Below are 57,671 nucleotides of genomic sequence, written 5' to 3' on the forward strand. Positions count from 1 at the left end.
CATCGCAGTTACCCGCAATGCCCCTTCGGGCGGGTACTGGCATTTGACACTTGCCACGAGTTTTTCTGAGGAACTCACTCTCTACGTGCAACCGATAGTCGCACCCATCCCCGTGAGGGGAAGTTGACGAAAAAGGCTACTCTTCTAGAAGCCTTATCACAATTAAGCTTGAGAGGGGTCAATCTGAGGGGGTCGTTTTTCCAGGGAAATAGTTGATAAATTCTTTCAATAAAACTGATTCTGACACACCTCAAAGGCTTACTCAGCAAGCTATCTGAGGGGGTCAACGAAAGAATAAGGATTTCAGCCGTTGTCTGACCCCCTCAGATGCTTATCAATCAATGACTAATTTATAAGTTTGTCAAATGATTAAGAGTAGTTAGAAACACTAGCTTTAGAGTTAGGTTTATTAATTTTTCATGGTTCAGTAAATTTATTAATCAGTGTATAGAAATCTACTAAAAAAGTCAAGGTGAAGTATAAAGTATAAAATCACTCACTCCACCTAGTAGCTCATTTTAGTCATAGTCTAAAGTTGATTTCGCGCTTTGAGTTGCAGATATCGCTCAACCAACTGATCAGCAATTTGATTTGCTGGTGCATCTAGTACCAATACACCTTTTTGTTTCAGTTGAGCAAATGCTACTTGTCGTTGCATTAATAAATCTAATGCCACTGCACGTCCATAAGCACCTGGAACATCATCTGTGAAAGTGTGTGCTAAACGATCAACTTGCGGATCTCGCAGAGTTACGCAAAATGGCAGATAGCGGGGTGCTAGTTTCGAGAGTGCGGCTAGGAGTTCTGTAGAGGCAGTGACATCAACTAAATCGGTAATAACTACTACAAGCGCCCTCCGAGTTTGTCGCTGCAAAACATTTGTCACCGCCCCCAAATAATCAGATTCAAATAATACTGGTTGAATTGGAGTTAGCCGATCAATTAGCTGATTCAAATGATTTTGACCGCGTTCTGGGGGAATCCACGTATGCATCTGGCGGTCAAATACACCAACACCCACGCGATCGCCTCGATGTAAACCTGCCAAAGCTAAGGATAAAGTTGCATTCAAACCCCAATCAAATCGCTGCAAACTCTGCACTTTTGCCGTCATCAACCGTCCGCGATCGAGTAAAATCAGTAACGTTTGTTCCTGTTCTGGTTCTAGAACCCTCACCAGTGGCGTTGCATTACCATAAGCGCCAACCCGACGGGCGGTAGCTTTCCAATCGATAAACCGTAAATCGTCACCAGTACGATAGTTTCGCAATTCGGCAAACTCTGTACCAATACCAGTTTTGCGAGATTGGCGGATTGATCCCGATGATTGCACTGTCAGACGAATTGTGAGCGATCGCAATCCCACTAAATCAGGATAAACTTTCACTGGTAAACTTTGGGGAATTTGCCAATCATCCCAAGCTAATCCCCAAAGTCCCAACTGTCGGACTTGAATATTTCCCCAAGGAAACTCTCCCCGTTGCGTCGGGTGGACGGTATACGTTAATTCCTCAGTGCTGTTACTAGGAACAATGGCACTCAGTGCAGGTGCAGACACGCCAAATCCTGTTGGGTAATAGTCGCGGATTTCAATTTGGGCGTTAGTATTTTGTGATGTCACTTTTAGCACCACAGGATTATCCCGCCCAATGGATAATCGTGACGGTAATTCGCGGGTAATTTGCACACGAGAACGCCGCACCCGTAAACCATCTACAATCATCAATCCTAGAACGATGGCATCAAATAGCACAGTGATGGCGATCGTTGCTCTGATAGTGGGAAATAAGGATAAGATCGGGGCGTAGGCGTAGCCCGTTGTAGATATCGCTATACCCAAAACCAACAATAAATAAACTCGTCTGGAAGGAACCATTTTTTATAGCGAGAAGTTAGGAGTTAGATTTTAGGAGGCAGGGGGCAGAATTAACACACGTTTAAAAATGTGAAACTTAGGTTGTGGAGACTTTGTATCTCGCTGTACTCTACTCTGTTTCCTGTTCCCTTATTCAGTAAATTTCAATGTAACCGAAATAAGAAGACTTGCTAAGAGGTTGTTTCAAAAGTCTAAATTATTACTTGCCTTTGCGTCTAGAAGTCGCGGCTACACATACAAAACCCGCCGATGCGGGTTATAAGTCTGACTTTCTTAATTACGAATTACGAATTACGAAATGCATAATAGAACGAAATTATCGATTTAACTGAGGAAAATCTACAATTTATGAATAGCAAAACTAAATTATTGACTTTTGTCACAGTAACACTGGTAGTTTCTTCTTTGACTGTCAGCACAGTTGTAGCAAAGGCAAAACTAACCAACCAGTCAAAACTTTTTATCAATGGCATCGGCACAGTAAAAGTTGGCATGACTGTTTCCCAAGCAGCAAAGGCTGCTGGTACTAAGCTAGTGGGCGATCCACCAAATAACAATTGCTACTATGTTAAGCCACAAAATGAACCAAAAAATCTTTCGTTCATGGTGACACAAGGTCGCATTTCTAGAGTAGATATCCGGCAAAATACTCAGATTACTACCCTCAAAGGTGCAAAAATTGGCGACACTGAAGCACAAATCAAGTCCCTTTATCCAGGACAAATTGAAGTCACACCTCATAAATACGTCCAAGAGGGACATTACCTAACTTTCATCCCGAAAGACCGCACCGATCGCAACTATCGTGTAGTATTTGAGACTGATGGTAAGCTTGTCACTCAGTTCAGAGCGGGTAAATTGCCGGAAGTTGAATATGTTGAGGGCTGTTCTTAATTTTTGAGGCTGGGCATTACCCAGCCTACTAGACATCTCCAAAAATGATGTAGAGACAATACCCTGCGGGAAGCCGCTCCGCGTCTACATTAATTGTCTCTACCAAGAATTTCGAGCAACGCAGAATTAATTTTCACCAGATGTCTATTGGTTTAGTACTTCTTCAGACTTGATACCTGTGATATCTTCCAAGCTAGCTTCAGACTCTCCGCTTGTGACATCGATTTGAAGGTTATCGAAATTAGCGATCGCTTGTTGTAGTTTATCCACAACTTGATCTACAGAAATACTACCTAAGTCTCCAGAGGCACGGGTACGGATACTCAAGGTGTTGGTTTCCACTTCCTTAGCTCCCACCACTGCCATCACGGGTATTTTTTCTTTCTCTGCATTGCGAATCTGTTTACCCAAGCGATCGCCACTGGTATCAACTTCTGCACGGATGCCCAACACTCTCATCTTCGTCACCACATCTTTAGCAAAGTCTAGCTGTGTATCACCCACAGGTAGTAATCTCGCTTGCACTGGCGCTAACCACAAAGGAAAATCGCCCGCATATTCTTCAATTAAGATCCCAATCAACCTTTCCAGTGAACCAAAAGGCGCACGGTGAATCATCACTGGGCGTTTGCGAACACCATCTTCGGCAACGTACTCTAAATCAAAGCGTTCTGGCAAATTGTAATCTACCTGCACAGTTCCTAATTGCCACTCCCGATCTAGGGCATCACTAAAGATAAAGTCAAGTTTGGGCCCATAAAAAGCCGCTTCTCCAATCCCTTCAAAGTGTTCCATCCCCAAAGTTTCAACTGCACGGCGAATTGCACCTTCGGCTTTGTCCCAAACTTCATCGGAACCGATGTACTTATCACTAGCTGGATCGCGGAAACTGAGTCTAGCTTTAAAGTTCTTCAGTTGCAGACTATTGAACACCGACAAAATCAAATCCACCACATTGAGGAATTCACTATCTAGCTGTTCTGGGGTGACGAACAAGTGAGAATCATCCACAGTAAAACCTCGCACCCGCGTTAAACCGCCCAATTCCCCTGATTGTTCATAACGGTAAACAGTACCAAATTCTGCCAAGCGCATCGGCAGTTCTCGATAAGAGCGTAACTCACTCTTATATATTTGGATGTGAAAAGGGCAGTTCATCGGCTTCATAACGAAGCCCTGTTCCTGTGCGGCAGCTTCCTCGTTATCTGCCATTAAGGGGAACATATCTTCTTTATATTTTTGCCAATGTCCAGAGGTTTTAAATAAATCTACTCTGGCAATATGAGGCGTTACTACAGATAAATAACCGCGTTTTAACTGTTCTTGCTTGAGGAAGTCTTCTAAAGTACTCCGCAACAGAGTACCTTTAGGTGTCCACAAAGGTAAACCTGGCCCTACCAGATCGGAAAATATAAATAATCCCAGTTCCTTACCCAGTTTCCGGTGATCTCGTCGCAGCGCTTCTTCTTTGCGTCGCTTATATTCAGCGAGTTGTTCTGGACTTTCCCAAGCTGTGGCGTATATACGTTGTAATTGGGCTTTGGTTTCATCCCCACGCCAATAAGCGCCAGCAACGCTTTCTAGTTCAATTGCTTTCGGGTTTAATTCACTGGTATTTTCCACATGAGGCCCTGCACACAAATCCCACCATTCATTCCCCAGGTGGTAAATCGTGATTGGTTCGTTTTTGATATCTGCCAGGATTTCTAGCTTATAAGGTTCCTTAATTTCCTGAATCCGGCGTTCGGCTTCTTCTCGGCTGACTTCTTCCCGAATTACCGCCAGTTTGCGATTGATAATCTTTACCATCTCTTTCTTGATGGCTTTGAGATCGTTTTCGCTAAATGGTTCTGGACTGTCGAAGTCGTAGTAAAAACCATTTTCAATCCAAGGGCCGATTGTAACTTGTGCCTTGGGAAACAGCTTTTGTACTGCCATTGCCATAACATGGGAAGCAGTGTGGCGAATCTTTTTTAAGTTCTCCGATTCGCTGGTACGCGGTAAATAAATTTTTTCAACTTGTTCTGAGTGTTCTGACTGATTAGATGATTTTAGCGACATTGGCTGCTGAACCGTTGGCGAAGTGATTACAAAAGATTTATCTGAATCTGTAGGCTTATTCAACTATAACGACTTTGATTTTCGCCAGTTCAGCTTATCAAAAAAGAATTCTAAATTCAGAATTAATTGGAGTCCGACTAGCGGATAGCGCAGTTTCAGGAGGCAGGAGGATAAAGGCAGGAGGCAGGAGGTAACCCACCCTTAAAAGAGTGGGATTGAAGTAAGGACGTTTTATACCTCGCTGCAAGCAGTCTCAGTATAATTATTGCTTTGAACTGGGCTTTAGACCCAGAACTAAAGTTTTAATTGATACTTCTTACCTCCTGCCCTCTGCCTCCTGCCTTCTGCCTTTCTTCGGTAAACCCAGATTTCTCACAAGGGGAGACGCTACCGCAAACACCAACGGTATAGCAACGCTTAGAGAGAGTCCACGAGTGTTGAATTAAGGGGTTTAATACTCCCCGCTAAATACGCTTTCTCTTAGTGGTGATTTTAAGAGACGGGTTTAAATTCCCCACTATATTGATTATGACTTCTGGCTCCTGACTTCTGAATTCTTCTTCAATCAAGGATAAAGATAAATTTTTGATTTGTTACATGAGTGTCAAATTCAGGATTCCCCGCGATCGCCAAATTATCTGATGAATTGTAGCTCGGTGTCATATATACCTATAGACGCCTACCTAAAGGCACTGTACAATCCCGACATCAAGAATATATAATAAATTCTGTGTTCTTTGTTACATATTTTTCTATCCTCACATTATGAGAGAAATCGCAAAAGTGTTAAGAAACGTAAATAACGTTAATATTAGTAAGCAAGTTTGAAATATGCCTTTCATTTATGTCAGACTCAAATTTACCAGGGACTGAGTTGCTAAAAACAGTTTTAGAACCTCTGCTGGAAGATTTTCAGCATTGGTTTACGCGATCGCGCCATTTACTCGAAACTGAGCAACTATCATTTATGAGTCACCAAGAGCAATCTGACTTGCTCTTGCGAGTTAAGCAAGCGCAAGATGAACTAAATACGGCGAAGATGCTCTTTAATGCAACTGATAAACAAGTCGGGATTGATATGGCAACGTTAATGCCTTGGCATGAATTAGTCACAGAATGCTGGAATGTCGCAATGCGCTTTCGTCAAGGGCGTGAAGTCTAAGCAACTGGGAGCATCTTCTAAATTTTGACAGACAACTTACTAATGTCTAAGCAAAAGCAGAGGAAACGTCTATGCAAAATGGCAAATCAGTCGTTAAAGAGATAGTACAAAATTCTTAACAACTTCTTAACATTATTTGGATTAACAAAGTAATGTATCCTATGCTACCGTAAGTGGAATAACGGTTGACAAATAGCTCCATATAAATGTAAGCGCACAAAGAGTGTGTCAAATACTCGTCTTAACTGTGAGTCACAGTATCGGCGAACAAAGCGTTACAAAATAAAGTTTTAAAAATTGCTGCTCTGGAGGAAAATCCAATGTTACATCTGCTTTACATTCTTGCTTTTACAATCCTTGCATTTATAGCTGTTGGCAACTTAATTCGTAACCTGATCATGTTCAGTTTTGATCGGGAGCGAACTTACCCGACGAATTCCTCGCCAATGAATAATCAAGGCAGCTATGGTTATTATTCATCAAAAAAACAGTTTGCACCCCATCCAGAGTTATTAGATAGCGCAGGCAACTTTATTAAAGAGCCGCTTTTGGTAATGCGTTCGATTAACGTTGAAGATGCGCGTCAACATCTTGATGCCCTTTACGAAGCATCCCCAGGACATAAAAGTGAAAATTCAGAGGAAGCATAAAACTTAGCAGTTAGGGTGTAAATTATTGTTTTTTTGCATCCTTACCTCTTCCTTTAACAGAAATTTATTATAAGAAATATGCCGAAAACCTCGAAGTTAAGCATATTAATATCATGTCTGTATAATTAGTTGTGATTTTTACAGTCATTGCACCATTGCACCGGGTGAACGAAAAAAAGTGTGGGAGAGTAGTTAGCGGAGGAAGTACCCTAACATAGCTCTTGATGCCATTGAATCGCCAACACCACCCTATGCTGGGCAATTCTCTCTACTGTCCCATGAATATGTCCTTGTCTAATCATCGATGGTTTGATGTATGGCGAACCATGTGCCACTGGCTTGGGGAATACTGGCTTCTGGTTTAGCTGTTAAATTTTCTACGATTTTCATCAATCGTTTGGTTCTTCTGATGTCCCCTAATTGTCATCCTGACTGTGTGTTACACTAGCAATACTTATCTGTAGTGTGTACTCTGAATCAATGGCATATCAGCGAATTAACATCACACTCCCAGCCCAAACGCTCCAAGCAATTGATAAATTTGCACCCAAGGGCGATTCTCCAGAGGAGACGCTGCGCGAACGCAGTCGGTTTATTGATGCCGCAATCCAGGCTTACATCACCCAGATTCAAACAGAAAAACTTCGGCAACAGCTAAAAGAAGGGGCAATTCGTCGCGCTGGGCGCGATCGCCAGCTAACTGATGATTGGTTTGCCCTTGAGGAAGAAGCATGGCAGCAAAACGCAAACTAGCCGAACCTAAGCGGGGAGAGATTTATCTGGTTAGCTTTGATCCAACGCTTGGGGCTGAGATTCAAAAAACACGACCTGCCCTAGTTTTGCAAAATGATATTGCCAATGAACATAGTCCCATTACAGTTGTTGCTGCGATTACCTCGCAATTCGATCACCCCCTGTATCCCACTGAAGTACTAGTTCAGCCCCCAGAAGGTGGATTAACTATAGATTCAGTGGTTCTGCTCAACCAAATTCGCTCGATAGATAAACAGCGTTTGGTAAAATGCCTCGGCAAACTAACTGATGAAACAACAGCGTTGGTCAATCAGGCAATACAGATCAGTCTAGGATTGATTGAAATCTGAAGATAAAGAGCAAAAGATGTGGGCGATAACTAACGACGGTAATTGCTTGGTGTCATGCCTATATGTCGCTTAAAGGCGGCAGCACGTTTTGTGTCGGGAAAATCCCCGTTACAAAACATAATTGCGTTAGCGTAGCCGTAGCGAGTCAGCGTTCGCGTAGCGTCTCGTAGAGAAGCGGGGCGTTAGCAAGAGTGCGAATTGCGAATTGCGTTAGCGGAGCGGGGCGTTAGCAAGAGTGCGAATTGTTTTAATACACCAGGGACAGTTGAGTATCTGCTGGAGTGCTTGTTGCATGTCAGGTGTGCTTTGATTGAGAGTTTGATGAAAGCTTTGTGCAGATTTCCCCTCAATCAGCGATCGCAGTGGAAATGGGGCATTGTCCCAAGTCATCCCAAAAGACCGCAACCGTTCTAAATCTACGCTAATTCCCACACTCTTGATGGCTTAGATGCTCACCGTTTAGGAGGCATAGAAAAATATACGGATGTATATGCTAGTACTGCAAGGCGTAATTCGTAATTCGTAATTCGTAATTAATTGTTTGCAAGGGTTTCAGACATTTAAAATGGGTGGCTTATTTACGCCGTGCTGTACTAGCCTTATAAGCTTAAAACATCTTTTTCAAAGTGATGCTATATATATCAATACAGTTCAGATAAGCCCAAAACACTTGTAGAGACGGCGATTTATCGCGTCTTCAAAGACAAATTATCTACATCAGTAACCTTAACTGAACCGTATTGCTATATATATCACTAAAAAAGGTCAATTAGCTTTACGTAATTTGAGTTATTCAGGTTTACTCCAAGCTGTTGAACTCCATCGGACACAAGCATTATCTCTTACCCGAAGAGAGTTAAATCTTAAAAGTCCCACAGGTATTTTATATCTGTAGAAAATAGACATTCATCCATCAACTCAATCAATTTTTTAAGGGCTAGTTATGGAACGCTGCCAAGGAATTTGGGCAGAGTTACAATAATTAGCAATACTTCTCGGTTAAGCATTTTTAATTCGGAATCAGGTTTTGGGAAAAGGTCAAAGGATAAGGGTTAAAGGTTTTTCATTTCCCCTTTTCTCCTTAACCGAGAAATATTACAATAATTAGTTTTCCCCTCTTTTGGCGTTGTCGCATGAGCAGGGGAATATTAAAATAATTCGTAATTTGTAATTCGTAATTAACTTTTGTAAAGGACATTTTATCTACTTAACTGTCTTAACTGTCTTAACTGTCTACTTAACTGTCTTAAATGTCTTAACTGTCCACTTTTACTGTCTTAACTGTCTATTTTTACTGCCTTAACTGCTATTGCATTTTCTTGATAAAGCTGAGATTATTTGAGAGTAGAGACTAAAGGCGTTGCCATACTACTAGCTTTGTGTATTTTTAAGAAATCTAGTCGATTTAAAAAAAAATATCTTTGGTTATAAAAAATTACTAATTTCCTATAAATTGCCTAATTAAGGCAAAAATACGTTTAACATAGGTAGTTCAATAAATTTACCAACAAACATAGTTTATTCATCTATTGCATTGATTAATTAGAATTACGAATTATCCTATTTGGAGATTAAACTTTTGTGACAAACCAGGTATATAGCCAATCAGTGCTGACATTTGATGGCCAAGATGATTACATAGACTTTGGCAAAAATGATTTTTCTGGTGTTTTTGCTCAAGGAAGTTCGGCCTTTACAATTTCTGGATGGGTGAATCCTCATCAGCTAACAGATAAAGCCACTACATACGGCACGCGCAATGTTTTTTTTGCTCGTTCTTCAGATCGATATAGTGATAATTTTGAGTTCGGCATCAGTGAATCAGGGAACCTAGATATATTTATTGATGAGACTCTTGAGAAGAAAATTAAAACTTTTGGCAATGGAGAATTAACTATCGGACAATGGCACTTCTTTGCCATTGTTTTTAATAAAGGTCAACTGAGCATATATCTTGATGAGAATGAGTATTTTGGGTACTTTACAGGAGACTCTTTAAATAAAGCAACTAGTTCTGTAACACTGGGCGCGACTTTACACAACAATATATATTTCACAGGTCAATTAGCGAATATTAGCGTCTGGAATTATCCCTGTCCCCCAGCGGAAATTCAAAGGCATCGCGATCAGCCTTTAGTTGGGAATGAACAAGGATTAGTCGCTTACTGGAGATTAAACGAAGGACAAGGAAAAACTGTAAAAGACCAAACTGAAAATGGTCTTGATGGAAACTTGCGTGGCAATCCTAGTTGGGATTTAGCACAACTTCCATTTGGAATTACACAATCATCGAACGAGAGTGAGCCACAAGAACAGACAGCGAGTAGTTCCGAGGAGAGTAACCTTGCGGGAACTGTGGTGCTGGAGCCAGAAAGCCAATCTGTTGCAGAAGTTGTCTCCGTTGAAGTAATTGCTGTCAGTGAAACCGAGTTGCAGCAAGAGTCCGTTGAGGTTCCTCCAATTGTAGAAACTGGCATCCCAACCCAGACAACAACTGTGTTAGGGCCAGAGGAGCGTCACCCAAAGGCAAAAAAAGGGACAAAAAGACAGAGCGAAAAATCTGCAAACATTCAAACTCCCCAGCCAAAAGAGGAGAAAGCCGAAACAGTTCCAGTCGATATTCAACAGCAAACATTAACTCAGGAGCGATCGCCAAAAACTATGAATACGAAAGCTAATCCTAAATACAAAATACTCGCTATTGATGGCGGTGGTATTCGGGGCATTATCCCAGCCCTGCTACTAGCAGAAATTGAAAAGCGGGCACAAAAGCCGATTTTTAGTTTGTTCGATTTAATTTCTGGCACTTCCAGCGGCGGAATTCTGGCACTCGGATTAACCAAACCCCGATTAGATTTAGAAGCCACTGATAGCTCACCCACCGCCCAATACAGCGCCGAGGATCTAGTCCAAATATATCTTGAGTATGGGGCTGAGATATTTTACGAGCCATTCTGGGAACAAATACTCGGTCAACTAGAAGATATATTCGTCCAACCAAAATATTCTTCTGAGGGCAGAGAAGAAATTATCAGGCAATATTTTGGCGACACTCCTCTAGAAAATAATCTCAAAGAAGTTTTCGTAACTAGCTACGATATCGAGCAGCGAATTCCCATATTCTTTACTAATAAAATTGAAAAGCAACAGACAGAATCGAAAAGATTCCGCAAGTTATGCTCAGGTTTTACCCTCACAGATGCAGCATTGGCAACTAGTGCAACTCCGACTTATTTTGCTCCCTATCGCGTTGCCAGTTCTCATAATACCAACGGCTTCTATACTTTAGTTGATGGCGGAGTAGTCGCTAATAATCCAGCTAATTTGGCTATTTTAGAAGCGCAAATTAGTAGACAAGAAAATAAACAAGTTTTGAATACAGAGGATGTCTTGATAGTATCCTTGGGTACCGGTTCACTGACGAGTGTCTACCCTTATGACGAAGTGAAAAAATGGGGACTATTGCAATGGGCAAAACCGCTGTTAAATATTGTGCTTGACGGTGGCAGTGAAGTTGTAGCTGGAGAATTAGAAAGATTGTTTGAATCTAATAGTAAAGGTAGTAAAAGTTCTTATTATCGATTTCAAACATTCTTAAAAAGTGAACTTGAAGCAATAGATAATGCCAAGCCAGAAAATCTGAGGCAGTTACAAACTTTAGCTAATACACTGATTCAAGAAAAAAGTAAAGAAATCGATGAGTTGATTAGTATTTTATTAACCTAAATACAGCGGATTTCAAGTTAGTGAACTACACAAGCTAAGTCTCAAAGCCAGGTAGAAAGCCTGTTTTACTTCTGTTAGCGCAGCGGGGCGTAGCCTATTCTGGCTCCTGAATTCTGAATTCTGAATTCTGAATTCTGCTGTATGAGCTTTTCTTGATGTTAATGGAGTTGAGCCAGTAATTTTCAATAGGTCGAAATGGGGTCTTTAAGTAAGCCATCTTATCGGATCGTCGCCATTCTTGGGGAAGGAATTGGATCAGAAGTTGTGGAAGCTTCCTTAAAAATTCTGCAACACGTCGCTAAAATTGAAGGATTTACCTTACAGGTAGACTATGGCTGGCTCGGTGCAACTGCCTTTGAACAACTGGGTAGTTACTTCCCTCAAGCTACCGCCGAACTGTGCGATGGAGCCGATGGCATTGTATTTGGTGCAGTTACTCAAGGCGGACTACTAGAACTCCGAAAGCATTTCGACTTTTTTTGCAATCTTCGTCCGATCCGTAGCGTTAAAAGCCTCGTACATAAATCTAGTCTTCGACCAGAGAAAATTCAAGGAATTGATATTCTCATCGTTCGAGAACTGGTCAGTGGAATCTATTTTGGCCCGTCTGGACGTGGCTCAGATGATAAAGGAGATTATGGTTATCATACGATGCGCTATTTCGATGAAGAGATTCGTCGAATTGCTCGTAAGGCTCTAGAACAAGCCCAATACCGCCGAGGATTACTCACCGTAGCCCACAAAGAAAATGCCTTGCCTTATTTGCCCTGGACTCGTCTAGTGGAAGAAGAAGCCAAAGAGTTTCCTGGCGTTGTTATCGAACCAATGCTAGTGGATAACTTAGCTATGCAAATGGTTCTGAATCCCCAACGGTTTGATGTAATTTTAGCGGGCAATTTGTTTGGAGATATTCTTAGCGATATTGGTGGTGCATTAATTGGCTCAATTGGTTTATTAGGATCGGCGACTCTTAATGCTGATGGATTTGGTTTGTACGAAGCGATTCATGGTACAGCCCCAGACATTGCTGGGAAGGGAATTGCTAATCCCCTTGGCACCCTTGGAGCTTGTATTTTAATGCTTCAACAATGGGGGGAAGTGCGGGCTGCCCAACTAATTATTGCAGCGCAAGACCGGATTTTAGCTAAAGGATACCGAACAGCTGATTTATTTAGCCAAGGAGAAGAAATTTTAGTCAATACTGCAACCTTAGTTGACCTTTTGCTCGAAGAACTTTCAGTTGTGCAACATTCTCAATTAGGAGTGCTTCATGAGTCATGTAAATAACGTTTTGCACCTGGGAGATGATATCAATACCGATGATATTATTCCTGCCAATCGGGCGACAACAGATGACCCTGATTACTTAAAAAAGTATGCTTTAGAACATATTATTGGAGCAGGTGAACTGCTAAAATTCAATGTGATTGAAGCAGGAGAAAACTTTGGCTGTGGTTCCAGTCGAGAAGTTGCCCCCATTGCCTTGCAAGCTGCGGGAATTGAGAAAATTCGGGCGCGATCGTTCGCTGAAATTTTTTATCGTAATAGCATCAATATTGGACTAGCCTTAGAAATTCTGGGGGAGAAAGAGGAGAATCCTGTAGTTGATGCGATCGCACTAGCCGGTGGGTTAATGTCTTTTAATCAGCTGCGTCGTCAGGGTAAAATCACCATTCCTCGCAGCCTCACCCCACCACGCCCCATGACTTTAGTCGAAAAACTCTTAGCTAAAGCCTCTGGAAATTCCTACGTCCAGCCGGGAGAAGTGGTTTTTGCCCAAGTCGATTTAGCCTTATCCCATGATGCTGTAGCCGGGCCTGTGGCCAAGATATTTTATCAAGAGTATGGAGAAGGAGCAAAGTTATGGGACTCCCAAAAGGTAGTTTTGGTAGCCGATCACTTTATCCAAGTCAACGACATCCGGGCTGATCACAAAGCTCATGTCATGTATGACCAGATGATTCAGTTTGCTAAAGTCCAAGGATGCCACTTATTTGATATGGTTTCTCCTGGTGAAGCAGCGGGCATCTGTCACGTTTTACTCCCAGAAAAAGGGTTTGTCCGACCAGGAATGCTGATTGCCGGTACAGATTCCCATACCTGCACCTACGGGGCATTGGGAGCCTTTTCCACAGGAGTAGGAACCACCGATATGGCTAATATTTATGCCACAGGAGATATGTGGATTCGTGTTCCTCCAACCCTAGTATTTGAGTTGTCTGGAACCTTGTCTCCTAAAATCAGTGCCAAAGATATTATCCTATTTATCCTGGGAAAAATCGGCTGTGCTGGCGCTAGCGGTAAGGTAATAGAGTTTAGAGGGTCAATCCTTGCACAACTGCCCTTTGATGAAAGGTTAACTCTAGCCAATATGGCTGTAGAGTGTGGTGCAATATGTGGCTTGATTGTTCCTGATGAGGTGACACGTGAGTATGTAAAAAACCGATCTCCAGAAGAATTTGCAGAGATTATCGGCGATGCTGATGCTGAGTATGAAAAGGTTTATCAATTTGACCTTAGTGATTTAGAAGCACAAGTGGCACGTCCCCCAAAACCGGATCAAGTAGTTGCCATTAGTCAATTAGAAGATATTCCGATTACCAAAGCTTTTATTGGCTCTTGTACTGGGGGTAAACTCTACGATTTAGCTCAAGCAGCCGAAGTTTTGCACGGTCGCCAACTGGCAGACGGTGTAAACTTGTTTATTGTACCTGCAACCATTGAAATTCGAGAACAAGCCCAAGAGTTAGGTTATCTCGATATTTTTGAACAAGCAGGAGCACAAATTCTCAAGACAGGTTGTGGGGCTTGTATCAATTCTGGACTTGGGGTTTTGGCAAAAGAAGAAGCAGGGATTTATGCAACCAATCGCAATTTTAAAGGACGTAGCGGCGATCCAACGGGCAAAAATTATTTAGCCTCACCAAGAACAGTGGCTATCTCTGCTGTAAATGGGAAAATTAGCGATCGCTTTGATTGAACTGGGGATGGGAGGAATGCGATTGTGTGAGATGGGTAAGCAGGGGCTACCGTGTACACACAAGTCTTTTTCACCCCCTCTAACTCCCCCTTGGTAAGGGGGAGAACCGGATATTTCCCTGCTTTGTAAGGGGAAGAACCGGATATTTCCCTGCTTTGTAAGGGGGGGGATTAAGGGGGGTAAATCCAGAGATTGGGGATTGAAACCTCAATTAAATCGAATTATCAGAGCGTGTTTTAACCAAGAAAAAAAGGATTTTAGGTAATTACAATGGACGAAATCGTTAAAAAACTTGCTGGTCTGGGTCTTCCTGGCATCATTATCGTGATTTTAGCAGTCACATCAGCAGGTAGTAATGCTGCTATTGTTGCTGCCCTCACAGCCTTGGGAGGGCCCTTCGGTATTGTCGGAGGTATAGGTATACTTGGTCTAATAACGGTTGTAGGGGATACTGTCGCGGGATATGGAATTGAAGCTGTTCTCAAGGCCGTCTATACAGAACGTAGTAAAACAGAATCAGTAAGATATCTCCTCAAAGAAATTAAAGATTTACCCATTTCAGATGAGCTAAAACTCAAACTGAGAAATGAACTGAGTCCAGAAGTTATTATTGATACTGAAGAGATTCAGCCACCAAAAACAATTGAAATTGTCGAGGAATAATTTCACTATTACATTCGGTGACATTTTAAATCAAATAGCACTAATACTATTTTGGATTTTAGATTGGGATTTGGGAGTCTGAAAAGCTGACTGTATTTTGCTTTAAGACATTTATCCAGTCGTATTCTATTTTCCGATTGGTGTCAGTAAAGCGATCGCAGCAATTTGCTGTGAGCAAATAAAATGGCCTCTGAGTCTGATTTCATCGGATTAAAGCCTCAAAGGCCTATTCTTTTAAAGATTCGTGCAAGATATCTGCTAATACTGTTTCGTTAAGAAAAGAGACGCGATCAATCGCCGTCTCTACAATAATCAGTCTTTCATCTTGATGGCAAAAAACCTTAACCAAACCGGATTGAGATATCTATTATCTAAGAGGATAGAGGAGTTTTTAAACATCCTCCAACACAAGCCGAAAAACGGTCTACCTATTTTCAAAAAAATAGCTATAGAGCCGGGTAAAGGATATATTCAAAAGCTATAACTTTACTAAAACTTTTAACCTTTATACTAAATTTATTGATTATGGAAGAAATTATCATTAACTCTACTCAGTATGTTGATAATGTTTGTGCTTTAACTGAGCAGGAACGACATAAAGTATTAGTTGAATGGAATGATACAACGGTAGATTATCCCAAACATCTATGCATACATCAGTTATTTGAAACACAAGTAGAAAAAACTCCAGATAATATTTCTGTCGTCTTTAATAAAGAACAACTAACCTACCAAGAGTTGAACCACCGAGCCAATCAATTAGCACATTATTTGCGAATTCTAGGAGTAGATACAGAAGTTCTAGTAGGCATTTGCGTTGAGCGCTCCTGGGAAATGGTAGTGGGTAGTTTGGGTATCCTCAAAGCGGGTGGAGCTTATGTGCCGTTAGATCCAACGTATCCCAAAGAGCGTCTAGCGTTCATGCTCTCAGATTCACAAGTACAAGTGCTGCTAACTCAACAAAAGTTTGTTGAAGAATTTTCTGAAAGCGGAGTGAAAACAGTTTGTCTGGATAAGGATTGGGAATCGATTGATCGCCAGAGCCAAGATAATCCTACTAGCGATGTGACGGCTGAAAATTTAGCTTACGTTATTTATACATCCGGTTCTACAGGAACACCAAAGGGAGTCGCCATAACGCATCGGGCTGTCAATAGGCTAGTGTGCAATACTAATTACGTGCAGTTAGAACCAAGCGATCGCATGGCTCAAGCCTCAAATACTTCATTTGATGCAGCCACTTTCGAGATTTGGGGATCTCTCCTGCATGGGGCTACCTTGGTAGTAATTCCTCAGAATATTGTGCTTTCACCACAGCATTTTGCAGCCTACATACGCGAGGAAGGAATTAGTGTATTATTTTTGACTACTGCCTTATTTAATCATTTAGCTAACGTTGTTCCCCAGGCATTTAAAGACCTGCGACACTTGCTATTTGGTGGCGAGGCTGTAGATCCAAAGTCAGTCAAAGCAGTTCTGAGGAATGGAGCGCCACAGCGATTGCTGCACGTTTACGGCCCTACTGAAAGTACAACATTTGCTTGTTGGTATCTGGTGCAGGATGTACCAGAAGGGGCAAAAAATCTACCGATTGGTCGCCCGATCTCCAATACACAAATATATATACTGAACTCCAAACTTCAACCAGTTCCTATTGGTACTCCTGGTGAATTATATATTGGTGGCGACGGTTCGGCACGAGGCTACCTGAATCGCCCAGAGTTAACCGAGGAAAAATTTATCCCCAGTCCTTTTGAGGAGGCAGGAGGTAGGAGACTTTACAAAACTGGCGACTTAGCCCGTTTCTTACCAGACGGAAATATTGAGTTTTTGGGCCGAGTCGATAATCAGGTAAAAATTCGCGGTTTCCGCATTGAACTTGGAGAAATTGAGGCGCTTTTGACTCAACATTCGGATGTACAGCAGGCAGTAGTAATCGCCCGTGAAGACATCCCCGGTGATAAGCGCCTTGTTGCCTATGTTGTCCTTAACCAAAAACTTGATAGTGCCAGTACTTTAAAACACTTTCTCCAGGAAAAGCTGCCCCATTACATGGTGCCAGCAGTCTTTGTCATCTTAGACTCGTTGCCCCTTACACCCAATGGTAAAGTGGATCGTCGAAATCTTCCAGGTTGCGATCGCACACGCCCCGCTCTCGAAGAAACTTTTGTCGCACCTCGTAGCCCAATTGAGAAGACTTTAGCAGTCATCTGGGCTGAGTTACTGGCACTTGAGGAGATTGGAGTCAATGACAATTTTTTCCAGTTGGGTGGTCATTCCCTAATTGCAACTCAGATCCTTTCCCGCGTGCGCGAAGTTTTCCAAGTCGAGTTGTCTTTTCATCACATCTTTGAAAACCCCAGTATCGCAGGTTTAGCTCAACTAATCGAACAGCATAGTCAGTTAGAACAGCCGTTGCAGCGTCCCGTCATCCAACGAATTGAGCGTGAGGGACTCTTACCAGTTTCCTTTGCCCAAGAGCGAGTGTACTTTATTCAGCAATTGGCTCCTGAAAGTAGTGCCTACCAATTTCAGGCAACTATGCGATTTAAAGGTCAGCTAAATGTGGCGGTATTACAACAATGCCTCAACGAGATTGTGCGGCGTCATGAAATCTTTCGCACGACTTATCCGGCGGTGAATGGACGGCTATTTCAGATAATTCACCCAGCGTCACCAATCAGCTTTAGAGTTATTGACCTCCAGACATTTCCTGAATCTGAGCGGGAAGCAGAAGTTCAGCGCCTAGTTGAGGCAGAAGTGCAAAAGCCGTTTGACCTGAATCAACTACCACTAGTTAAATGGGTTTTGCTGAGATTGAGCGACCAAGAACATCTATTGCTCCACATCGAGCATCACATAACTCATGATGGTTGGTCATTTAATGTATTTCTGGGTGAGTTGCTTGAACTTTATCAAGCCTTCTGTTTGGGTAATCCTTCCCCGTTAACTGAGCCAATCCTCCAGTTTGTAGATTTTGCCCATTGGCAGCGACAGTGGGTCAAAAGCCAAAAAGCCCAAACCCAATTAACTTATTGGCAGCAGCAATTATCCGGTAGTTCACCGTTATTGGAATTACCATTAGATCGCCCGCGACCACCAGAGCAAACTTACAATGGCGATCAAATTAGGGTGGAACTTCCCATCAACTTGTGCGAATCTCTGCGAGTTCTGAGTCGTCAAGAGGGTGTCACCTTATTTATGACGATGCTGGGAGCTTTTTTGGTAATTTTGCACCGATACACTGGGCAGAACGACCTAAGCGTAGGAACTGCTGTTGCCAATCGGCGGATGCACGAGGTAGAAAAGTTAATTGGCATGATTGTCAATAACCTGGTTCTACGCACTGATTTGTCTGGCAATCCCACATTTCGGGAATTACTCGACCGAGTGCGTCAAGTCACACTGGAAGCATATAACAACGAAGATTTACCTTTTGATAAGGTGGTGGAAGTTCTCAAACCAATACGGAATTTAAGCCACAATCCTCTATTTCAAGTGATGTTCAGCTTCCACGATTCTCCTATGCCGGATTTGAGTCTTCCTGGTTTGGACATTAGCTTGCATGAACCTATCAGCAATAAATCAGCAAAGTTTGATCTGGATTTCCTGGTTATACCGCGTTCTGAGCAACGCGTGCAGAACGGTTCTAAAACGGGAGCGAAGGGAATCACGTTAGTTTTAGAATACAACAGCGATCTATTTGATGCTGCCACAATCCAACGAATGCTAGAGCAGTATCAAACTTTACTAGAGGGGATTGTTGCTAACCCAGAGCAGCGAGTTTCGGAATTACCACTGCTAACGGAGACTCAGCAGCAATTATTGGTGGAGTGGAATCAGACTCAGAAAGAGTACACCTTTAATCAGGGTATTCATGAGTTATTTGCAGCTCAGGTGGAGTTAACTCCCGATGCTGTAGCTATTCAACAAGAAGGTGAACATTTAACTTACCGTGAATTGAGCGATCGCACCAATCAACTTGCACACTATCTACAAACTTTGGGAGTCAAACCAGAAACCTTGGTGGGTATCTGCATTGAGCGTTCTCTAGAAATGATTATCGGCTTACTCGGCATTCTCAAAGCGGGGGGTGCATACATTCCCCTTGACCCTAGCTATCCCCAAGAGCGACTGGCTGATATTCTCGAAGATACGCAACTGAGTATTCTGCTGACTCAAGAAAGATTTAAAGAAAAACTACCAGATTATGCCGGGAAAACCATCTGTTTAGATACAGACTGGGAAAGAATTACTCAACACAGTACAACCAACCCGATTAGCGAAGTTCAACCTCATAACCTCGCCTACATTATTTACACCTCTGGTTCTACGGGTAAACCTAAAGGAGTGATGATTGAACAGCGATCGCTAATGAATTTTGTTATCAGTGCTATTCATGAATATGGAATTAATGCAACTGATAATATTCTGCAATTTGCATCTATCTGTTTTGATACATCTATTGAAGAAATATTACCTTGTCTTTTAGTCGGCGCAACATTAGTACTGCGAACCGAAGAAATGCTGCACTCCAGCGATGAATTTTGGCGGTGTTGCCGAGAATGGCAGTTAACTGTTTTGGATCTTCCCACAGCGTACTGGCATCAATTAGTAGCGGAACTTACCTCTGAAGATTCCCGAATTCCCGAAAGTCTGAGAATGGTGATTATTGGCGGAGAAGAAGCTCAACTCGAAAAAGTGAAGCACTGGCACAGTAGTGTTGCTCACCTCTGCAATCCACCCCAATTACTTAATAGTTACGGGCCAACGGAAGCAACGGTTATAACCACTTTATACCAATTATGTATGAAGAGACACATAATAATACCCCCCTTGGCAAGGGGAGACGGCGATAGCCGGGGGGTGAATTATATGCAGCTTCACAAAAAAATGGTGTTAGATCGCTTAACCTCAACTAACTCAGTTTCAATTGGACGACCGATTAGCAATGCTCAAGTTTATATTCTGGATCAATATCTGCAACCAGTACCAATAGGAGTTCCCGGAGAATTGCACATTGGCGGAGCCGGATTAGCTAGAGGATATTGGCAACGCCCTGAACTTACGGCGGAGAAATTTATCGAGAATCCATTTCACAATCCAAAATCCAAAATCCAAAATCCAAAATTATATAAAACGGGGGATTTAGCACGTTTTCGCGCCGATGGCAACCTAGAATATCTCGGACGAGTTGACAATCAGGTGAAGATTCGCGGCTTCCGCATTGAGTTGGGAGAAATCGAAACGGTGCTGAGACAACACCCACAGGTATTTCAAGCTGTAGTCATTGCTCGTGAAGATATCCCTGGACAAAAGCGACTCGTGGCTTATGTTGTTCCGCACCAGCCGCAACCAACCACTGATGAAAAACTCCATCCCCTTGTGGATGGAGTTTTTGGGCATGGGGAATGGGGCATGGGGCATGGGGAAGAGTCACCAATGCCCAATGCCCAATGCCCCAAGTCGGTGGGCGGCTATCCCTCTCCACCCACAAGTGGATGGAGTTTCCCACCGACTTTCAATGAACTGCGCCATTTCCTGAAACAGAAGTTGCCTAATTATATGGTGCCCTCAGCGATCGCACTTTTGAAAGCCCTACCAATGACACCGAACCAGAAGGTAGATTACCGCGCCCTCCCAGCTACCGAACTTTCACTGAGTGTAGAAGATAATTTTGTTGCACCGCAAACTCCTACAGAAGAGAAATTAGCGGCGATTTGGTCGGAAATTTTAAGGCTAAAACAAGTCGGCATCCACGATAACTTCTTTGAATTGGGCGGCGACTCCATCCTCAGTATTCAGGTAATTTCAAGAGCCAATCAGGCGGGTATCCAAATTGCCCCTAAACAGCTATTTCAGTACCAAACAATTGCTGAGTTAGCTGCTGTGGCAGGAATTGCTCGCTCTGTCAAAGCCGAACAAGGGTTAGTGACAGGTACAGTAGCGCTGACACCTATCCAACACTGGTTTTTCGAGCAAAAATTGCCCGAACCTGATTACTTTAACCAGTCAGCCATGCTAAAAGTGCCGCCAGACTTGCAGCCAGAGCTATTGCAGCGAGTCGTGCAACAATTGTTGATGCATCACGATGTTTTGCGTTCGCAGTTTATACAAGAAGGTGAAAACTGGCAGCAGATTAACGCCCCTACCCAGGAAGTTGTGCCATTTAGCGTTATCAATTTGTCGCACCTGTCGCCAGAAGAACAACAAATAGTAATAAAAGCGACGGATGCTGAACTCCAGGCTAGCTTGAATCTATCAACTGGAGCGATCGCACAAGTGACGTTATTTAGATTAGGCAACGATAAACCCGGCAGATTACTGTTCATCATCCATCACTTAGTAGTAGATGGCATTTCATGGCGGATTTTGCTCGAAGATTTGGCTACAGCTTACCAGCAAATTAGCCGTGGCGAAGCTATTAAATTACCACCGAAGACAACATCCTTTCAATATTGGAGCGATCGCCTAACAGAATACGCCAAATCATCAAATGAGTTGAATTACTGGCTAAGTGAGTCTAGTTTGAAAGTTACCGCCTTACCAGTAGATTATCCTTCAAGTAAAGAGGATAACACCTTAGCCTCAACCGCTTCTGTGTCACTTTCCTTAACTGAAGAACAAACCCGCGCCCTCTTGCAGGATGTACCCTCTGCCTACAACACTCAAATTAATGATGTACTGTTGACTGCCCTAGTGCAAAGCTTTGCCCAATGGACGGGAGAACGTTCTTTACTCGTTGATTTAGAGGGACATGGACGAGAAGACTTGTTTGAGGATGTGGATTTGTCGCGGACAGTAGGCTGGTTTACTACCTTATTCCCCGTTCATTTACAGCTAGAAGAAGTTGATCCTTTAGAAGAGGCTTTAAAGTCAGTCAAAGAACAACTACGGCGCATCCCCAACCGGGGTATCGGCTATGGCGTGTTGCGATATTTGCACCCGGATGAGAAAATACGCACGAAATTACAGGATTTACCCCAAGCACAAGTGAGTTTTAACTACCTTGGTCAATTCGATCAGGTGCTTAAGGCATCTGCTGTATTGGGTTTGGCTGAAGAATTCAAAGCTGAACAGAGTTTAGTTAATCAGCGCCGCCACCTATTAGGAGTAAGCGGATTTATTCGTGCAGAAAGGCTGGAAATGACTTGGAATTACAGCGAGAAAATTCATAAACGAGACACCATCGAGGGTTTGGCCTTTGGGTTCATAGAGGCATTGCGATCGCTCATTACCCACTGTCAATCCCCTGGTGCGATCGGTCATACACCTTCAGACTTCTCAGCAGCCAGACTCAGCCAAAAACAGCTTGACAAATTCCTAGGCAAAATTAAAACGAAGTAGTCATTGGTCATTCTCCCCAATCCCCAGTCCCCAATCCCTAATCCCCAATCCCCAATCCCCAATCCCCAATCTCATGAACAATATCGAAGACCTTTATGAACTTTCACCCATGCAGCAAGGGATGCTGTTTCATACCCTTTATGCGCCAGAGTCGGAGGTTTATTTTGAGCAGTTGCTTTGCACCCTCTCTGGAGAATTAAATTTTTCTGCTTTTGTGCAAGCTTGGCAGCTGGTTGTGGCGCGACATTCAGCTTTACGCAGTTCCTTTTATTGGGAAGAGATAGAAAAGCCTTTGCAAATGGTAAGTAAGCAAGTGGATCTCCCGTGGGAAAAGCTGGACTGGCGGCATTTAACAGCTGATGAACAACAACAGCAGCTAGGGGATTTTTTGAAATGCGATCGCCAAAAAAGATTTGATCTAGCTCAAGCTCCTCTAATGCGTTTCACTGTCATCCAGCTAGGAGAGCAAACTTACCAATTTATTTGGAGCCATCATCATATCCTCTTTGATGGCTGGTCGATGCAGATTGTTCTCAAAGAAGTTTTAGCTTTTTATGAGGCTAATCAGCGAGGTGAACATTTACGCCTCCAACCTGTTCGCCCCTATCGAGAATATATTCAATGGTTACAGCAACAGGATATTGATCAAGCTAAGAATTTTTGGCAAAAAACTCTCCGAGGATTTGCAACTCCTACTTTTTTAATAGGGAACAGAGAACAAGAACAAAGAATATATAATGAGCAACCGTTTCAATTATCTAAAACGGTAACTGAAAAACTGCAATATGTGGCGCGACAGCACCATCTAACTTTGAATAATTTGGTGCAGGGAGCATGGGCATTACTAATTTCCCGCTACAGTGGGGAAAATGATGTCGTATTTGGTGCAACTGTATCCGGTCGTCCATCAACACTGGTAGGAGTGGATTCGATGGTGGGGCTATTAATAAATACCCTACCCATACGGGTACAAATTAGTGGGAAAACAGAGTTATTACCCTGGCTCAAGCATTTACAAAGCCAGACATTTGAGCAGGAACAGTATGCTTATTATTCCCTGGCAGAAATTCAACAAATGAGTGATATTCCTCCAGGTATACCACTATTTGAAAGCATTTTAGTATTTGAAAATTATCCGATAGATGGGGCTAAACAGGAAACCAAGAAAACTTTAGAAGTTAGTCATGTTAGTTGTTTTGAACGCACGAATTATCCTCTGACTGTAGTGATTAATCCTGCTTCACAATTATCTGGCAGGATTGTTTATGATACCAGTCGCTTTGAGGAACAGGCAATTGTCTGCATAATTGAAATTTTCCAAACATTGCTCACAGGAATAGCAACTAATCTACAACAATATATTTCTCAATTATCTCTACTCAGTGCAGATGAAGAAGAAAATTTAATTCTGCTAGAAAATCAACAAACAACAAATTATATTAATTACAAATGTATTCATATTTTTTTTGAAGAACAGGTAGAAAACAGCCCAAATGCATTAGCAATTGTATATAAACAACAATATTTAACTTATCGGGAGTTGAATAACCGCGCTAATCAATTAGCTCATTATTTACAAGCGTTGGGAGTTAAACCCGAAGTGCGGGTGGGAATTTGTGTCGAGCGATCGCTAGAAATGGTAATAGGAATACTGGCTATCCTCAAAGCTGGTGGGGCATACATTCCGCTAGATCCTGCTTATCCTCCAGAAAGATTGGCGTTCATGATAGAAGATGTACAGACAAAGATTTTACTAACGCAAAATAATTTAAAAAATAGACTGCCACTCCAGAATCAAACTGTGGTGAATCTTGACTCAGATTGGGAAATTATTGCCCAATACAGTGAAAACAATTTGCTCAGTGAAGTTAATCCAGAAAACTTAGCTTATATCATCTATACTTCTGGTTCGACGGGAACACCAAAGGGAACGGAAGTTACCCATCGCAGCATTATTGGTTTTATGTTTGGGGTTGATTATATTCACCTTGATGCAGAACAAATCTGGCTACAACATTCATCGATTTCTTGGGATGCACTAACCCTAGAACTTTGGCCGCCCTTGCTTTACGGTGGGTGTTGTGTGCTTTACCCAGAAAGAATTCCCACACCTGAAAATTTAAGCCGCATCATCCAAGAACAAAGGGTTAACACCCTGTTTCTGACTACTGCGTTATTCAATCTCATGATTGATAAAATGCCACAAGGTTTGTCAGACATAAAACAACTGCTATTTGGGGGAGAGTCTGTTTCTGTACCTCATGTTCGTCGCGCTTTAGAATTATTGCCGAGAACGCAATTAATTCATGCTTATGGCCCTTCCGAATGTACAGTTTTTACTTGTTGTTACCCGATTCCCAAACAACTTGCTGAAAATGTTCATTCAATTCCCATTGGAAAACCCATCGGCGATAGGACAGTTTACATACTAGATGATGATTTACACAGAGTTCCAATTGGTGTTTCTGGGGAACTTTATGTGTGTGGGGCGAGTGTTGCGAGAGGTTACTTAAATCAACCAAGATTAACCAGTGAAAAATTTATTTGTAATCCTTTTATTGAAGGAGATAAACTCTACAAAACTGGAGATTTAGCACGCCGTCTCCCTGATGGAAATATAGAATTTATCGGTCGAATTGATACACAAATAAAAATTCGCGGATTTCGGATTGAATTAGCAGAAATTGAAGCAATTTTAATTCAACATTCTGACATCAAGCAAGTTGTAGTTATGGTGCGGGAAGATGAACCTGGGAACAAGTATTTAGTGGCTTATCTAGTTACTAAGGATAATCAACCAACACCTAGCACCGTGCGAAATTTCCTCAAGAAAAAGCTGCCTGATTACATGATTCCTGCTATTTTCTTCTTTCTAGAGGCATTCCCTCTCACACCTAATGGTAAAATCAATCGCCGTGCTTTGCCCGCTCCAGATATTTCCCAAAGAAATTTAGAAGTTGATTTTGTTGCTCCTCGCACGCCAACGGAACAAGAATTAGCCACGATTTGGGCTGAAGTTCTCAAAGTCAAACAGGTGGGAATTCACGATAATTTTTTTGAGTTAGGGGGACATTCTTTACTCGCTACTCAAGTTATTTCTCGTTTAAGAGAAGCCTTTTCTCTAGATTTTTCTCTCCGTTATCTGTTTGAAAATCCGACTATTGCTGAACTTGCACAAAAAGTTAGTGAACAACAAATTGAACAAGCAGAAAATGATGATTTAGCACAGATTTTAAGGGAAGTTGATCAGTTGTCAGAGGAAGAGGTGACACAACAATTGCTTTTGTGAGTAAAAGTTTGTAGAGTTTTTAAACGCAAAGGAACGCAGAGTAATCGCAAAGGTACGCGGAGTTTTTTAGAGAGGGGTTGTTATGAATTGAGTCTTTTTGAGTCGATTAAAAAAAGTGATTTCTAATAATTATTATGAGCGATTTATTAAAACGTCTTGAAAGCCTTTCTCCAGATAAGCGAGAATTAGTTCTACAAAAACTGAAGAAGCAACAACAATCTCCACTCTTCACATCCGTATCGAGAGAACAACCCCTTCCCCTCTCCTTTGCTCAACAAAGACTGTGGTTTCTAGATCAATTAGAAGGCGAAAATTGTGTCTATAACGTTCCGTTTTTCTGGCAGATTAAGGGATTTCTGAATATAAGTGCTTTAGAACAAGCTATTAGAGCAATTGTTCAACGTCATGAAGTCTTACGTACTAGCTTCTCTATTCTCGATGAGTCGCCTATACAGGTGATTCATGCTCATCCTCAATTGACAATGCAAGTGCTAGATTGGCGACAATTGACTGAAGAAAATCAGTTAAGTAGAGCCACTCAGTTAGCGACAAAAGAATTGCAACAGCCTTTTGATTTATCAAACCCACCTTTGTTGCGGGTAAAGTTGTTGCAATTGAATGACCAATCTTATCTGTTGTTGCTTGTCATCCATCATATCGTTTGTGATGGTTGGTCAATGGAAATATTTCGCCGTGAATTGTTCAGCCTTTATACATCATTTTCCGCCGGAGAATCTTCTCCCTTAACTGAATTACCGCTGCAATATGCTGATTTTGCCCACTGGCAAAGACAATGGTTACAAGGTAAGGTACTCGAAACCCAACTCAATTACTGGCAAAAACAATTAGCTGAAGTCCCGCCTCTGTTAGAATTGCCCACTGATAAATCTCGCCCATCAGTTCAAAGTTTCAGAGGGCGTAGCGAGTTTTTGGAACTCAATCAGGATTTAACACAAAAGTTAAAGCGTTTGAGTCAGGAGTCAGGAACAACTCTGTTTATGACAATGCTTGCAGCATTTACGCTGTTACTTTCGCGCTACAGTGGACAGGAGGATATTGTTGTTGGTTCTGCGATCGCTAACCGCACCCATAGCCACATAGAACCATTAGTCGGCTTTTTTGTCAATACCCTAGCATTACGTACCAATCTACAAGGAAATCCAACTTTCTTAGAATTACTTGAACGGGTGAAGCAAGTAACCCTAGATGCTTACGATCATCAAGATTTACCCTTTGAGAAACTAGTTGATGAATTGGGTAAGGAGCGTAGGCGTAGCCCATTGGAGATATCGCTTTCTCATCATCCCCTATTTCAAGTGGCTTTTAGTTTGCAAAATGAAACCCAGCAGCAACTAGAAACCAATGGATTAACCCTTAAACGTTTCCAGTGGGAGAACACCACAACTCTGTTTGATTTGTCGCTGATTTTCCGGGAAACACCCCAAGGTTTAACAGGAGAATGGGAATACGCAACCGATTTGTTTGAGGTTCAAACCATTCAACGGATGGCGGGACATTTTGCAGTTTTACTTCAAGGAATTGTCGATAATCCTCAACAACCAATCGATACTCTACCGTTGATGACAGAGGAAGAAAGTCAGCAACTCCAAAACTGGAATCAAACTCAAACTGATTATCCCCTCAATCAAACTTTGGTTGATTTGTTTGAAGCTCAAGTTGCCAAAAACCCTAATAATCTCGCTTTGGTGTTGGAATCCCAAAGCCTAACTTACCAACAACTTAATCAAAAAGCGAACCAACTAGCTCATTATATAATTCAAAATCACCAAATTCAGCCAGACACTTTAATTGGTATCTGCGTTGAACGGTCTTTAGAAATGATTATTGGTGTACTCGGTATCCTCAAAGCAGGTGCAGCTTATATACCGATTGACCCCAATTATCCTAAAGAACGCATTGAGTTCATGTTAGAAGATTCTGGGACATCGGTGTTGCTCACCCAAAGTTTCCTATTAGACCAATTACCTTTAGTTAAACTGAAAAACGAGATCATTTGTTTAGATCGAGAAACTTTTAATGCGGCGTTAACAAATAATCCCAATCCTCAAAGTATTCCTGATAATTTAGCTTATATAATTTATACCTCCGGTTCAACGGGACGACCCAAAGGAGTGATGATTGAGCATCGTGCAATTGTCAATCTAGCTTTAGCCTGGGCTGAAATTTTTCAAGTTCAACACCATAGCCGTTGGCTTCAGTTTGGTTCTTTTAGTTTCGATTTGTCTATTGGTGAAATTGCCACTGCTTTATCCGCAGGTGCTTGTTTGTACTTAGCCAAGAAGGAAACTTTGTTACCTAGTCAAGCTTTGGTGGACTTGTTGTGCGATCGCAAAATTTCCCATTTCACCTTACCTCCTTCCGTCTTATCTGTATTACCTCAAGCCTCATTACCTGATTTGCAAGCCGTAATCGTTGGTGGTGAAGCTTGTACAGCAGAGTTGGTGACACACTGGGGAAAAAAACGGCGTTTCTTCAACTGCTATGGGCCGACAGAATCGACAGTCATCGCCAGTATATCTAGTTGTGAACCCAATGGAAAAAAACCCTCTATCGGTCAACCGTTATCTAATATCCGCATCTATATATTAGATACTCATCATCAACCGTTACCAGTTGGTATTCCTGGAGAATTGTGTATTGCGGGAGTGGGTTTAGCACGAGGCTATCTCAACCGTCCCGATTTAACCGCCGAGAAATTTATTGAAGTTGAATTATTTGGCAAAACTGAGCGAATTTATAAAACTGGTGACTTAGCAAAATGGAACTCTGATGGCAATCTTGAGTATCTAGGTCGTATTGATGCTCAAATTAAATTACGGGGATTTCGGATTGAACTTGGTGAAATTGAATCGCTATTATTGCAAAATTATTTAGTTAGAGAAGCGGTTGTTATTTTATATGAAACTGATAATAATCCCAGGTTAGTAGCTTATGTCACGGCAAAGGAAAAATCCAGTAATTTAGCGAGTCAACTCAAAGACTACCTGAAGATTCGCCTACCAAATTATATGATTCCTAGCCAGATTATCGTATTGGATCAGTTGCCCCTTTCCCCTAACGGAAAACTAGATCGTAGAGCGCTACCAACACCAAATGCAGCCACTTCTACGGACTTTCAAATGCCAGTCACGCCAACTGAAGAACTGTTGGCTACCTTATGGCAAAGTCTCTTAAAAGCTAAGTCTGTTGGTCGTCAAGATAACTTCTTTGAATTGGGTGGACATTCGCTATTAGCAACCCAATTAGTTACCCGCATTCGTGACACTTTTGGGGTAGAAGTACCTGTCCGCAAGGTATTTGAACAGAGTGTTTTGTCTGATTTGGCAACAGAAATTGACAAAGCCGCTTCGGTAATTGCTTTACCACCCATCACGCCACAACCTGAAAATGCTCCTAAAAATCTGTCATTTGCCCAATCGAGACTCTGGTTTTTAGCCCAACTTGAAGACACCGGAACCTCGGCTACCTACAATATGTCAACGGCGCTAGAACTTGAAGGCAAGTTGAATATAGAAGCGTTGCGTGCAAGTTTTGATTATCTCCTCGATCGCCATGCCATTCTACGCACCTATTTTCCCGCACTAGAAGGAGAGGCGCAAGTAGCCGTCCAAAATCTAGATGATATAGAAGTGCTGGCGATTACAGATTTACAGTCACTTAATCCCCAGACTCAAGCAGAAACCGTACAACGGTTATCAGATAACCACGCTCAAGAACCCTTTGACTTAAATACTGGCCCCCTATTCAAAGCGAAACTGCTGCAACTGGGCGAACAGAAAAATGTGCTGCTGATTAATATGCACCACATTATTAGTGATGGCTGGTCAATGGGAGTGTTTAAACGTGAATGGGAACAGACTTATGCTGCTTTTGCTGCGGGGAATGCTCCAAATTTGTCACCGTTGCCGATTCAATATAGTGATTATGCAGCTTGGCAGCGCAATTGGTTACAAGGGGAGATTTTAGAAAATCAGGAAAATTACTGGAAACAACAATTAGGTGATGCTCCCCGATTGCTGGATTTGCCCACTGATCATCCCCGTCCAGCCCAACAAAGTTATCAAGGTGGGCGTGAGGAATATCGTTTGAGCAATGAACTGACTCAGAGACTTAAAGCTATTAGTCAACAACAGGGAGTTACTTTGTTTATGACTCTGTTGACGGCTTTTAGTATTTTACTATCTCGTTACAGCCGTCAAGAGGATTTATGTATTGGTAGTGCGATCGCTAACCGCACCCATAGCCACACAGAATCATTAATCGGCTTTTTTGTCAATATCTTAGTATTGCGGAGCAAAATCAAGCCAGAGCAAGGATTTTGCGGATTACTCCAACAAACCCGCCAAACTTGCCTAGATGCTTACGCTCATCAAGATATTCCCTTTGAATATTTGGTAGAACAACTGCAACCAGAACGCAGTCTGAGCCATAATCCCTTATTCCAAGTGATGATGGTGTTGCAAAATACTCAAGAAGCAGGGAAAAATATTAATTTACCAGGGCTTGATATTCAATGGTTAGAGCAAAGTTTCCCATTTGCCAAGTTTGACCTAACACTGGATCTTTGCGAAAGGGGCGGCCAATTGCATTGTATGTGGGAATATGCCACAGATTTATTTGAGGCTGAAACGATTCAACGCATGGCGGGACACTTTGAAGTCTTACTGGAAGCAATTACCCAAAATCCCCAACAGCCGATTCATCAGCTACCCATAATTACCCCAGCAGAAAGTCAACAACTGCAAATTTGGAATCAAATCGATACAGATTACCCCAAAAATCAGACGTTGATAACTCTGTTTGAACAACAGGTAGCAAAAACGCCGGATAACATTGCGGTGGTGTTTGAAGATCAAAGTCTGAGTTATCAAGAACTCAACCGACAAGTTAATCAGCTAGCGCATTATTTGTTGGAACTCAAAAGAAAGCAACAATTACCTGATAATCCATTGATAGCGATTTGTGTGGATCGTTCTCTGGAAATGCTCATCGGTATCTTTGCTATTCTCAAAGCAGGTGGGGCATACCTGCCGATTGATCCAAGTTATCCCCAAGAACGCATTCATTTAATGCTTCAAGATAGTAATGCAGAAGTATTACTAACAAAAAATGTCAATAAAAAGCAACTTCCTCTAGAAAAACTAAAAAATCCCTGTCAAGTAATATTTCTAGAGAAAGAAATATGGGCAAATCAGCCAACAGATAATCCGAATTTTCAAAGTAGCCCTGATGATTTGGCTTATGTAATTTATACTTCTGGTTCTACAGGGCGACCTAAAGGTGTTGCGATCGCACAATATAGCCCAGTAGCTTTAGTAAAATGGGCGCATTCAGTTTACAGCGCAGAACAGCTTGCAGGTGTCTTAGCATCAACCTCAATCTGTTTCGATCTCTCCATTTTTGAAATTTTTGTTCCACTGACTCAAGGTGGTAGTGCGATCGTGGTGGAAAATGCACTCTACATTGAGCAAGCACGTAAGAGTCCTGTACCGATAACTTTGATTAATACTGTACCAAGTGCTGCTGCCCAACTGCTGAATATGAATGCTATTCCCGCAAGTGTTCAAGTTATCAATTTGGCTGGCGAACCATTAAAAAATAGTCTGGTACAGGCTTTATATCAAACCACATCTGTAAGAGAAGTTTATAACCTCTATGGCCCTTCTGAAGACACAACTTACTCTACATTTACGAAAGTCGCCAAAAATGCCCAGCATGAACCAACTATCGGTAAAGCGATCGCTAACACCCGCATCTACATTCTAGATAGCTACAACCAACCCCTTCCCCCAGGAATACCAGGAGAACTCTGCATTGCAGGTGCAGGTTTAGCACAGAGTTATTTGCATCGTCCCGATTTAACCGCCGAAAAATTTCTCAAAGTCGAATTATTCGGTAAAACTGAGCGAATTTATAAAACTGGCGATTTAGCCCGTTGGCTACCTGATGGTAATTTGCAATACTTAGGACGGAGCGATCGCCAAGTCAAACTTCGTGGTTTCCGCATTGAATTAGGTGAAATTGAAGCATCTTTACTCAAACACTCAAAAATTGAGGAAGCGGTTGTCCTAGTTCGGGAAGACACTGATTTCGATCAACGTCTGGTGGCATACATTGTCCCAACAGGTAAAGAGGATGAATATCTTCAAGGTGAACAGGTGGAATTATGGCAACAAGTTTTCAATGATGCCTACCATCAATCACAAGATCCAGAAGATGATCCAACCCTCAATTTAGCTAGTTGGAATGATAGCTATACAGGAAAACCTTATCCCAAACCTGTGATGCAAGAATGGCGGGATAAAACTGTTGATCAAATTCTCGAACTTGCACCCAAACGGGTCTGGGAAATCGGTTGTGGGACAGGGATGTTATTGTTAAAAATTGCTCCCCATTGTCAAAAGTACTTAGGTACAGATATTGCAGCAGCAGGGTTACATTATATTGAACAACATCTTCAACAGCAATCTCTCAAAGAAAAAGTTACTTTAAAACAAAGTTCAGCTAACCAGTTTGACGGCATTGATACAAATAATTATGACCTGGTAATGCTCAATTCTGTTATTCAATATTTTCCTTCTTTGGATTACTTGTTGTTAGTAATCGAAGGGGCTATCAATGCTGTGAAAACTCAAGGAAAAATCTTTGTTGGAGATGTGCGAAATCTCCATTTATTAGAAGCTTTCCACACCGCAGCCGAATTTTATCGCGCCCCCGACGAATTATCAATTAAGGACTTGCGTCAACAGATTCAACAAAGCATCCGCACCGAAGGCGAGTTACTAATTGACCCTGATTTCTTTATCGCCCTCAAACAAAGATTTCCTCGGATTAGTCATGTGCAAATTCAATTGCAACGAGGTTATGCTCAAACGGAAATGAGTCGTTTTCGTTATGACGTTGTTTTACACCTAGATCGGGCAGATACTCCCGTTGCCGAATTACAATGCTTAGATTGGCAAGGTGAACAACTGAATTTGGAAACAATCGAGAGAATTTTAAAAACTCAGCAACCGGATTTATTAGGCATTAACAATATTCCCAATGCGCGTCTAATTTCAGAAATGGTGCTGTTAGAAGAAATTGCTCAATTAGATGGTAAGGTTTCAGACTTAAAAGCGGCAGTTTTCCCAGCTAAATCAGGCATAGAAACCGAAGTTTTCCGAACTTTAGTGCGAGATTTACCCTATACCATTTTCATTCAATATAGCCCCACAGGTTTTGCTAATTACGATGTTGTTTTTCAAAGGAATATCCCTGGACAGGCAATATTACCAAGATTTGCTCAGGGTGAAAATTTGCGCCTGAAATCTTGGCAAGATTACTCAAACCAGCCGTTACAATATCGCAGCAATCAAGTTGATCCAACAATATTCGCTGAATGGCGTGATTTTCTAGGTCAAAACCTGCCTGATTATATGATTCCTAGCCATTTCACTGTGTTAGATAAACTACCACTAACACCAAATGGAAAAGTAGACCGTAAAGCTTTACTTATAGCAAATGCAACCATTGCATCAAAAGATATTGAATTGCCTGTAACCTCCACAGAAAAATTGCTTGCCGAATTGTGGGCGAAGCTGCTTAAATGTGAAGCCATCGCCCGCTATGATAACTTCTTCAACTTGGGTGGACATTCTTTATTAGCTACCCAATTAATTGCCCGCATCCGTGATAAATTCAAAGTCGAGTTACCTCTACGTAAAATATTTGAGTTTCCCACCATCACTGAATTAGCAAGTTATCTTGATACCTGCATTTGGGTTAATTCCACTGATGAAAGTATGCAGCCTCTCAAGTTAGATGAAGAGGAAATCGAACTTTAAACTACCATACCTGAAAACACATCCTTAAGCAAAATTTATCTTTTAATCAGAAAACCTATGATTGCCATATCTGATTCCATTTTTATCTCTCCTGATGAATACCTTCAACTAGAAGAAAAAAGTAACATTAAACACGAATATATTAATGGTCAAGTTTACGCAATGGCGGGAACAACTGACACCCATAATACTATTGGACTAAATCTCGCTTTATTAATTCGCAACCACTTGCGAGGGTCAGACTGTCGAGTTTACTTTGCCGATATTAAAGCCAGGATTGAAAAACGTAATCGCTTTTATTACCCCGATATTCTCGTAACCTGTGACCCTAAAGACCGAGAAACCCCAACCTATAAAAGCTTTTCTAAGCTTATTGTTGAAGTCCTATCAGATTCCACCGAAGCCTTTGATCGAGGTGACAAATTCAACGACTATCAAACCCTTGACAGCTTAGAGGAATACGTTTTAGTTAATAGCAAACATCAACGATTTGAAACCTTTCGCCGTAATGAACAAGGGCTATGGGTGCTACAAACCTATACACCTGATAACCAAGTTTTTGAACTCCAAAGTATTAACTTAACCGCCTCATTTGCTGACCTTTACGAAAATGTAGAATTGGAAGTAATGGATATGATGGGCGTAAGAATTCAGGAGTCAGAATTCAGAATTCAGAATAGTTAAAAAATTAGGAGAAAATTTGATACGTAAATAGATGGGAATAAAGCAACTTATGTTATGAAACGTAAATAGGCTTAAAACCCTTATCAATGACAAATGACAAATGACAGCCCCACCAGTTAGCTTTAATTGCACCGACTTACTTAAAGTATGACAAAAAATGAGCAAGTGGCTTATTTAATGTTGCGTTTGCAGAACATAGGATGTCGAATTTGGGCTGATGACGATAAGTTACGAATTCGTACTAGTAAAAACGCCTTAACTTCTGAACTCAAGCAGGAAATTCAAGCCAACAAAGCAGATATATTAGCATTCTTAAATTCTGTCAAAACCACAACTGTCATGACAGAAGAAATTCCGACCTTGCCAGATGATGTGCCCAAGTGCCTTTCTTTTGCTCAACAACGCCTCTGGCTGTTAGCACAACTCCAAGGGCCATCAGCCAGTTACAATATGCCGATCGCTTTGCAACTGGATGGAAACCTTAATATTGATGCTTTGCGCTCTAGTTTGGCTTATCTGCTTAATCGGCATGACAGTCTGAGGATGTATTTTCCCACAATGGCAGGACATCCCCAGGTTGCGATCGCAAATTTAGACGACATCGAAGTTTTAAGGGACTGGGGACTGGGGACTGGGGACTGGGGAAGAGTTTTACCAATAGCGATTTCCGACTCCCCCAATATCCAGCGTTTAATTGATGCTCATGTTCAAGAACCGTTTGACTTAAATACTGGGCCTTTGTTTAAAGCGAATCTGCTGCAACTCAAAGAGCAGAAATACGTGCTACTCATTAATATGCACCACATTATCAGTGATGGCTGGTCAATGGGGGTGTTTGTCCGTGAGTTACGACAAGTTTATACCGCCTTTGCCCAAGGTCAAACCCCAAACCTTGCACCATTGCCCATTCAATACAGCGACTACGCAAACTGGCAACGAAATTGGTTACAAGGGGAAGTATTGGAAACCCAGATCAACTACTGGAAAAATCAACTCAAGGATGCTCCCCCATTACTGGAGTTACCTACCGATTATCCCCGTCCAGCATTGCAAAGTTACCGAGGCGATCGCGATCGCTATTCCCTATCGCCTAACTTAACTCTTGCCATTAAAACTTTAAGTCAGCAGCAAGGTGCAAGTTTATTTATGACTTTGTTGGCGGCTTTCAGTATTCTGCTTTCTCGTTACAGTCGTCAAGAAGACTTATGTATTGGTTCTCCTATTGCTAACCGCACCCATAGCCAAACGGAAGGATTAATCGGTTTTTTTGTCAATACCTTGATACTACGTAATCAAATCAAGCCTGAGCAAAGTTTTATCGAGTTTCTGCAACAAACTTGCCAAACTTGTTTAGATGCATACTCCCATCAAGACATTCCCTTTGAGTATCTGGTAGAACAGTTGCAACCAGAACGCAGTATGAGCCATAACCCTTTATTCCAGGTCATGTTAGCACTGGAAAATAATGAAAGTCCCGACCTAAGTTTGCCAGGAATAGAGATTAAATGGCTGCCATTAACCTATCCCTTTGCTAAATTTGACTTAGTACTTCTAGTCATAGAATCTGATAACCAGTTAAATTTAACTTGGGAATACGCCACCGATCTATTTGAGAAAAGTACTATACAAAGGATGGCAGAACAGTTTGAAGTTCTACTTCAGGGAATTATTGATAACTCTCAACAACCTATTAATACCCTCTCTTTGATGACAGCACCCGAACTTCTAAAACTACAATGCTGGAATCAAACTCAAACTGATTATCCCCAAGATAAAACTCTAGTTGACTTATTTGAACAACAAGTTGAAAAAAATCCTTATAATATCGCTTTAGTCTTTGAATCTCAACAATTAACTTATCAGCAACTCAATCAAAAAGCAAACCAACTAGCTCATTATCTAATTGAAAATCACCAAATTCAGCCAGACACTTTAATTGCCATCTGTGTTGAACGGTCTTTGGAAATGATTATTGGTGTACTCGGTATCCTGAAAGCGGGTGCAGCATACCTGCCAATTGATCCAAATTATCCTAAAGAACGGATAGAATTCATGTTAAAGGATTCTGGAACATTGGTATTACTAACCCAAAGTTTCCTATTAGACCAATTACCTATAGCTAAACTGAAATACCAGATAATTTGTTTAGATCGAGTAACTTTTAGTTTTGCGTTAATAGATAATCCTAATCCTCAAAGTACTCCTGATAATTTAGCTTATGTAATTTATACTTCTGGTTCGACGGGACAACCCAAAGGGGTGATGATTGAGCATGGAGGACTGGTGAATTTAACTTTGGCGATCGACAAAGTTTTGCAAATTAAACCTCAAAGCCGATTGCTTCAGTTTGCTTCTTTTAGCTTTGATGCCTCAATTTGGGAAATTGCTACTGCGATCGCCACAGGGGCTTGTTTGTATCTAGCAAAGCAAGAAACCTTATTACCTAGTCAAGACTTAGTGAACTTCTTAGAAGAACACAAAATTTCCCATATTACGTTACCGCCTTCAGTCTTATCTTTATTACCGCAAGCTGCTTTACCTGATTGCCAAACTATAGTTGTTGCTGGTGAAGCTTGCCCAACAGAATTAGTGGCAAAATGGGCAATAGGACGAAGTTTCTACAATGGCTACGGGCCAACAGAATCTACAATTTGTGCTAGTATCGCACTCTGTCATCCTAATGGTAAAAAACCACCTATTGGTCAACCAATATCTAATATCCGCATCTATATATTAGATACTCACAATCAACCATTACCCCCTGGCATCCCTGGAGAATTGTGTATTGCGGGAGTGGGTTTGGCACGAGGATATCTCAAACGTCCTGATTTAACCGCCGAGAAATTTATCAAAGTTGAGTTATTCGGTAAAATTGAGCGAATTTATAAAACTGGCGACTTAGCAAGATGGGGAGTTGATGGAAACCTTGAGTATTTAGGTCGCATTGACGAACAGATTAAATTACGGGGTTTTCGGATTGAAATCGGGGAAATTGAATCGATTTTATTGCAACATCCATCAGTTAAAGAAGCAATTGTCACTTTATCTAAAACTGAAAGTAACCAAAGTTTAATTGCTTATGTAACGGGAATAAACAATGATTTTTCTACCCAATTGAAGAATCATCTCAAATCCCGGCTACCCGATTATATGATACCTGCTCAAATCATCGTATTGGATGAGTTACCTTTAACTCCCAATGGCAAAATTGACCGGAAATCTTTACCTGCTCCAAATCGTGTAAATCAGGGCTTATATGAACCCCCACGGAACGAAATTGAAAAACAATTGGTGCAAATTTGGTCTGCTGTACTCGAACATCAAGACATTGGGATTCATGATAATTTTTTCGACTTGGGCGGTCATTCTTTATTAGCGATTAAACTACTAAATAATATTCAAGAAGTATTTGAGCAACAACTTTCTTTAAGTAGTTTATTTCAAAATCCTACTATTGCTCAACTAGCAGAACAACTTTGTAATACTGAGGTTCAACAGTCAAATCCTGATTTACTGTCATTCCAACCTCAAGGACATGCAACACCTCTATTTTTTCTTCCTGGCGCAAACGGACACGGCTTTTATTTTCGAGATTTGGCAATCAATTTAGGAACTAAGCGGCCAATATATGGACTCGAAACTCCAGGACGAGACGGCTCTAGCGTACTCCCTGAATCAGTAGAAACTCATGCAAGTCAACTGATTAATCTATTACGTCAACAGCAAGCTAAAAGTCCATATATATTAGCAGGATACTCTTCAGGTTGTGCTGTTGCTTTTGAAATGGCTTCCCAACTCGAACAGCAAGGTGAAACGGTGAGTTTACTAGCTATCTTGGACGCTGGACTAGTTTCTAAAGCTGAGTATTTTACTGATAGAGCAGAGCTTGATTGGATCTGGCAATTGATTCGACGAATTGAAGTCTTAAAGGGAGTTTATTTAGGACTGCAATATGACGATTTAGCTGTTCAACCCAATGACCAAGCGAGGTGGGAACTGGCAGCAGAGTATTTGTACCAAAATAATATTTTACCCGAACACTCCACCCTTTCTTTACTCAAAACCAATATGAAAGTGATGAAAGTACTAACGCTCAACTATGCAAATTATCAGCCTACTAATCCAATTTCTGCTCCCATTGTTTTATTCCGCGCTCAAGAAGTTAAGGAGATTATTTTACAAGAACTACAAGCCTTTTCTGATTACCATCTACCCGATTGGGGATGGCAAAACTATACTCAAAAGCCTGTCAAGGTAATCTCTGTACCTGGAAACCACGGTCAAATGCTTTATGAACCCCATGTCAAACTATTAGCTACACAATTAAAAGCTTTTATGGCAAATGGAGCAGATTAGAGTATTCTGACTCCTGAATTCTGAATTCTGAATTCTGAATTCTGAATTCTGACTCCTTATTTAACATAATTTTGCGAGAGGTCTAATGAAAACACTTCCTATCAAAATTTACGATGAAACTCTGCGGGATGGGGAACAACAAGCAGGCATTTTTTTCTCTTGCCAAACTAAACAAAAACTCGCCCATCTAATTGCTCAAACGGGAGTCGATGGACTCGATGTTATGCCCTGTGTATGTGAGCAAGAATCTGAACTGACTAAAACATTAGTATCAGAGGGATTGGATAGATTAATTACTGCCGCTACCTTAATGGAAAAGAAATATATTGATCAAGCAAAAGACTGTGGTGTTAAGCGCATTATCCTTTTTCATGGTCTTTCTGATCGACTCTTGTTTCTACGAGATCCTCAGATTCGTCTGATGAAGGAGTTTAAAGGAAAAACTATTGATGATGATGTCCCCGTTAACGTTATCAATAGAATTCGCCAAAATGCTATTGATGTAATTGTCGAAAATTTGCGCTATGCCACTACGGTTGCTGGACTCACTGTAGACTTCGCCGCTGAGGATGCCTCAAGAACCGATTTTGACTTTTTAGTGCAATGTATCCGCTCTTTTGGCCCTTATATTGAACACTTTTTGCTTTGTGATACAGTCGGAGTCCTCAGTCCAGAAAAGAGCTATGTCTGGATTAACGACCTGCTGCAACATACAACTGCGGTTGCTTTCGGGGTACACTACCACAATGATATGGGCTTGGCTCTCGAAAATACTCTCCAATCCGTCATAGCTGGAGCAACTTTAGTATCGGGTACTTTTTGCGGGATTGGGGAACGAGCCGGAAATGTTGCCATTGAGCAGGTTTTAAATGGGTTGCGAGTCCGCTTCGGAATTGAAGTGAAGGGGATTAACTATGATGCTATCGTCGCGGTGACTGATTACATCGAGCAATTGGGAGTTCGTCCAGCGCCACCTTACTCTCAAACCGCTCAACGCCACGAATCAGGTATCCATGTCAATTCTTTGTTTTGCGACCCTCAAAGCTATGCTGCTTTGCCTTACAACACTATAGAGGTTCTCTTCGGCAAATGGAGTGGAGTCAGTAATTTTCAATATCTATTTGAAAAGCAACTGCAAAATCCTCAATCAATGAAGCAATATGAAAAAATGCGCTCAGTGATTAAATCTCTTTCTGTGGAGAAAGAACGCTATTTTACAGCCAAAGAGATATTGCAACTATGGCAAGATGGGGTCTTTAAATAATCCATATTGTCATGTATTAGCTAAATAGAAAAAACATTAATTCAATATTTATTTGCCTATTAAATTTTTACTTTTTCTTGGTTCAGTAAATATAGTACAATACCAAAGTTATTCAGTCAGCCTCAATAGCCTCAACTGATTTTTACAACTATGCGCTGACTCATGTTCGTAATCATGCTGAATCAATAGCTCTATGACAAACACCCGGAGGTGTTGAAATGGGTAAGAGATTAACGAATATTCATACTTTTGCAAATCAAGGTTATGTTAACTAAACAGCAAAGACAACTAATTACTTACGAAGCTATTTCAATTTATGAACGAAGCTATCAATTACCAGTTCTCAAGAATAACGGTGTAAAAACAGTTCAGAAAAAAATTAGAGAACGTCAAAGATTAATTAAAGAAGGTGTACGATATCATCACCAGTTTGGTGGGATAATTAAACGAAAAGAAGAAATTAGCCAGGGAGAAATTTTTGATGAAATCCAATTATTTATTAAGGACTACAGTCATATTATTGATTTTCTAGAAACTTATCAGGATAGTTATCATAATTTTTTACTAACTCTTACAGACGATTTAAAAACATTATTCAAACACAAGTATTTGGAAATAAAAAGTTTAGAGGAGGAAAGAAGAAAATTAGAGCTAAAAAATGAGAAAAATCCGAAAATTCTTGATGGCTTAAGATGGGAGAAGCAAGAAAACTTTAAAGCAGTTTTACTGTTGAGCAATGCTTATTTTTTAATGTTAGAAAAAATTCGATTGCTTGGTGAAGGAATTAAAAACCTTGCAGAAGATACTAAAAATCAAAAAGAGATTGTTCGGCAAATAGTTAAAGATTTAGAAGTACATCAAGAAATTTACGAATATCAAAGAAAAGCCTATAAGGTTCGTCAAGATATAGCAAAAATTGCCCATACTGCAATTAATTTTGAAAATTCTTTACAAGATTACTTTAGTCCCTTTCAATCTTTAATAGATGAAGTCGTAAAAGTAGATGAATATTTCTATACAACTGTCGGAGATATTAAAAATCTAGGTGATAGTATTTTAAAGAATCAATCCAATTTATTTAACCTTGAAGAGAACGAGGCAATTTCTGAAACTTTTCTCGATTTTATGGTAACAAGCTATGAGAAAAAAGCCAGATTAAAAGATGCTTTTATTCAATCTCAATTACTAGATTGGCAAATCCATAATTTTGATTTGAGCGAAAATGGCGTCTTTTTAGACAAGGGTATTGATTTAATATCTAACTATATATCCAAGCAACTCACCGATCAAAGAGCAGAAGTAACTTTTGTCTCTACAGCACCTCTATCTACTGTTGAAGAAACAGGATTGATGGGACTGACTAATAACAACGTTAGATTGACAAAAGAATTTTCCAGCAATAAAGATATTGATTATACCCAATTGCAGGATCTCCTCGCGCAGCATAAGTGGAAAGAAGCTGATATTGAAACCACTAAGCTAATGCTAAAAGTCATGAATAAGAATTATTGGAATGAAGTTTATAAGGAAGATATTGATAACTTTTCTTGTCAAGAACTCCACTCCATTGATCAACTTTGGGAACAATATAGTTATGGTTATTTCGGCTTCAGTATTCAGCAAACTATCTGGAGCGAAATGGGTGGTCAAGTAGACTATGAAACAGAAAAGAGACTCGGCGATCGCCTTGGTTGGCGAAAAGAGGGGAACTGGCTAGACTATGAGCAATTAACTTTTAAATTGTCTCCGATGACACCGATGGGACACTTACCAGCCAAATGGTTACACTATGACCAAGATAGCTTTGACTTATCCGCAAAATCATCTACAGAACACCTTTCAATGGGAGCTTGGCGGGTAAAGTCTTGGTTAGTTTGGCAGATGCACTTATTTTTTTCTCGTGCAAAAAGTTGTAGCGAAACTTTGCCATGTGTTAATCACACATTTGTTAATAATAGGAAAAACTAGAGCTAAAGCTAATTTGAGGATAAACATGAGTAATAGTAAGCATTCTGATGTAGAAATAGAAATTTTACTTTTGGGAAAATGGCGTTTTGATACGTATTCAGAAAAAATAACTATTGAATTTAAAGATGATATGACTTATGAGCAAAATAGGGTTCAAATGCTTCTTTTCTCTAAACCTAAAGAACTGATAACAGGTAATAAATTTACTGGTGTATGGTACGTAACTCAAAAAAAATTGCATTTAAATGTTAAAACTATGCCCAAATCCTTTTTTAATTTAAAGATACCACTAGCTTTTAAGATTTCTCTTGCAGATATGATAGCTACTTTAGGTTCTGTGTTTATGCCAGAAAGTTATGAAGTTATCAGAATTAATAGTTCTAAATTTTTGATCAAGGATAAAGAGCAATCAATTATTGGGACAAAGATAAATAATACTAGTACCGCAAGGCGGAATTAAAAATTAAAAATTAAAAATTAAAAATGAAGACAGCGTAAGGGTTTTGTTGATTGGGAATGGGTGGTTTATTTCCGCCGTGCTGTACTAGTAAGTGGCAGAGTTTATAAAGAGTGCTGAGTTGGGTAAATTCCGGGAGCAACGCGGAAAAATGAGATCATCGTGAAGTGAACAGGGGAAGTGGGGGAAGTAAAGAGAAACTTTTAGTAATTTTTACTACCGCAATAGCTCTAAATACACTTGTTTCTTTGTCTCCCCCTGCTCCCCCTGCTCACAAAATAGCGTTACTCTCACTCCCTACTGCCTTTCTAAGCTTCGATAACTACCCGCAAGTTGCCCCGTTTTTTCGCAACGCGACAAGCAGTCGTAGTTCCAGAACGCTCGAATTCCAAATCGAGGATGGTGGGGCCGACTCGCAAATTATGAAATGACAAACGATTAATCGATTCTGGCAAAGCGGGGTCGATTATTCGCAAGCAATTATTTTGAGCATCAGGCACCAAATTGACCATCATTTGTAGGAGTTGGAAGATACTACCCGTCGCCCAAGCTTGGGGAGTGCAGGCAACTGGATACTGCACAGGAGCATTATCACCATTCCGTTCGTAGCCGCAGAAAAGTTCTGGAGGACGTTGATAGGGTTGCTGCTCAGTCATATCGAATAAACCTTGGAAAAGTTCCAGAGCTTGATCGATCAGACCGAGCGATCGCAATCCCATTGCAATCAGAGCGTTATCATGGGGCCAAACCGAACCAATGTGATAACCCATCGGATTATAAGCGGGTGACAAACTACTCAGAGTCCGAATGCCCCAACCATTAAACATATCTGGTGCCCGCAACCGTTCTGCTACACTATGAGCTTTTTCGTCTGTGAAGAGTCCCAAATGCAGACAATGCCCAGGATTTGAGGTAATACTGTCTACTGGCTTGCCATCTCCATCCAAAGCCAAGGCGCAGAAATCTTGGTCTTCCACCCAAAAATCTCGATTAAAACGAACCTTAAGATTTCTGGCCTCTTCTTGCCAACGATCTGCCAAATCAAGCCGCTTTTTCATCCTAGCTATTTCTGCTAGGCGCATTTTTGCAGCATAAACATAAGCTTGCACCTCACAAAGGGCAATTGGGCCGTTGGCTAATTCTCCCTTGTGGTTTACGATACAGTCGCCAGAGTCTTTCCAACCTTGGTTAGCAAGACCGCGTTTAGATGTACGGAAGTAACTCAGGTAGCTGGTTTGTTTGGTGTTGCGATCGATCCACTCCATTGCTGCTAGAGCATTGGGCCAAAGTTGCTCTAGGAGTTCTTGATCGTGAGTCCAAGCATAATGTTCGGCATAGAGCAGCAGCCACAGAGGAGTGGCATCAACTGTACCATAGTAAGGTGTATGGGGAATTTCTTGACAACGAGCCATTTCTCCTAAACGTAACTCGTGCAAAATCTTACCCGGTTCTTCTTCGCGCCATTCGTCGTCGATTTTACCTTGGTATGTCGCAAGTAATATCAGAGTTTCCTTGGCGATTTGCGAGTTTAACATCAGGGTTTGAGAAGCTGTAATCAGCGAATCTCGCCCAAATAGTGTCGAAAACCACGGCACTCCGGCGGAAACAGTCTTATGCTTCCCAAAAGATTGGCGCAACAAATACATATCTTGTTCAGCCCGTTCAATCACTCGATTGAAGGTATTTTTATCTGAGCTAATGCGGGTAATTTGTTGTACCCAGTGTTGCTCCTCCATCCACTCAGCAGCTTTCGCTTGTCCTAAGGTAGTGGCGGCACTTACGGTTGAACTGGACTGGTTGTTTCTCAACATATTCACTCGGTAGCCCAGCTTTTGAGTTTCGTGAGAAGCTAACTCTAGCTGCCAAACCGCAGTGTACCCTTTGAAATAGTCTGGTTGCCGATGCTGGAATAGAATTCGGGATTCCATCACCGAGCCATCCAAACCTTGATAGGCGAGTGTCAAGGATTCTTCTTTAGGTGCGGATGGCTCTTTGTGTACAGGCGCAACGCTATCGACCTGAGAAAATGTTCCTTCTTCAGCCGTCGGTTCCACTAGACGTAAAAGCCGACCTCGTTTTTCTCTGTCATAGCCCCGGACTTCAAATAAATCAACAAAATCCGCATCAAAGCTGATACTTAGTTCAAAATTAACAGTGGTTGTGCTGTAGTTAGATACTTCTATTTCTTCAAATAGTGCTCCATTCAGAACTATTTCTCGGCGAATTCCGATAGTTTCGGCTCTCAGGCGTTCCTCGATTCTGGGGTTAGTACACAAAATTGAGAGTGAAAACCCTTTTTCAGCAGTACTACTGAGGAGTACAGGCGATCGCCCTTCAATTTGCAGCTCCAAGCGATTGAGAAATCTCGTATCACAACAAAACAGTCCCATGCTGGGATTGCCATCGTTGAGGGAACAGCCAGAAATATTCCCTATAGTATCTGTCACAAAAAATAAATCATCATCTTTAACCGTCAGTGTGGGTTGTGGTCTTTCACTCACAACACAAGGCCACTCAGGGATAGGTAATTGTTCGGCAGGAATAAAAGTTTTTCCATCCAGGAAAATTTTTTCCGGGGTCATTAATGTATCCGGTGTCATGAGCCAAAGTTCCGTGTACAGGTCTATATTTTTGTGATCTTTTGAGTAGAGGTCTTTTACGCAAGAGGCAGCGGGGAAAGAAAAAATAACCTTTTGCTTTGGGACAGAGCAACTAGATTTATTCAGGTTGAAAAAAGAAAGATTTGGGTCAAGACACACAGTCTAAACAAAAAACAGCATCTCGTAGAGACACACAAGGTGCAAAGTCAGGTCAATTATCTTACCCCTGCTTTTAAGTATGGGATTTTCCCCTGCCCCCCATCTCTCTCCTTCTTGTTGATCCTCACAACTTCCGAAAAAAGACGCTGTCTAAAACTCGTTTGAGCCATTGGAGCCAAAATAATCCTTACACACTGCTAAGAAAATAGCAGTGCTCAAATCTATATAAACAAATATTGATAATTTTATATTCTATAAGGCTCAAGTCAAGACTGAAAACTGAGGGTTTTGAGATAATTCATTAGTCGTTGAACTTTCAGAGACACAAGATATTATAGTATACTCAGAAAAAATGCTACATTCACAGTTTTTGTTGGTATACAGAGCATTTGTTCCAAACTATTATACAATTTTGTTTTAAATATCTTTGGTATTTGATTAGATTAAATTATGATAATTAATTAATTTATTAAATTTAATCACTAATTATGGGCTAAATTATGTGAGTGTCAATGATCGGTGGTGATTAATAAACACAGTAGTTAAAACCATACAAGAATTAGTGTTTTAGTACTTACTCCTGAAAGATTTTACCTGTGCAAGTAAATGGCAAAGTTGGGCGAGAATGTATATTGGGCTTATTAGGTTGTCAATCAACAAATCAAGTTGCACGCAATCCTCCTAGTAGTCTGCCAACCCAAAAATGCCGGGTAAAGATTGGGGAAAGGTTAAAGGGGAAAGGGCAAGGGATAAAATACCTTTTGCCTTTAATTTTTTCCCTTTACCCCGCCAAGTTCCCTTGGCGAACTACTAGTTGGTAACGAAGTGTTACGCCTGCTTTGGCGAAAAGCGCTTTTTAGCGTTCTTTACATATTGCAACTGTCTATTTAACTTGAGAGTCCCTTGGAATTTGTACAATGCAGCTGTGACGTGGATCTTGTCGAGGTTGAGCGTTTAACAATAATTCATGAGCATTTCGACTTCTGTGCTGAGTGATCTGCTAAAGTCCCTACCCTACTTGCGGCCCCAGCTATATTTTAAGGCTTCATTAACGGCGCTCTCCCACGCGATGGAAGATCAAGTTTTGGCTGCGACTTTAGCTCAACCCCTTGTAATTGCTAGTTTCCAGCGAGAGCGATTCTACCGCCAAGAAGCTCATCGCTACCAGCGACTAGCCTTACGAAGTAATCAAATATACGTATTATCTGCTCCAGAAACGGATTTCGCTAACAGTTCAGAACATTATGAAAAAGTCGCTTTTGAGCCAACGGATGGCTTAAGTCAAGAGTGGCATTTGGTAGTGATTGCTGACAATTATGCTACTTGTCTGGTTTGTCGGGAAAACCTTGGTTCTATTGCCAAAAACAAGCCACTAACAGAACTAAGCCCTAATCTGGATATCGATACAGCGCGAAGATTTGAGGGAATTTGGACATCGGAAAGGGGAGTTAGCCTCAAAGCCGCCGAATTGCTGTTAGACAGGATTTTGGTTTACAGACCAGAACTGGCAAGTAAAATTCAACAAGCACGTCAGAGGTTTGGCATCGGGGAGCCGCGAAACCACTCTGGAGCCGAACAGGACAATGAATATGCTTGTGACATTGATACAGATCCCTTTGTGCAGCGCTTAGTAACTTATTTGCAAGCTAGTCAGTACAAATTGCACAAAGCCTACCGTTCCATTGCTGCCCAAGCACGAAAAGAACGATTAGTCAATTCGATTAGCACTGCCATTCGGCGATCGCTCGATCCTCACGAAGTTCTCCAGGTGGCGGCACAAGAATTAGGACAACACCTAGAAGCTTGTCGCTGTTTAATTTACCGCGCTCAAGCCACAGATAGCCAAGCCATAATTGAACACGAATTTTTGACTCCCGGTGTTTTATCTGTTCGTGGGCAAACCTGGGAGTTAGAGCAAAATTCCCTATTTCGGGACATAGTGGAACAAGGCGAAGGTGTCTGTATTAGCGATACGCTGAATGACCCTCGTGTTAATAATTCGCCAGGACTTTCCTTGATTGCCAAAAAATTTGCCATTCGTTCTTGGCTGATGGAACCAGTGTTTTATCAGGGGCGATTATTGGGCATTGTGGAATTGCACTATTGCCGAATGCCACCGCACGAGTGCCAACCAGGGGAATTGGATCTGGTAGAAGCGATCGCTACCCAAGTAGGAGCAGCTCTTATCCAAGCGGAAGCTTATGCTAACCTAGAAGAACTTAACCAGCAGCTAGAAGCTCTAGACCGCACCCGCAGCAACCTCATAGCCATTACCGGACATGAACTGCGTACCCCCCTATCCACAATTCAAGTGTGCCTAGAAAGTCTCGCTACCGAACCGGATATGCCCTTGGAGTTGCAGCAGATCATGCTCAACACCGCTCTTTCCGACTCGGAACGGATGCGAAAACTGGTACAAGATTTCCTCACACTTTCCAACTTGGAAAGCGGCCGGGTGGAATGGCACCCAGAATCCCTCACCTTACAAGAATGTGTGGATTTAGCACTTAGCCGAAATCGCACGCGTTCTTCAACGGAAAAGCCGCCCCAAGTTAAAACTCAAATTGCCGAAAACCTACCTTTGGTAAGAGCAGACGGTGATTGGTTAGTAGAGGTACTGGCAAAACTCATGGACAATGCTTTTAAATTTACGCCACCCCAAGGAGAAATCACCATTAAAGCGATTTACAACAGCCGTCAGATGGTCGAGGTGAGTGTAGTTGACACTGGACGCGGCATTGAACCGAATCGATTAGAAGTAGTTTTTGACCGCTTCTATCAAGAAGAGGGAGCGCTGCGCCGCACCACCGGCGGGACTGGACTTGGTTTAGCAATTTGCCGTCAAATTGTTAATGGCTGGGGTGGGGAAATTTGGGCGGAGTCAACTGGCAAAGACCAGGGTAGTCAGTTTCACTTCACCATCCCGATTGTTCAGAGTAGCCAAGAGGAAAAGCGGACAAAAGTCAAGAGTAAATAGGGATTGGGGATTGGGGATTGGGTACTGGGGCATTGGGCATTGGGCATTGGTTTTTAACAAAGGACTAATGACTAATGACTAATGACTAAAAACTGTTACAGTCTATGACGCGATCGCAATATGATCCTGGTTGCAGTGTTAGGATTCCCTAAAAACGTTGAGAGAATCGACTTTATGGCAGAAACACTCTCTGGACAAACCCCGCTATTTGCTGGCAGCACTGGTGGCTTGCTAAACAAAGCACAAGTTGAAGAAAAGTACGCTATCACTTGGACTAGCCCGAAAGAGCAAGTATTTGAATTGCCTACAGGTGGTGCTGCTGTTATGCGGAAAGGTGAAAACCTGCTGTATATAGCTCGTAAAGAATATGGCATCTTTTTGGGCGGTCAGCAACTTCGCAAACTCAAAATCACAGACTACAAAGTTTACCGGATTTTACCCAACGGAGAAACTACCTTACTTCACCCAGCTGATGGTGTCTTCCCCGAAAAAGTAAATGAAGGTCGTGAAAAAGTGCGTTATGTCCCACGCAGCATTGGGCAAAACCCCAATCCATCACAACTCAAGTTTAGTGGTAAAGCTACCCACGACGTATAGGGACTAGGGATTTGGGACTGGGGACTGGGGACTAGGGATTGGGGACTGGGGACTGGGGACTGGGAATTATAAACAAAATTCTTCCCAATGCCCCATGCCCCATGCCCCATGCCCCATTCCCCATGCCCAATGTCCCATGCCCCATTCCCCATGCCCAATCCCTTAAGTATTTATGGTATTCCCCGATTTCTCCGAATTTTCTCAGCTAGCTCTACAAGGTAACTTTGTTCCCGTGTATCAAGAATGGGTGGCGGATTTAGATACGCCCGTATCTGCTTGGTATAAAGTTTGTGCGGGTCAGCCTTATAGCTTTTTGTTGGAATCCATAGAAGGTGGGGAAAAACTAGGACGCTATAGTTTAGTGGGGTGCGATCCGGTATGGGTTTTGGAAGCAAGAGGCGATCGCACGACTCAGAAAAACCGCGATGGTTCACAGGTCGTTTTTGCTGGCGACCCTTTTACAGCTTTAGCTGAATGTTTAGCACCTTATCACCCAGTAAAATTACCGCAGCTACCGCCAGGAATTGGCGGTTTGTTTGGGTTTTGGGGCTATGAATTGATTCACTGGATTGAGCCGCGTGTACCAATTTATCCACCAGATGAGCGAAATATACCTGATGGATTGTGGATGCAGGTAGACCACCTATTGATTTTTGACCAGGTGAAGCGGAAAATTTGGGCGATCGCTTACGCTGATTTACGTGACCCGAATGTAGATTTAAAAGCAGCATATCAACAAGCTAGCGATCGCGTCACCCAAATGCTCGAAAAGCTATCTCTACCACTATCGCCGGAAAAAACTAGATTGGAATGGAATCCGCCAGGGAGTAGAGGAGCAGAGGAGCAGGGGAGCAGCACTTCGGCTACGCTCAGTGACCGAGGGACAGAGGAGTATAAGAGTAATTTTACCCGCCCTGATTTTTGTGCCAGTGTTGAAAAGGCGAAAGATTACATTAAAGCAGGTGATATTTTCCAAGTAGTAATTTCTCAGCGACTATCAACAACATACACAGGCGACCCTTTTGCTCTTTATCGTTCCCTACGTCAGGTAAATCCTTCGCCTTACATGGCTTACTTTAACTTCCAAGATTGGCAAATTATCGGTTCTAGTCCGGAAGTGATGGTGAAAGCCGAAACCGATGCAGATGGTGGAGTGATAGCAACGGTACGGCCAATTGCTGGGACACGTCCACGGGGTAAAACTACTCAGGAAGATGCAGCCTATGCTCAAGATTTACTCCAAGACCCCAAGGAAATTGCCGAACATGTGATGCTTGTGGATTTAGGGCGGAATGATTTGGGGCGTGTTTGTGAAAGTGGTAGCGTCAAAGTTGATGAATTAATGGTAGTTGAGCGCTACTCCCATGTGATGCACATTGTCAGCAATGTTGTGGGTAAATTAGCACTTGGTAAAACAGCATGGGATTTACTGAAAGCTTCCTTCCCAGCCGGTACGGTAAGCGGCGCACCCAAAATTAGGGCGATGGAGATTATCCACGAATTAGAGTCTAGTCGTCGGGGTGTTTATTCCGGTGTGTATGGATATTACGATTTTGAAGGACAATTAAATACTGCGATCGCAATTCGCACAATGGTAGTGCATGATAATACGGTCAGTGTACAAGCCGGCGCAGGCTTGGTGGCTGATTCTGAGCCAGAGAAAGAATACGAAGAGACGCTGAATAAAGCTAGAGGTCTATTAGAGGCGATTCGTTGTTTGCGTTGAATTGAAGAAGGGAATAGGGAATAGGGAATAGGGAATAGGGAATAGGGAATAGGGAATAGGGAATAGGGAATAGGGAATAGGAAATAGGGAATAGGGAATAGGGTACAGATTATTCCCTGTTACCTGTCACCTCTGCCCTAATCCTCAATCCCTTTTATCGAGGAAAGCAGGAGGCAGAGGGCAGGAGGCAGGAGGATAATTGCCCGACGCTCCTCTCCTGAGCTACCGCTGCGCTATCTGTTTCCTGCCACAAACATAGAGAGCAAGGGTTTAAGACAAGAACTCCAAATTTTCAATTTGGTGGCTCTTTTTCAGGAGAGGTTTGAATCCCCAACTGAGGTAAAACCTCCTGCCTCCTGCCTCCTTCAAAGTTACTTTCGCGTAAAGTTAATCGCACACTGATTTTTGTTGGTTAATTGTAAAACCGGACTTGATATCAGTACAGAAATTGTTCGATCTGCTGTATGAGAATCCAGACCAGATTTTAAAAGTTGATATATCAATATCCTTCTATTTTGAATTACATAGGTTTTACTTTGAACTGCAAGATATTTGGAAACAATTTGTGCTACTTCTAAACCCACGTATCCGCAATACCGTGACAAATTGGGAAGCTTTATAAATCCAATCAACATCAAACTTTTTCCAAAGCTAAACGGAGTTTTTTAGACCTATTGAAAACTGAAAAGAAGTCCTGGTATCCAAATCCAAGACCTCCATTGAAGTTACCACTGACTAGAAATCAACAAACTTGCTCATCATAATTGGCTGAAGTAAATCGCCCAAAGAATTCCAGTTACTCCAATGGCAGCTAAAAGGTTAGTGAAAAATCTGCCAAATTCAACTTCTTGTCCCAATCCCTTGTCGTCTTGACCGGCGGTGAAAAATAATGACCAGGCTTGATTTGCATTGATAGTCTCAAAGTTGTTGAAATCAGGTCTAAAAACAACGGGCCCAATCAAATCTTTTTTGGGATAATCAAAATCAGTTTTCATAAGCTTGCCTCTAAATTGTTTTATTTGTCAACTGAAGAAAATTCGTAAATCTCAAGGTTTCTTCTCTAAAGGTTGGTTAGCCATCCAATCAAACCGTGTCCGGTGATCACTTCCAAAGCTATGAGTGAGACAAAACCAATCATTGCCAAACGACCATTGAGTTTTTCGGCATATTCGGTGAAGCCTGTCCGTGGGGTTTCATCAACATAAACCTTGGGTTCAATCGCAAATCTGTTGAGTTGCCCACGTTCATTAATGGTAAAACCTTTACTTGTCATCTTTTACTCCTTATTTTTGTTTTCTGTAAACAAACAATAACTATTGTAAATATTTTTTGCAACTACTTGACACACTGAAAAAAGTAGTAAGAACCGTACTAAGTAAGTAGGGTATTCGGATTTGTGCGAGAAGTAGGCGATGTCTATGGTCGGCTACGTCTACGCTCTTAAAATTGAATACACACAACGGTACTAGTTATGTTTAATAAAACTTATCGGTCATATAAACAGAAGTTATCAATGTATGGCTGAGAAAGTATTGCTTATTTGTAACGAACTTGTTATGTTTCTTTACATAAAGATACAAAATCAAATTCAATGCGTTAAACCACTGTTAATCAAGGCTTTCTAAATAACTATACAGTTGAGCTTGCAATTTGCTTTGCCGAGTATCCAAACTCAACGGCAACAGAATTGCTATGCCTAGCAATATCTACGACGGGTTGTGAGGCTTGTAATCCTACGGGGAAGCAAGCTATCGCAGGTGAGGCAAAAACAGCTAAGTGCCTTTGTTAACAGCTAAACGTATTTCTCCTCTGTGCTTTGCACATTTGATTTTTCACATTCGATAGAACTGTAATTTTCTTTTTGGAATTTCTGCTATGTCTTTTACCATCCAGTCGGCTCAAAGTATTTTTCCCGGAACCCTAGTTGCTGATGTTGTTCCAACCGTTGTTGAATCCTTCTCTAAGCTGAATGCTGAAGATCAACTAGCATTACTCTGGTTTGCCTATACCGAGATGGGTAGAAGTATTACAGTTGCGGCTCCTGGAGCAGCCAACATGATCCTCGCACAAGGCTTACTCGAACAAATTAAGCAGATGCCTTTTGAGGCTCAAACGCAAGTCATGTACGATTTGGCTAACCGTGCTGATACTCCCCTCTGCCGTTCCTATGCATCTTTCACCGTGAATATCAAGTTGGGCTTCTGGTATCAGTTAGGAGAATGGATGGCCCAGGGAATCGTTGCTCCTATCCCAGAAGGCTACAAGCTTTCTCCTAAAGCTGCTGACGTGTTGCAAGCAATCCGCAATGCTGATTCTGGTCAACAAATCACAATCCTACGCAATACCGTAATTAGCATGGGATTCGACCCGAACGCTCCTGGCAGTTACAAAAAAGTTTCAGAACCGGTAGCTCCTCCTACTGCACCAGCGTTTCGGACTAAAGTCACCATTGAGGGCGTAGACAATCCGACGGTGTTGGGCTACATCAACAACATGAATGCCAATGACTTTGATGCTGCGGTTTCTCTGTTTACCTCTGAAGGTGCTTTGCAACCTCCCTTTGAAAGACCGATTGTTGGTCAAGAGGCAATCCGGGCTTACATGCGTGAAGAATGCCAGGGATTGAAGATGATCCCAGAGCGCGGTGTATCTGAGCCAGTGGAAGATGGCTACACCCAACTTAAAATCACCGGTAAAGTCCAAACCCCTTGGTTCGGTGCTAGTGTGGGGATGAATATTGCATGGCGGTTTTTGCTAGATCCCCAAGGCAAAATATTCTTTGTAGCGATTGACTTGCTTGCTTCTCCTAAAGAACTGCTCAACCTAGTACGTAAATAGAGCGCTAGATTAGTCGCTGCTTAAGCGTGGATTAGTGAGGCATCTTGCCACGCTTAAGCAAAACAAACTGATAACGGCTTTTTTGGCATATTCGTCCTGTGTGCGATCGTTGTTGAAGAAGAATCCAAAATTCAAAATCAATTGGATACTGTAATTTTCCGGTGAGAAATGGAGATTTGGGAGGCGGGCTGTATGGATGCTGATGAACTTCTCAAACGTTATTGTGCAGGAGAGAGAAATTTCACTCAAGTAAGCCTGCACTTAGTTAACCTCAGCGAGGTGTGTTTAGCTGGAATCAATTTGGTTCGAGCTAACTTGGCTAACGCGACTTTATCACATGCCAACCTGCGCGGAGCAAACCTGATCGAAGCAAATTTGACTGCGGCGGCTCTTTGGAGAACCGACTTCAGTGGAGCAAATCTGATTTTGGCTAATCTCAAGGCTGCTAACTTGATACGGGCAACTCTCAGTCAGGTAGATTTGCATAAGGGAAGCCTTGTGAAAGCAGACTTGCGTTTAGCAGATTTGCATGATGCTGATCTCAGTGGTGCAAACTTGGCTGGAGCAGACTTGCGTTATACCAACCTTAGTGGTGCGAACTTGGCTGGGGCAAATCTCAGTGGTGCAAACCTGACTGGGGCAAATTTGAGCAATACAGACCTGAGTCATAGCAGTCTTGCCAAAGCTATTTTGTACAAAACTGATCTAAGTGATGTTGATTTCACGGAAGTAGACCTGACCGAGGTCGATTTGCACCACTGCTTATTTAACGGAGTTACCCTAACTGAAGGAAGCTTAATCAAAGCAGGTTGAGCGTTGCTGCTATCTCATTAAAAATCCAAAATTTAAAAATCAGTCTTTTTCAAGGCAGTTTCAAATTTTTTTACTAATGAATGTCTCGAATTCTTTATTGCAATAAGCAAATATATCTCGGTAAAGCTGCACCGAATGGGCAAACAAATTTATTTAATAGGTAAAGTGCGTAGGCGTAGCCCGTCGTAGACATCGCACTCCATCATCTCATGGCAGCGATCGCACCCTACACTAGAAAGTAAGATGCTCAAAATAGCCTATGAACGCCACTACAACCACTTTCCCTTCTACACTCAAATTGAAAATTGACTTGACTGATGAGCAATTTTTCCAAATGTGTCAGAAAAACCGCGATTATCGATTTGAGCGTACAGCGTCAGGGGAAATATTAATTATGCCACCTACAGGTAGTGATACTGGTAGACGTAATGTTAAAATTAGTACTCAATTAGATATTTGGAATTCTGAGAGTAATTTAGGCGAAGTTTTTGACTCTTCAACTGGTTTTACCCTGCCCAATGGTGCAGAACGTTCTCCTGATGCTTCTTGGGTAAAAATTGAGTGTTGGAATGCTTTAACCCCAGAACAACAAGAAAAATTTGCCCCGATTTGTCCTGATTTTGTAGTAGAGTTGCGTTCTCGCACTGATTCTTTGAAAGAATTGCAAGAGAAAATGCAAGAATATATCGAAAATGGCGCTCAATTAGGCTGGTTAATTGATAGGAAAAACAAGCGAGTAGAAATTTATCGTCCAGGTAAAGATGTAGAGGTATTAGACAATCCTGCTATTTTATCAGGAGAAAATGTACTACCTGGATTTGTGTTAAATTTACAGCAGATTATGTAGCTTTATCGGTTAGGATACACATGGCGCATTTCAAAGCGACTTTGTTCCCAAAGTGGTAGCAGAGCCTCTTTAGCAGCATTTAATTGAGCTTGTGAAAAAGAGATTTTCCCATTTTCTATAATCCAAATAAATATTCGAGTTATAAAATCTGCATTAAAACTATTCTCGTATTCAGTATTATTTATTCTTGCTACTTGTTCATCTAAGCAATCTATAGCATATTTAAAAGTCAAGTTTTTCCAATCTTTGAAATTGCTATAATTTTCTTCTTGCGTATTTTTCCACTCAACTTTACGCAAATTTCCGATAATATAGTCTATGCCTGTTATGGAAGAATCCGTATTACGCACCAAATTTGTATAGGCTTGGTAATATGGTTTCAAGAGCGAAGCAGCAATATTTTCCACATATAAATGTAGCCAAGATTGTATGTCGCGAAGATAAGGTGCTAAATTTATGATATTATCAACTTCTTGAATCAGCATACGATTGCTTGTGTAATTTGTTATTTTTGCTAGCAATTCAGCTTCAGATAGTTGAGACTTATCTGAGTAATAATTAATAACTTTTGGAATATATTTCTCTAATAACCACTTTTTGGTATATCTAGCTGTCCAGGTTCCCCGTACCCCTATATCTTGCTGCCATAAAGTTAATTTACCTGTTTCAATCGATTGAAAATTAATATTATTTAGCTCGTAAATTATATTAATTTGATTATTAGACAATAAAGATAAGTCTCTATCTAATTTTGGGAAGATAAATGTATGGTCGCGAATTCCTCGGCTCACTCGAATTAATATACCTTCTCTATGGAATAGATGCCATTTTGACTTGCCTTTTGTATAATCAAATTCATTAGCAAACTGCTGCATTAAATCCCATAATTCTTGTCTTACAGAAAAAAGGATAAAACCTCGACTTTCTGAAAATTTTACGAATTCAAAGTTCCATGTTTCTAAAGCATTTTCAAATTTTATTATTGAGTTTTTATATTCTTGACAAACTTCATCAACACACAAACATAAGTCTGCTACTTCTAATTTCGACAAAATAACTGTTGTTTGACCTAAAATTACTTTAAAATTATTTTTATCTAACTGTTTCAAAAACCGACGACATTCCCAATCTACCTGAGTGTACAATCCAGTCATTAATTGACCTAAAATCTCTTGATGATTTAAGTTAATTTTTAAACCTCTAAAAAGAATACTGCTGAATTGTATTTCACAATTACCTTCTGCAAAAGCTTTGGGTAAATTGCATGCGATCGCTACTTTTGGTTTTACAACAACTAAGCGATAGCCTTCTCGCATTATGCAAGGCTCAAAATCACATTTTTCTAAAACATCCTGTAAATCTGGATGGCATCCGAGAAACTTTTCTATTAAGTTAGATTTAGTATTTATTAAAAAATCTGCTGTATTTTTATCAATATTTTTAACCAAATTAAAATTTAGTTTATTATAAAAGTCTGAGGCGATATCATTATTTTTAAGTGCATCTATATTTATATCAAATACCAATTCTTCCTTATAGTAATGTAGACGTTTAAAAACATTTATTATGTATCCATTAGTGACAACAAAAAATAGTGGGTTGAAATTGTTACTATAAAATCTAGCTTTTTCAATAGCATCATTTAATTTAGTTTTATCTGGTTCTATTACTTTAATAAAAATAAGTGATGTATCTGTATTTTGATCCTTAGCATCATCTGTTGTAAAATAAATCTCAGCATTATCATAATTAATATCATAGTTTCCTGATTTATTTTTTGCCAAAGGGTATTCACGATGACATTTCTCTGGATAACAGAGATGCTTAAACATTGGAAAAATAAACTTTTCTTTTATATCATCTTCATTTTGTAAAATATGATGGTCAAAACCTTGTATCCATTTAATGAATTGTTTAATTGACTCTGGAATAGTCATCAGATAATCTACCTGCTTGGATAAATTTGCTATGCCTTATTTTGTTCGTGTAACTAGCAATTTATCAAGTCAGTTTGGATAGTATAGTAATTGTAGATACTTTACTAAGTTTAGAAATACCAGATGTAGAAAAGTATTAGTATGAAAATCTAAATTATAAATTTAAGGGACAGGCAAAACGCCCATCCCACAAAATTATCAAAATCATTCTGCAAATATGCAACGCCCTTTGTTTGCTATCAGAGGCGCGAACATCAACTTTAAGCCAACGCCGCCACCTTCTCTAGCAAGCCTTGGAACAACCTCAAGCCATCATTACCCCCCAGCATTGCGTCTGACGCCCTTTCTGGGTGCGGCATCATCCCCAACACATTGCCCCGACGATCGCAAATCCCGGCAATATTGTTCAGCGAACCGTTGGGATTCTCCCCTTCATAACGAAACAAAACTTGCCCGTTATCTTCAATTTCTGCGAGAGTGGCTTCATCGGCATAGAATCGCCCCTCTCCGTGGGCAATGGGCAAAGTAATAACTTCACCAGTGGTATAAGATTGAGTCCATGAGAGATTAGTACGCTCAACTTTCAAAGGGACGCGATCGCAGATAAAATGCAAATCACGATTTCTGGTTAACACCCCTGGCAAAAGTCCAGCTTCAGTTAATACCTGAAAACCATTGCAAATACCGAGGACAAACTTACCCTTTTGGGCGTGTTCAATAACCTGCTGCATCACGGGCGAAAACCGGGCGATCGCACCACAACGCAAATAATCCCCGTAACTAAAGCCACCAGGGATAATCACGACATCCAAATCAGCAATATCTGTTTCTTGATGCCAAACCATGCGAG

33 protein-coding genes (1 of these 33 running past the window's edge) are annotated in these 57,671 nt (G+C 41.3%); 24 read left to right on the forward strand and 9 right to left on the reverse strand.

Annotation, left to right across the window (positions count from 1 at the left end; translation table 11 throughout):
* Nucleotides 1-529: 529 nt before the first annotated feature.
* The gene (locus A4S05_RS01990) at nucleotides 530-1,876 is read right to left on the reverse strand and encodes a DUF58 domain-containing protein (protein WP_069068148.1); all 1,347 of its coding nucleotides are present in this window, start codon (nucleotides 1,874-1,876) and stop codon (nucleotides 530-532) included.
* A gap of 348 nt (nucleotides 1,877-2,224) precedes the next feature.
* Between A4S05_RS01990 and A4S05_RS01995 the strand changes: the two genes are divergently transcribed.
* Nucleotides 2,225-2,770 (forward strand): hypothetical protein, encoded by a 546-nt coding sequence (locus tag A4S05_RS01995; RefSeq protein ID WP_069068149.1) that lies wholly within the window; start codon nucleotides 2,225-2,227, stop codon nucleotides 2,768-2,770.
* A gap of 144 nt (nucleotides 2,771-2,914) precedes the next feature.
* Here A4S05_RS01995 and thrS read toward each other — a convergent pair whose 3' ends face one another.
* Entirely contained in the window at nucleotides 2,915-4,831 is a 1,917-nt protein-coding gene (thrS, locus tag A4S05_RS02000; RefSeq protein ID WP_256090787.1) for a threonine--tRNA ligase, read from the reverse strand.
* Between the two features lie 844 nt (nucleotides 4,832-5,675).
* Here thrS and A4S05_RS02005 point away from each other — a divergent pair.
* Together A4S05_RS02005 and A4S05_RS02010 are read left to right on the forward strand one after the other, a co-directional pair.
* Nucleotides 5,676-5,993, forward strand: a complete 318-nt coding sequence (locus tag A4S05_RS02005; protein ID WP_069068150.1) for a DUF2605 domain-containing protein — start codon at nucleotides 5,676-5,678, stop codon at nucleotides 5,991-5,993.
* Between the two features lie 320 nt (nucleotides 5,994-6,313).
* Nucleotides 6,314-6,643: a DUF2973 domain-containing protein gene (locus tag A4S05_RS02010; protein ID WP_069068151.1), complete on the forward strand. Its 330-nt coding sequence runs from the start codon at nucleotides 6,314-6,316 to the stop codon at nucleotides 6,641-6,643.
* Between the two features lie 294 nt (nucleotides 6,644-6,937).
* Here A4S05_RS02010 and A4S05_RS44130 read toward each other — a convergent pair whose 3' ends face one another.
* Nucleotides 6,938-7,033: a hypothetical protein gene (locus A4S05_RS44130; protein ID WP_084226946.1), complete on the reverse strand. Its 96-nt coding sequence runs from the start codon at nucleotides 7,031-7,033 to the stop codon at nucleotides 6,938-6,940.
* A gap of 90 nt (nucleotides 7,034-7,123) precedes the next feature.
* On the opposite strand from A4S05_RS44130, the gene A4S05_RS02015 reads away from it, so the two are divergent.
* Nucleotides 7,124-7,396 carry a hypothetical protein gene (locus A4S05_RS02015; protein WP_069068152.1) on the forward strand — a complete coding sequence of 91 codons (273 nt, stop codon included), beginning with the start codon at nucleotides 7,124-7,126 and terminating at the stop codon, nucleotides 7,394-7,396.
* A complete protein-coding gene (locus A4S05_RS02020) occupies nucleotides 7,375-7,746 on the forward strand; it encodes a type II toxin-antitoxin system PemK/MazF family toxin (protein WP_069068153.1) in 372 nt (123 codons plus the stop codon). The genes A4S05_RS02015 and A4S05_RS02020 overlap by 22 nt, the downstream gene beginning before the upstream one ends.
* A 210-nt stretch (nucleotides 7,747-7,956) precedes the next feature.
* Here A4S05_RS02020 and A4S05_RS02025 read toward each other — a convergent pair whose 3' ends face one another.
* Nucleotides 7,957-8,178: a hypothetical protein gene (locus A4S05_RS02025; protein WP_069068154.1), complete on the reverse strand. Its 222-nt coding sequence runs from the start codon at nucleotides 8,176-8,178 to the stop codon at nucleotides 7,957-7,959.
* Nucleotides 8,179-8,497: 319 nt separating this feature from the next.
* On the opposite strand from A4S05_RS02025, the gene A4S05_RS42920 reads away from it, so the two are divergent.
* From A4S05_RS42920 to A4S05_RS02085, 13 genes are all read left to right on the forward strand, one after another.
* On the forward strand, nucleotides 8,498-8,641 hold the full coding sequence (locus A4S05_RS42920) for a DUF6014 family protein (protein WP_256090788.1): 144 nt from the start codon (nucleotides 8,498-8,500) through the stop codon (nucleotides 8,639-8,641).
* Nucleotides 8,642-9,327: 686 nt separating this feature from the next.
* Complete coding sequence (locus A4S05_RS02030; RefSeq protein ID WP_069068155.1) at nucleotides 9,328-11,472, forward strand: patatin-like phospholipase family protein; 2,145 nt, start codon at nucleotides 9,328-9,330, stop codon at nucleotides 11,470-11,472.
* Nucleotides 11,473-11,667: 195 nt separating this feature from the next.
* Nucleotides 11,668-12,759, forward strand: a complete 1,092-nt coding sequence (locus tag A4S05_RS02035; protein ID WP_069068156.1) for an isocitrate/isopropylmalate dehydrogenase family protein — start codon at nucleotides 11,668-11,670, stop codon at nucleotides 12,757-12,759.
* Nucleotides 12,743-14,452 (forward strand): aconitase/3-isopropylmalate dehydratase large subunit family protein, encoded by a 1,710-nt coding sequence (locus A4S05_RS02040; RefSeq protein ID WP_069068157.1) that lies wholly within the window; start codon nucleotides 12,743-12,745, stop codon nucleotides 14,450-14,452. Before A4S05_RS02035 ends, A4S05_RS02040 begins: the two co-directional genes overlap by 17 nt.
* Before the next feature lie 270 nt (nucleotides 14,453-14,722).
* Nucleotides 14,723-15,115, forward strand: coding sequence for a hypothetical protein (locus A4S05_RS02045; RefSeq protein ID WP_069068158.1), 393 nt, complete (start codon nucleotides 14,723-14,725; stop codon nucleotides 15,113-15,115).
* 525 nt (nucleotides 15,116-15,640) lie between these two features.
* Nucleotides 15,641-22,462, forward strand: coding sequence for a non-ribosomal peptide synthetase (locus A4S05_RS42930; RefSeq protein ID WP_141699623.1), 6,822 nt, complete (start codon nucleotides 15,641-15,643; stop codon nucleotides 22,460-22,462).
* A gap of 73 nt (nucleotides 22,463-22,535) precedes the next feature.
* Nucleotides 22,536-25,751 carry a non-ribosomal peptide synthetase gene (locus A4S05_RS02055; protein ID WP_069068159.1) on the forward strand — a complete coding sequence of 1,072 codons (3,216 nt, stop codon included), beginning with the start codon at nucleotides 22,536-22,538 and terminating at the stop codon, nucleotides 25,749-25,751.
* Between the two features lie 134 nt (nucleotides 25,752-25,885).
* Nucleotides 25,886-33,598 carry a non-ribosomal peptide synthetase gene (locus A4S05_RS02060; RefSeq protein WP_069068160.1) on the forward strand — a complete coding sequence of 2,571 codons (7,713 nt, stop codon included), beginning with the start codon at nucleotides 25,886-25,888 and terminating at the stop codon, nucleotides 33,596-33,598.
* Between the two features lie 57 nt (nucleotides 33,599-33,655).
* On the forward strand, nucleotides 33,656-34,282 hold the full coding sequence (locus A4S05_RS02065) for a Uma2 family endonuclease (protein WP_069068161.1): 627 nt from the start codon (nucleotides 33,656-33,658) through the stop codon (nucleotides 34,280-34,282).
* A gap of 147 nt (nucleotides 34,283-34,429) precedes the next feature.
* The gene (locus A4S05_RS02070) at nucleotides 34,430-38,638 is read left to right on the forward strand and encodes a non-ribosomal peptide synthetase (protein WP_069068162.1); all 4,209 of its coding nucleotides are present in this window, start codon (nucleotides 34,430-34,432) and stop codon (nucleotides 38,636-38,638) included.
* An 85-nt stretch (nucleotides 38,639-38,723) separates the two neighbouring features.
* A complete protein-coding gene (locus A4S05_RS02075; RefSeq protein WP_069068163.1) occupies nucleotides 38,724-39,902 on the forward strand; it encodes a 2-isopropylmalate synthase in 1,179 nt (392 codons plus the stop codon).
* Nucleotides 39,903-40,166: 264 nt separating this feature from the next.
* Nucleotides 40,167-41,870 (forward strand): GUN4 domain-containing protein, encoded by a 1,704-nt coding sequence (locus A4S05_RS02080; RefSeq protein WP_069068164.1) that lies wholly within the window; start codon nucleotides 40,167-40,169, stop codon nucleotides 41,868-41,870.
* A gap of 25 nt (nucleotides 41,871-41,895) precedes the next feature.
* Nucleotides 41,896-42,330: a hypothetical protein gene (locus tag A4S05_RS02085; RefSeq protein WP_069068165.1), complete on the forward strand. Its 435-nt coding sequence runs from the start codon at nucleotides 41,896-41,898 to the stop codon at nucleotides 42,328-42,330.
* 305 nt (nucleotides 42,331-42,635) lie between these two features.
* On the opposite strand, the gene A4S05_RS02090 is transcribed toward A4S05_RS02085, so the two are convergent.
* Nucleotides 42,636-44,927 (reverse strand): amylo-alpha-1,6-glucosidase, encoded by a 2,292-nt coding sequence (locus A4S05_RS02090; RefSeq protein ID WP_069068166.1) that lies wholly within the window; start codon nucleotides 44,925-44,927, stop codon nucleotides 42,636-42,638.
* Nucleotides 44,928-46,053: 1,126 nt separating this feature from the next.
* On the opposite strand from A4S05_RS02090, the gene A4S05_RS02095 reads away from it, so the two are divergent.
* From A4S05_RS02095 to trpE, 3 genes are all read left to right on the forward strand, one after another.
* Entirely contained in the window at nucleotides 46,054-48,063 is a 2,010-nt protein-coding gene (locus tag A4S05_RS02095; protein WP_069068167.1) for a DICT sensory domain-containing protein, read from the forward strand.
* A gap of 174 nt (nucleotides 48,064-48,237) precedes the next feature.
* Complete coding sequence (locus tag A4S05_RS02100) at nucleotides 48,238-48,660, forward strand: photosystem I reaction center subunit II PsaD (RefSeq protein WP_069068168.1); 423 nt, start codon at nucleotides 48,238-48,240, stop codon at nucleotides 48,658-48,660.
* 172 nt (nucleotides 48,661-48,832) lie between these two features.
* Nucleotides 48,833-50,386: an anthranilate synthase component I gene (trpE, locus tag A4S05_RS02105; RefSeq protein ID WP_069068169.1), complete on the forward strand. Its 1,554-nt coding sequence runs from the start codon at nucleotides 48,833-48,835 to the stop codon at nucleotides 50,384-50,386.
* A 758-nt stretch (nucleotides 50,387-51,144) separates the two neighbouring features.
* Here the strand turns inward: trpE and A4S05_RS02115 are convergent.
* The gene (locus A4S05_RS02115) at nucleotides 51,145-51,381 is read right to left on the reverse strand and encodes a hypothetical protein (protein WP_069068171.1); all 237 of its coding nucleotides are present in this window, start codon (nucleotides 51,379-51,381) and stop codon (nucleotides 51,145-51,147) included.
* Nucleotides 51,382-51,446: 65 nt separating this feature from the next.
* Nucleotides 51,447-51,659 carry a high light inducible protein gene (locus A4S05_RS02120; protein ID WP_069068172.1) on the reverse strand — a complete coding sequence of 71 codons (213 nt, stop codon included), beginning with the start codon at nucleotides 51,657-51,659 and terminating at the stop codon, nucleotides 51,447-51,449.
* A gap of 602 nt (nucleotides 51,660-52,261) precedes the next feature.
* On the opposite strand from A4S05_RS02120, the gene A4S05_RS02125 reads away from it, so the two are divergent.
* From A4S05_RS02125 to A4S05_RS02135, 3 genes are all read left to right on the forward strand, one after another.
* The gene (locus A4S05_RS02125) at nucleotides 52,262-53,224 is read left to right on the forward strand and encodes an orange carotenoid protein N-terminal domain-containing protein (RefSeq protein ID WP_069068173.1); all 963 of its coding nucleotides are present in this window, start codon (nucleotides 52,262-52,264) and stop codon (nucleotides 53,222-53,224) included.
* A 168-nt stretch (nucleotides 53,225-53,392) separates the two neighbouring features.
* A complete protein-coding gene (locus A4S05_RS02130; protein WP_256090786.1) occupies nucleotides 53,393-54,037 on the forward strand; it encodes a pentapeptide repeat-containing protein in 645 nt (214 codons plus the stop codon).
* A 259-nt stretch (nucleotides 54,038-54,296) separates the two neighbouring features.
* Nucleotides 54,297-54,884 (forward strand): Uma2 family endonuclease, encoded by a 588-nt coding sequence (locus A4S05_RS02135; RefSeq protein WP_069068175.1) that lies wholly within the window; start codon nucleotides 54,297-54,299, stop codon nucleotides 54,882-54,884.
* Between the two features lie 2 nt (nucleotides 54,885-54,886).
* On the opposite strand, the gene A4S05_RS02140 is transcribed toward A4S05_RS02135, so the two are convergent.
* Entirely contained in the window at nucleotides 54,887-56,821 is a 1,935-nt protein-coding gene (locus tag A4S05_RS02140) for a hypothetical protein (RefSeq protein ID WP_069068176.1), read from the reverse strand.
* Between the two features lie 260 nt (nucleotides 56,822-57,081).
* Nucleotides 57,082-57,671, reverse strand: partial view of a phosphoribosylformylglycinamidine synthase subunit PurQ gene (gene purQ, locus A4S05_RS02145; protein WP_069068177.1) — the 3' portion only. The gene runs 88 nt beyond the window's last position; only the last 590 of its 678 coding nucleotides appear in the window; its start codon lies beyond the right edge, outside the window — the gene reads right to left on this strand; the stop codon is at nucleotides 57,082-57,084.

Origin of the sequence: Nostoc sp. KVJ20 (genome assembly GCF_001712795.1) — a bacterium.
Classification (GTDB): domain Bacteria; phylum Cyanobacteriota; class Cyanobacteriia; order Cyanobacteriales; family Nostocaceae; genus Nostoc.

Coding starts and splice junctions, on each gene's coding strand:
- A4S05_RS01995 (WP_069068149.1), top strand. CDS start 2,225: ATGAATAGCAAAACTAAATTATTGACTTTTGTCACAGTAACACTGGTA.
- A4S05_RS01990 (WP_069068148.1), bottom strand. CDS start 1,876: ATGGTTCCTTCCAGACGAGTTTATTTATTGTTGGTTTTGGGTATAGCG.
- A4S05_RS02010 (WP_069068151.1), top strand. CDS start 6,314: ATGTTACATCTGCTTTACATTCTTGCTTTTACAATCCTTGCATTTATA.
- A4S05_RS02040 (WP_069068157.1), top strand. CDS start 12,743: ATGAGTCATGTAAATAACGTTTTGCACCTGGGAGATGATATCAATACC.
- A4S05_RS02020 (WP_069068153.1), top strand. CDS start 7,375: ATGGCAGCAAAACGCAAACTAGCCGAACCTAAGCGGGGAGAGATTTAT.
- A4S05_RS02055 (WP_069068159.1), top strand. CDS start 22,536: ATGAACAATATCGAAGACCTTTATGAACTTTCACCCATGCAGCAAGGG.
- A4S05_RS02115 (WP_069068171.1), bottom strand. CDS start 51,381: ATGAAAACTGATTTTGATTATCCCAAAAAAGATTTGATTGGGCCCGTT.
- A4S05_RS02135 (WP_069068175.1), top strand. CDS start 54,297: ATGAACGCCACTACAACCACTTTCCCTTCTACACTCAAATTGAAAATT.
- trpE (WP_069068169.1), top strand. CDS start 48,833: ATGGTATTCCCCGATTTCTCCGAATTTTCTCAGCTAGCTCTACAAGGT.
- A4S05_RS02070 (WP_069068162.1), top strand. CDS start 34,430: ATGACAAAAAATGAGCAAGTGGCTTATTTAATGTTGCGTTTGCAGAAC.
- A4S05_RS02120 (WP_069068172.1), bottom strand. CDS start 51,659: ATGACAAGTAAAGGTTTTACCATTAATGAACGTGGGCAACTCAACAGA.
- A4S05_RS02065 (WP_069068161.1), top strand. CDS start 33,656: ATGATTGCCATATCTGATTCCATTTTTATCTCTCCTGATGAATACCTT.
- A4S05_RS02085 (WP_069068165.1), top strand. CDS start 41,896: ATGAGTAATAGTAAGCATTCTGATGTAGAAATAGAAATTTTACTTTTG.
- thrS (WP_256090787.1), bottom strand. CDS start 4,831: ATGTCGCTAAAATCATCTAATCAGTCAGAACACTCAGAACAAGTTGAA.
- A4S05_RS02045 (WP_069068158.1), top strand. CDS start 14,723: ATGGACGAAATCGTTAAAAAACTTGCTGGTCTGGGTCTTCCTGGCATC.
- A4S05_RS02125 (WP_069068173.1), top strand. CDS start 52,262: ATGTCTTTTACCATCCAGTCGGCTCAAAGTATTTTTCCCGGAACCCTA.
- A4S05_RS44130 (WP_084226946.1), bottom strand. CDS start 7,033: ATGAAAATCGTAGAAAATTTAACAGCTAAACCAGAAGCCAGTATTCCC.
- A4S05_RS02005 (WP_069068150.1), top strand. CDS start 5,676: ATGTCAGACTCAAATTTACCAGGGACTGAGTTGCTAAAAACAGTTTTA.
- A4S05_RS02100 (WP_069068168.1), top strand. CDS start 48,238: ATGGCAGAAACACTCTCTGGACAAACCCCGCTATTTGCTGGCAGCACT.
- A4S05_RS02060 (WP_069068160.1), top strand. CDS start 25,886: ATGAGCGATTTATTAAAACGTCTTGAAAGCCTTTCTCCAGATAAGCGA.
- A4S05_RS02080 (WP_069068164.1), top strand. CDS start 40,167: ATGTTAACTAAACAGCAAAGACAACTAATTACTTACGAAGCTATTTCA.
- A4S05_RS42930 (WP_141699623.1), top strand. CDS start 15,641: ATGGAAGAAATTATCATTAACTCTACTCAGTATGTTGATAATGTTTGT.
- A4S05_RS02140 (WP_069068176.1), bottom strand. CDS start 56,821: ATGACTATTCCAGAGTCAATTAAACAATTCATTAAATGGATACAAGGT.
- A4S05_RS02130 (WP_256090786.1), top strand. CDS start 53,393: ATGGAGATTTGGGAGGCGGGCTGTATGGATGCTGATGAACTTCTCAAA.
- A4S05_RS02035 (WP_069068156.1), top strand. CDS start 11,668: ATGGGGTCTTTAAGTAAGCCATCTTATCGGATCGTCGCCATTCTTGGG.
- A4S05_RS02015 (WP_069068152.1), top strand. CDS start 7,124: ATGGCATATCAGCGAATTAACATCACACTCCCAGCCCAAACGCTCCAA.
- A4S05_RS02095 (WP_069068167.1), top strand. CDS start 46,054: ATGAGCATTTCGACTTCTGTGCTGAGTGATCTGCTAAAGTCCCTACCC.
- A4S05_RS02075 (WP_069068163.1), top strand. CDS start 38,724: ATGAAAACACTTCCTATCAAAATTTACGATGAAACTCTGCGGGATGGG.
- A4S05_RS02090 (WP_069068166.1), bottom strand. CDS start 44,927: ATGACACCGGATACATTAATGACCCCGGAAAAAATTTTCCTGGATGGA.